54 protein-coding genes, 3 tRNA genes and 1 pseudogene (1 of these 58 running past the window's edge) are annotated in these 57671 nt (G+C 52.7%); 32 read left to right on the top strand and 26 right to left on the bottom strand.

The annotated features are described in order from the left end of the window. From AC14IB_RS05415 to AC14IB_RS05355, 13 genes and pseudogenes are all read left to right on the top strand, one after another. Nucleotides 1-1423, top strand: partial view of a translocation/assembly module TamB domain-containing protein gene (locus AC14IB_RS05415; RefSeq protein ID WP_484230918.1) — the 3' portion only. The gene continues 1553 nt to the left of window position 1, outside the view; 1423 of the gene's 2976 nt are visible here — the last part of the coding sequence; its start codon lies off the left edge, out of view; it ends in the stop codon at nt 1421-1423. A gap of 111 nt (nt 1424-1534) precedes the next feature. Beyond that, complete coding sequence (gene thrS / locus AC14IB_RS05410) at nt 1535-3478, top strand: threonine--tRNA ligase (protein WP_484230917.1); 1944 nt, start codon at nt 1535-1537, stop codon at nt 3476-3478. Then, the gene (infC, locus tag AC14IB_RS05405) at nt 3474-4013 is read left to right on the top strand and encodes a translation initiation factor IF-3 (protein ID WP_082968715.1); all 540 of its coding nucleotides are present in this window, start codon (nt 3474-3476) and stop codon (nt 4011-4013) included. The genes thrS and infC overlap by 5 nt, the downstream gene beginning before the upstream one ends. A gap of 98 nt (nt 4014-4111) precedes the next feature. Then, nucleotides 4112-4309 carry a 50S ribosomal protein L35 gene (gene rpmI, locus AC14IB_RS05400; protein WP_068859178.1) on the top strand — a complete coding sequence of 66 codons (198 nt, stop codon included), beginning with the start codon at nt 4112-4114 and terminating at the stop codon, nt 4307-4309. Between the two features lie 18 nt (nt 4310-4327). Next, the gene (rplT, locus tag AC14IB_RS05395) at nt 4328-4687 is read left to right on the top strand and encodes a 50S ribosomal protein L20 (protein WP_068859181.1); all 360 of its coding nucleotides are present in this window, start codon (nt 4328-4330) and stop codon (nt 4685-4687) included. 134 nt (nt 4688-4821) lie between these two features. After that, nucleotides 4822-5838, top strand: a complete 1017-nt coding sequence (pheS, locus tag AC14IB_RS05390) for a phenylalanine--tRNA ligase subunit alpha (RefSeq protein ID WP_484230916.1) — start codon at nt 4822-4824, stop codon at nt 5836-5838. 76 nt (nt 5839-5914) lie between these two features. Further along, on the top strand, nt 5915-8287 hold the full coding sequence (gene pheT / locus AC14IB_RS05385) for a phenylalanine--tRNA ligase subunit beta (RefSeq protein WP_484230915.1): 2373 nt from the start codon (nt 5915-5917) through the stop codon (nt 8285-8287). Nucleotides 8288-8317: 30 nt separating this feature from the next. After that, on the top strand, nt 8318-8623 hold the full coding sequence (ihfA, locus tag AC14IB_RS05380; RefSeq protein ID WP_068859189.1) for an integration host factor subunit alpha: 306 nt from the start codon (nt 8318-8320) through the stop codon (nt 8621-8623). After that, nucleotides 8601-8876 (top strand): annotated as a pseudogene (locus AC14IB_RS05375) (MerR family transcriptional regulator); the annotation flags it as partial. The gene ihfA and the pseudogene AC14IB_RS05375, both read left to right, overlap by 23 nt. A 264-nt stretch (nt 8877-9140) precedes the next feature. After that, nucleotides 9141-9217: transfer RNA gene (locus AC14IB_RS05370), tRNA-Pro, on the top strand. A 134-nt stretch (nt 9218-9351) separates the two neighbouring features. Further along, nucleotides 9352-9675, top strand: coding sequence for a ComEA family DNA-binding protein (locus AC14IB_RS05365; protein WP_484230914.1), 324 nt, complete (start codon nt 9352-9354; stop codon nt 9673-9675). 530 nt (nt 9676-10205) lie between these two features. Further along, nucleotides 10206-11444 (top strand): nucleoside recognition domain-containing protein, encoded by a 1239-nt coding sequence (locus AC14IB_RS05360; RefSeq protein WP_484230913.1) that lies wholly within the window; start codon nt 10206-10208, stop codon nt 11442-11444. Between the two features lie 67 nt (nt 11445-11511). Next, on the top strand, nt 11512-12306 hold the full coding sequence (locus AC14IB_RS05355) for a ParA family protein (RefSeq protein WP_484230912.1): 795 nt from the start codon (nt 11512-11514) through the stop codon (nt 12304-12306). An 11-nt stretch (nt 12307-12317) separates the two neighbouring features. On the opposite strand, the gene phrB is transcribed toward AC14IB_RS05355, so the two are convergent. The 8 genes from phrB to AC14IB_RS05315 are packed head-to-tail and all read right to left on the bottom strand — an operon-like array spanning nt 12318 to nt 19705. After that, complete coding sequence (phrB, locus tag AC14IB_RS05350) at nt 12318-13748, bottom strand: deoxyribodipyrimidine photo-lyase (RefSeq protein ID WP_484230911.1); 1431 nt, start codon at nt 13746-13748, stop codon at nt 12318-12320. Nucleotides 13749-13755: 7 nt separating this feature from the next. Beyond that, nucleotides 13756-14700, bottom strand: coding sequence for a MerR family transcriptional regulator (locus AC14IB_RS05345; RefSeq protein WP_484230910.1), 945 nt, complete (start codon nt 14698-14700; stop codon nt 13756-13758). Further along, on the bottom strand, nt 14697-15131 hold the full coding sequence (locus AC14IB_RS05340; RefSeq protein ID WP_484230909.1) for a nuclear transport factor 2 family protein: 435 nt from the start codon (nt 15129-15131) through the stop codon (nt 14697-14699). Before AC14IB_RS05340 ends, AC14IB_RS05345 begins: the two co-directional genes overlap by 4 nt. Before the next feature lie 8 nt (nt 15132-15139). Next, on the bottom strand, nt 15140-15919 hold the full coding sequence (locus tag AC14IB_RS05335; protein ID WP_484230908.1) for an SDR family NAD(P)-dependent oxidoreductase: 780 nt from the start codon (nt 15917-15919) through the stop codon (nt 15140-15142). Then, nucleotides 15916-16458: a DUF3833 domain-containing protein gene (locus AC14IB_RS05330; RefSeq protein WP_484230907.1), complete on the bottom strand. Its 543-nt coding sequence runs from the start codon at nt 16456-16458 to the stop codon at nt 15916-15918. Before AC14IB_RS05330 ends, AC14IB_RS05335 begins: the two co-directional genes overlap by 4 nt. A gap of 3 nt (nt 16459-16461) precedes the next feature. After that, nucleotides 16462-17679, bottom strand: coding sequence for a class I SAM-dependent methyltransferase (locus AC14IB_RS05325; RefSeq protein WP_484230906.1), 1218 nt, complete (start codon nt 17677-17679; stop codon nt 16462-16464). Further along, on the bottom strand, nt 17676-18431 hold the full coding sequence (locus AC14IB_RS05320; RefSeq protein ID WP_484230905.1) for a DUF1365 domain-containing protein: 756 nt from the start codon (nt 18429-18431) through the stop codon (nt 17676-17678). The genes AC14IB_RS05325 and AC14IB_RS05320 overlap by 4 nt, the downstream gene beginning before the upstream one ends. Next, complete coding sequence (locus AC14IB_RS05315; RefSeq protein WP_484230904.1) at nt 18428-19705, bottom strand: NAD(P)/FAD-dependent oxidoreductase; 1278 nt, start codon at nt 19703-19705, stop codon at nt 18428-18430. Before AC14IB_RS05315 ends, AC14IB_RS05320 begins: the two co-directional genes overlap by 4 nt. 213 nt (nt 19706-19918) lie before the next feature. Here AC14IB_RS05315 and AC14IB_RS05310 point away from each other — a divergent pair, with 213 nt between their 5' ends. The 5 genes from AC14IB_RS05310 (at nt 19919) to AC14IB_RS05290 (ending at nt 23885) form a co-directional block, all read left to right on the top strand. Further along, nucleotides 19919-20851: an ABC transporter ATP-binding protein gene (locus AC14IB_RS05310; RefSeq protein ID WP_484230903.1), complete on the top strand. Its 933-nt coding sequence runs from the start codon at nt 19919-19921 to the stop codon at nt 20849-20851. Next, the gene (locus AC14IB_RS05305; protein ID WP_484230902.1) at nt 20848-21627 is read left to right on the top strand and encodes an ABC transporter permease; all 780 of its coding nucleotides are present in this window, start codon (nt 20848-20850) and stop codon (nt 21625-21627) included. Before AC14IB_RS05310 ends, AC14IB_RS05305 begins: the two co-directional genes overlap by 4 nt. Before the next feature lie 4 nt (nt 21628-21631). Then, nucleotides 21632-22450 carry an NADPH-dependent 7-cyano-7-deazaguanine reductase QueF gene (queF, locus tag AC14IB_RS05300; protein ID WP_484230901.1) on the top strand — a complete coding sequence of 273 codons (819 nt, stop codon included), beginning with the start codon at nt 21632-21634 and terminating at the stop codon, nt 22448-22450. Nucleotides 22451-22531: 81 nt separating this feature from the next. Continuing rightward, the gene (locus AC14IB_RS05295; RefSeq protein ID WP_484230900.1) at nt 22532-23197 is read left to right on the top strand and encodes a hypothetical protein; all 666 of its coding nucleotides are present in this window, start codon (nt 22532-22534) and stop codon (nt 23195-23197) included. Between the two features lie 10 nt (nt 23198-23207). Next, complete coding sequence (locus AC14IB_RS05290) at nt 23208-23885, top strand: hypothetical protein (protein WP_068859230.1); 678 nt, start codon at nt 23208-23210, stop codon at nt 23883-23885. A gap of 3 nt (nt 23886-23888) precedes the next feature. On the opposite strand, the gene AC14IB_RS05285 is transcribed toward AC14IB_RS05290, so the two are convergent. From AC14IB_RS05285 to AC14IB_RS05255, 7 genes are all read right to left on the bottom strand, one after another. Continuing rightward, complete coding sequence (locus AC14IB_RS05285) at nt 23889-25337, bottom strand: protein adenylyltransferase SelO (protein WP_484230899.1); 1449 nt, start codon at nt 25335-25337, stop codon at nt 23889-23891. Further along, nucleotides 25334-26482, bottom strand: a complete 1149-nt coding sequence (locus AC14IB_RS05280; protein WP_484230898.1) for an acyl-CoA desaturase — start codon at nt 26480-26482, stop codon at nt 25334-25336. The genes AC14IB_RS05285 and AC14IB_RS05280 overlap by 4 nt, the downstream gene beginning before the upstream one ends. A gap of 134 nt (nt 26483-26616) precedes the next feature. After that, nucleotides 26617-27870, bottom strand: coding sequence for a serine hydrolase domain-containing protein (locus AC14IB_RS05275; RefSeq protein ID WP_484230897.1), 1254 nt, complete (start codon nt 27868-27870; stop codon nt 26617-26619). Nucleotides 27871-27891: 21 nt separating this feature from the next. After that, nucleotides 27892-28353: a DUF4282 domain-containing protein gene (locus AC14IB_RS05270; protein ID WP_484230896.1), complete on the bottom strand. Its 462-nt coding sequence runs from the start codon at nt 28351-28353 to the stop codon at nt 27892-27894. 166 nt (nt 28354-28519) lie between these two features. Continuing rightward, nucleotides 28520-29551: a DUF2804 domain-containing protein gene (locus AC14IB_RS05265; protein ID WP_484230895.1), complete on the bottom strand. Its 1032-nt coding sequence runs from the start codon at nt 29549-29551 to the stop codon at nt 28520-28522. Continuing rightward, nucleotides 29548-29832: a PA4642 family protein gene (locus AC14IB_RS05260; RefSeq protein ID WP_484230894.1), complete on the bottom strand. Its 285-nt coding sequence runs from the start codon at nt 29830-29832 to the stop codon at nt 29548-29550. The genes AC14IB_RS05265 and AC14IB_RS05260 overlap by 4 nt, the downstream gene beginning before the upstream one ends. A 9-nt stretch (nt 29833-29841) precedes the next feature. Continuing rightward, a complete protein-coding gene (locus AC14IB_RS05255) occupies nt 29842-30750 on the bottom strand; it encodes an acyltransferase (protein WP_484230893.1) in 909 nt (302 codons plus the stop codon). Nucleotides 30751-30963: 213 nt separating this feature from the next. Here AC14IB_RS05255 and AC14IB_RS05250 point away from each other — a divergent pair, with 213 nt between their 5' ends. After that, a complete protein-coding gene (locus AC14IB_RS05250; protein WP_484230892.1) occupies nt 30964-32148 on the top strand; it encodes a CaiB/BaiF CoA transferase family protein in 1185 nt (394 codons plus the stop codon). Between the two features lie 40 nt (nt 32149-32188). Here AC14IB_RS05250 and AC14IB_RS05245 read toward each other — a convergent pair. Next, nucleotides 32189-32275 (bottom strand) — tRNA-Leu (locus tag AC14IB_RS05245). A gap of 38 nt (nt 32276-32313) precedes the next feature. Next, a tRNA-Cys gene (locus AC14IB_RS05240) sits at nt 32314-32387 on the bottom strand. A gap of 216 nt (nt 32388-32603) precedes the next feature. Between AC14IB_RS05240 and gspE the strand changes: the two genes are divergently transcribed. From gspE to gspM, 9 genes are read left to right on the top strand one after another with little or no spacing between them, the layout of a single operon-like run. Beyond that, entirely contained in the window at nt 32604-34124 is a 1521-nt protein-coding gene (gene gspE / locus AC14IB_RS05235) for a type II secretion system ATPase GspE (RefSeq protein WP_094078679.1), read from the top strand. Then, complete coding sequence (gspF, locus tag AC14IB_RS05230) at nt 34124-35347, top strand: type II secretion system inner membrane protein GspF (RefSeq protein WP_484230891.1); 1224 nt, start codon at nt 34124-34126, stop codon at nt 35345-35347. The genes gspE and gspF overlap by 1 nt, the downstream gene beginning before the upstream one ends. Nucleotides 35348-35357: 10 nt before the next feature. Further along, nucleotides 35358-35783, top strand: a complete 426-nt coding sequence (gspG, locus tag AC14IB_RS05225; protein ID WP_068859266.1) for a type II secretion system major pseudopilin GspG — start codon at nt 35358-35360, stop codon at nt 35781-35783. Continuing rightward, on the top strand, nt 35780-36391 hold the full coding sequence (gspH, locus tag AC14IB_RS05220; RefSeq protein WP_484230890.1) for a type II secretion system minor pseudopilin GspH: 612 nt from the start codon (nt 35780-35782) through the stop codon (nt 36389-36391). The genes gspG and gspH overlap by 4 nt, the downstream gene beginning before the upstream one ends. Then, the gene (gene gspI / locus AC14IB_RS05215) at nt 36378-36770 is read left to right on the top strand and encodes a type II secretion system minor pseudopilin GspI (protein WP_484230889.1); all 393 of its coding nucleotides are present in this window, start codon (nt 36378-36380) and stop codon (nt 36768-36770) included. Before gspH ends, gspI begins: the two co-directional genes overlap by 14 nt. Then, nucleotides 36767-37414, top strand: a complete 648-nt coding sequence (gspJ, locus tag AC14IB_RS05210; RefSeq protein WP_484230888.1) for a type II secretion system minor pseudopilin GspJ — start codon at nt 36767-36769, stop codon at nt 37412-37414. The genes gspI and gspJ overlap by 4 nt, the downstream gene beginning before the upstream one ends. After that, entirely contained in the window at nt 37401-38435 is a 1035-nt protein-coding gene (gene gspK / locus AC14IB_RS05205; RefSeq protein ID WP_484230887.1) for a type II secretion system minor pseudopilin GspK, read from the top strand. Before gspJ ends, gspK begins: the two co-directional genes overlap by 14 nt. After that, nucleotides 38435-39643 (top strand): type II secretion system protein GspL, encoded by a 1209-nt coding sequence (gene gspL / locus AC14IB_RS05200; RefSeq protein ID WP_484230886.1) that lies wholly within the window; start codon nt 38435-38437, stop codon nt 39641-39643. Before gspK ends, gspL begins: the two co-directional genes overlap by 1 nt. Then, nucleotides 39643-40122, top strand: coding sequence for a type II secretion system protein GspM (gspM, locus tag AC14IB_RS05195; RefSeq protein ID WP_484230885.1), 480 nt, complete (start codon nt 39643-39645; stop codon nt 40120-40122). The genes gspL and gspM overlap by 1 nt, the downstream gene beginning before the upstream one ends. Before the next feature lie 42 nt (nt 40123-40164). On the opposite strand, the gene AC14IB_RS05190 is transcribed toward gspM, so the two are convergent. Then, complete coding sequence (locus AC14IB_RS05190; RefSeq protein ID WP_406609591.1) at nt 40165-41817, bottom strand: electron transfer flavoprotein-ubiquinone oxidoreductase; 1653 nt, start codon at nt 41815-41817, stop codon at nt 40165-40167. Between the two features lie 188 nt (nt 41818-42005). On the opposite strand from AC14IB_RS05190, the gene AC14IB_RS05185 reads away from it, so the two are divergent. Further along, nucleotides 42006-42593, top strand: coding sequence for a DUF1285 domain-containing protein (locus AC14IB_RS05185; protein ID WP_484230884.1), 588 nt, complete (start codon nt 42006-42008; stop codon nt 42591-42593). A 20-nt stretch (nt 42594-42613) separates the two neighbouring features. Here AC14IB_RS05185 and rapA read toward each other — a convergent pair whose 3' ends face one another. From rapA to AC14IB_RS05170, 3 genes are read right to left on the bottom strand one after another with little or no spacing between them, the layout of a single operon-like run. Beyond that, on the bottom strand, nt 42614-45427 hold the full coding sequence (gene rapA, locus AC14IB_RS05180) for an RNA polymerase-associated protein RapA (protein ID WP_484230883.1): 2814 nt from the start codon (nt 45425-45427) through the stop codon (nt 42614-42616). A gap of 15 nt (nt 45428-45442) precedes the next feature. Then, a complete protein-coding gene (locus tag AC14IB_RS05175) occupies nt 45443-46120 on the bottom strand; it encodes an RluA family pseudouridine synthase (protein WP_484230882.1) in 678 nt (225 codons plus the stop codon). 15 nt (nt 46121-46135) lie between these two features. After that, nucleotides 46136-47350: an MFS transporter gene (locus AC14IB_RS05170; RefSeq protein ID WP_484230881.1), complete on the bottom strand. Its 1215-nt coding sequence runs from the start codon at nt 47348-47350 to the stop codon at nt 46136-46138. Nucleotides 47351-47542: 192 nt separating this feature from the next. On the opposite strand from AC14IB_RS05170, the gene AC14IB_RS05165 reads away from it, so the two are divergent. Together AC14IB_RS05165 and AC14IB_RS05160 are read left to right on the top strand one after the other, a co-directional pair. Continuing rightward, nucleotides 47543-48856 carry an alpha/beta fold hydrolase family protein gene (locus AC14IB_RS05165; protein ID WP_484230880.1) on the top strand — a complete coding sequence of 438 codons (1314 nt, stop codon included), beginning with the start codon at nt 47543-47545 and terminating at the stop codon, nt 48854-48856. Further along, nucleotides 48849-49619: an MlaA family lipoprotein gene (locus tag AC14IB_RS05160; protein WP_484230879.1), complete on the top strand. Its 771-nt coding sequence runs from the start codon at nt 48849-48851 to the stop codon at nt 49617-49619. Before AC14IB_RS05165 ends, AC14IB_RS05160 begins: the two co-directional genes overlap by 8 nt. On the opposite strand, the gene cysG is transcribed toward AC14IB_RS05160, so the two are convergent. Together cysG and serS are read right to left on the bottom strand one after the other, a co-directional pair. Further along, entirely contained in the window at nt 49585-50988 is a 1404-nt protein-coding gene (gene cysG, locus AC14IB_RS05155; protein WP_484230878.1) for a siroheme synthase CysG, read from the bottom strand. The genes AC14IB_RS05160 and cysG overlap by 35 nt on opposite strands. Before the next feature lie 9 nt (nt 50989-50997). Continuing rightward, complete coding sequence (serS, locus tag AC14IB_RS05150) at nt 50998-52278, bottom strand: serine--tRNA ligase (protein ID WP_484230877.1); 1281 nt, start codon at nt 52276-52278, stop codon at nt 50998-51000. A gap of 181 nt (nt 52279-52459) precedes the next feature. On the opposite strand from serS, the gene AC14IB_RS05145 reads away from it, so the two are divergent. Next, entirely contained in the window at nt 52460-54664 is a 2205-nt protein-coding gene (locus AC14IB_RS05145) for an OsmC domain/YcaO domain-containing protein (protein WP_484230876.1), read from the top strand. Between the two features lie 23 nt (nt 54665-54687). Here AC14IB_RS05145 and AC14IB_RS05140 read toward each other — a convergent pair whose 3' ends face one another. From AC14IB_RS05140 to AC14IB_RS05130, 3 genes are all read right to left on the bottom strand, one after another. Next, nucleotides 54688-56001, bottom strand: a complete 1314-nt coding sequence (locus AC14IB_RS05140; protein ID WP_484230875.1) for a replication-associated recombination protein A — start codon at nt 55999-56001, stop codon at nt 54688-54690. 4 nt (nt 56002-56005) lie between these two features. Further along, nucleotides 56006-56638: an outer membrane lipoprotein periplasmic chaperone LolA gene (gene lolA / locus AC14IB_RS05135; RefSeq protein ID WP_484230874.1), complete on the bottom strand. Its 633-nt coding sequence runs from the start codon at nt 56636-56638 to the stop codon at nt 56006-56008. Between the two features lie 22 nt (nt 56639-56660). Continuing rightward, the coding region (locus tag AC14IB_RS05130; protein WP_484230873.1) for a DNA translocase FtsK at nt 56661-57671 on the bottom strand (1011 nt) is incomplete at its 5' end.

The following is a 57671-nucleotide window of genomic DNA, read 5'->3' as shown; positions in this document are numbered from 1 at the left end:
CTGGCAGCAACAGCCCTATACGATTTGCGCTGACGCAAACTTAAGTCCTGAGCGCTGGCTGGCCAAATTGACGCTGGATGGCGGTCGCCTTGGCAGTGCTGCCTTGAACTTGCGTCGTAACCCCAAAGTCGCAGAGCCACCGCTGGATATCGATGTTGTGATTAAGGCGCTGAACTTGAGCGCTTTGCCGGTGGCATTGCCACAGGGACTGTCTGTCGCGGGGCAGGTCTCGGGTGCGCTACGCGTGTCGGGCAACCTGAAACAACCGAAAGCGAATGGCCAATTAATGTGGCAGGACGGCGAAGTTAAGCTGCCGGAGTTTGCAATTGACTGGCGGCCTATCACACTGAAAGCCAACTTTACGGGCGACCGCGTAAATTGGGTCGGGGATTTGCGCGATCAAGAACAAGGGAGGGCCACCCTCACAGGCACGGCCTCGCTCAGCAAAAAGTGGCAAGCCACCCTGCAAATTCAAGGGGAGCAATTAAGTGCAGGCTTAAGACCCATGGCGCGCTTTCGTTTTAGTCCCGATTTAACTCTCGACGCCAGTGCCAAATCGGTCAAAATCCGAGGCCAAGTTCAAGTGCCCTTTGCGCGGGTAAAGCTGGAGGATTTAAAAGCGGCTGCGGCCAAGCCTAGCGCCGATGTTGTCATCGTGATGAGCCGTCAGGGGCAAGATCCGCGACTGAAAACCACGCCGTTGGAGGCGATGGCGATTGATGCCTACGTCAATATCCTGATGGGTGACGATGTGCGCGTTTCCGGTCGTGGTTTAGATACCTCTTTACAAGGTCGGTTAGCGGTTACGCAAAGCCCGGGGAGTTTTGTGGCGGCGAATGGCGAGTTGAGATTTGGCTCGGATGCCTACTTTGAAGCCTATGGCCAACGCCTGACTATTCGTACCGGACGCTTCCTGTTTGCCGGTCCGATTGGGCGCCCTGATATTAATCTCGAAGCGGTTCGTGTCGTTGATGATGTTACTGTGGGGCTACGAATTACGGGTCGTACCCCGAATACCAGCGCGTCGCTTTTTTCTGATCAGAGCATGTCCCAGGAGGAAATGCTTTCTTACCTCGTGCTGGGCCGATCATTAAGTAATACCGGTGCACCGACCCCCGCCGAACAACAGGCACTTGCGTTGGGCGCAGCCCTCAAGCTCACCGGTCGCACCGGAATTTTTGAGAAACTGGGCTCGCAACTCGGCGTGGAAGGCTTTGCGTTAAGCACGGAAGGCGACAGTAGCGACACCAAGGTCGCTATCTCCGGCAATTTAAGTAAGAAGCTTTTTATTAGCTTTGGCATTGGCTTATTCGACCAGTCCCAGTCCGTGAAATTGCGTTATCGCCTTTCGCCCAAGCTCTCGCTGGAGGCATTGACCTCGCTGGAGTCGGCCGTAACGCTGTTCTACACCTTCAGACGCTAGTATTTACGCTGATTTTCGCGTTGCTTTTTGCGCTGAGAGGGGGCTTTCGCTACACTCCAGCGCTTAATTTCGTGCCCTTACGCGGGCCTTCATCCAGACAGAGGACATACCATGCCGGTCATTACCTTGCCCGACGGCTCGCAGCGCAGTTTCGATCATCCGGTCAGCGTGACCGAGGTCGCAACGAGCATCGGCCCCGGTCTGGCTAAGGTCACTCTGGCGGGCAAGGTTTCTTACGCCGGTGCTGAGCCTCGTTTGATCGATGCCTGTGACCTCATTGATGCGGATGCGTCTTTGCAGATCATTACGCCCAAGGACGAAGCCGGCCTGGAAATCATTCGTCACTCGTGCGCGCATTTGGTTGGTCATGCTGTAAAGCAGCTGTACCCCACAGCCAAAATGGTGATTGGCCCGGTCATTGCCGAAGGTTTCTACTACGACATTGCTTTTGAGCGCCCCTTCACGCCAGACGATATGGCCGCCATTGAAGCGCGCATGAACGAACTCATCGCCAAGGACTACGACGTCATCAAGAAAATGACGCCACGTGCTGAGGTGGTGGATGTGTTTACGGCGCGGGGCGAAGACTACAAGCTGCGTCTGGTCGATGACATGCCGGACGAGCAGGCCATGGGCCTGTACTATCACGAAGAATATGTGGATATGTGTCGTGGCCCGCACGTGCCCAATACCCGCTTCCTTAAGGTCTTTAAGCTGACCAAGCTCTCCGGTGCCTACTGGCGCGGTGATGCCAAGAATGAGCAGTTGCAACGCGTCTACGGCACGGCTTGGGCCGACAAGAAGCAGCTCGCTGCCTATATTCAACGCATTGAAGAAGCTGAAAAGCGCGATCACCGTAAAATTGGCAAGGCCCTCGACCTGTTCCATCTCCAAGAAGAAGCGCCGGGCATGGTGTTCTGGCATCCGAATGGCTGGACGATTTATCAGCAAGTCGAGCAGTACATGCGTCGTGTGCAGCGCGAGCACGGTTATGTTGAAGTGAAAACCCCGCAAGTGGTGGACCGCGTGCTCTGGGAGCGCTCGGGCCACTGGGGCAACTACGCTGAAAACATGTTCACCACCAGCTCGGAAAACCGTGATTACGCGGTGAAGCCGATGAACTGCCCCTGTCATATCCAGGTGTTCAATCAGGGCCTGAAGTCGTATCGAGATCTGCCGTTGCGTATGGCCGAGTTCGGCGCCTGCCATCGCAATGAGCCATCGGGCGCATTGCACGGCATCATGCGTGTGCGCGGCTTCGTGCAGGATGACGCGCATATTTTCTGCACTGAAGAACAGGTGCGTCAGGAAGCCGCTGACTTTATTAAGCTCACACTGAAAGTCTATGCTGACTTCGGCTTCACCGATGTTTCGCTGAAGCTGTCCACGCGCCCGGCCAAACGTATTGGCAGCGAAGAGCAATGGGACCGCGCCGAAAGTGCTTTGGCTGCAGCATTAGATGAGTCGGGCTTGGACTGGCAGTACCAGCCGGGCGAGGGTGCTTTCTACGGTCCTAAAATCGAATTTACCTTGCACGACTGCATTGGCCGAGCATGGCAATGTGGCACCTTGCAGTACGATCCGAACTTGCCAGAGCGCCTAGATGCCAGCTTTATCGCCGAAGATAGTAGCCGTCAGCGCCCCATCATGTTGCATCGCGCCATCCTCGGTTCTTTTGAGCGTTTTATTGGCATGTTGCTGGAAAACTACGCGGGAATTTTGCCGACGTGGTTATCACCGGTCCAAGTTTGCGTGATGAATATCACCGACAAACAGGCCGATGCGGTGCAAAACATTGAAAAAGCCTTGAAATCTCAAGACATTCGCGCCATTAGCGACTTGAGAAACGAGAAGGTTGGCTATAAAATCCGCGAGCGCACGCTCCAACGCGTCCCCTATTTATTGGTGGTCGGTGAGCGTGAAGCAGAACAAGGTACTGTGGCGGTACGCACACGCAAAGGCGACGATCTCGGGGTCATGACCGTAGACGCATTTGTCGAGCTATTAGCCGCAGACATCGCCCGTAAGGGTCGGACTGTGGAGAACGAACATTAAGCCGGAAAAGCAGCAGGGTCGCGATAAGCGCGCACTCATTAACGCGGACATCAAGCACCGTGAAGTTCGACTGATTGACCAGAATGGCGAGCAGGTAGGTATCGTTGCCATTCGTGAAGCACTGGCTGCCGCTGAGGCCGTCCAGTTGGATCTGGTTGAAATCGTCGCCGATGCCGAGCCGCCTGTTTGCCGGATCATGGACTACAACAAGTTCGTGTTCGAGAAAAAGCAGCAAGCTAAGGAAGCCCGCAAGAAGCAGCACCAGGTGCAGATTAAGGAGATCAAACTCCGTCCTGGTACTGAAGAAGCCGACTACCAAGTGAAGCTACGCAATATCGTACGTTTTCTTGAAGACGGCGATAAGTGCAAGATTACACTGCGTTTTCGCGGACGCGAGATGGCGCATCAGGAGCTGGGTCTTAAGCAGCTTCAACGTATCGAGGTCGATCTGGCCGAGATCGGGGTTGTGGAACAACACCCGAAACTGGAAGGGCGCATGATGGGCATGCTCATCGGCCCCAAGAAAAAGCGGTAAGTCGGCAGGACGCTGATTTGCAACTTACCCCCAAGTCTCCCGAACGCTATCTGCGGATCGTTCGGCAAAGGCTGCAAGGGTCACTAACGAGGTAAGATATGTCTGCAAAGATTAAAACCCGTCGGGGCGCTGCAAAGCGTTTCTCGAAGACGGCGAATGGCTTCAAGCGCAAGCAAGCTAACAAGCGCCACATCCTCACCAAGAAGTCGGCGAAGCGCATTCGTCAGCTGCGCCCCATGTCCATGGTTTCGGCCTCGGATACTGGTCGTGTGCTGGCCATGTTGCCGAACCTGTAAGCTGACGGAGGATAGAAAATGGCTCGTGTAAAGCGTGGCGTAGTTGCCCACCGTCGTCATAAAAAAGTTCTGGATCGCGCTAAGGGTTACTACGGTGCCCGTTCACGCGTTTATCGCGTAGCGTTCCAGGCGGTCATCAAGGCTGGTCAATATGCCTACCGTGACCGTCGCCAGAAAAAGCGTCAGTTCCGTGCCCTCTGGATTGCCCGTATCAACGCCGCTGCGCGTCTGAACGGTCTGTCCTATAGCCGTCTCATCAACGGCCTGAAAAAGGCATCGATTGAAATCGACCGTCGTGTTCTGGCAGATATTGCCGTACATGATGCCGCCGGTTTCAGTGCTATTGCCGAGAAGGCGAAAGCCAGCCTCGCAGCCTGATGCAGTCAGTGTTGGTTAATGCGCTGTGATGGCGTGTTGACAGCACGCACGAAGGGGAAGGGCATTGCGTTCTTCCCCTTTTTGTTTTTCTAGAGCATGCCTTGTTGAGGCTGCAGTTGAGGAAACAGTCGGTCATGACGGATTTGCACACTCTGGTAGCTCAATTACAGACTGAAGTCGCACGGGCACAAGATGCCGCCGCCGTTGAGGCGCTGCGCGTTCAGTATTTGGGCAAAAAAAGTCAACTCAGCGACTTATCTAAGCGCATGGGTCAGCTTGGCGAAGAAGAGCGTCGAGCCTTTGGGGCTGAGTTAAATGCCGCACGTGAAGCCATCACCGGCAGTCTGAATGATCGCAAGAATGTTTTAGCGGAGGCGGCCCTGTCAGCGCGTTTGCTAGCAGAAAAGGTGGATGTAACGCTGCCCGGACGCGGCCAGTTGCCCGGCGGTCTTCACCCAGTGACACGCGTCATGGAGCGCATCGAAGACTTTTTCACCCGCGTTGGCTTTACCGTAGCCGATGGTCCAGAAGTGGAAGACGATTTCCATAACTTCGAAGCCTTGAACATTCCCTCGCACCACCCGGCGCGCGCGATGCACGACACGTTTTATTTTGACGCCACCCGACTGCTGCGTACGCATACTTCGCCGGTCCAGGTACGTGTCATGGAAAGCCAGCAACCACCTATTCGTATCGTCTGCCCTGGTCGCGTTTACCGCTGCGATTCCGATCTCACGCATTCCCCCATGTTTCACCAAATCGAAGGCTTGTTGATTGACGAAAATGTGAGCTTTGCCGACCTAAAAGGGGTGATTGAAGACTTCCTGCGCGTGTTCTTTGAAAAAGAGCTTCAGGTGCGTTTCCGTCCATCCTACTTTCCCTTCACCGAACCTTCTGCCGAAGTCGATATTCAGTGCGTGATGTGCAACGGCGCCGGATGTCGTGTCTGTAAGCAGACCGGCTGGCTGGAAGTCTTGGGTTGCGGCATGGTGCATCCGCAGGTGCTTAAGAACTGCGGCATTGATCCGGACAAATTCCAAGGCTTCGCCTTCGGCATGGGCGTTGAGCGTTTCGCGATGCTGCGCTATGGCGTCAATGACTTGCGCCTGTTCTTCGACAATGACGTGCGATTCCTGCGCCAGTTTGCTTGATTGAATGCTTTTCAAAAGCATTTCAAACTATTGATATTAATGATTTTTTCTGTCTGATCAGACTAGCGAGCCTGCCATGCAATTCAGCGAACAGCGCCTGCGCGCACTCGTCAATCCAGCCGTAGATACCGCCACGCTGGCGCACCAGCTCACCATGGCTGGCCTGGAAGTGGATGCCATCGTGCCGGTCGCTCCAGCCTTCAACGGCGTGGTGATCGGCGAGATTCTCAGTGCCGAACAGCACCCGAACGCGGACAAGCTGCGCGTCACACGGGTCAATATCGGTGGCGAACAGCCGCTGCAGATTGTCTGTGGTGCCAGCAATGCCCGTCCCGGCATTCGTATTCCGGTCGCCACCGTCGGTGCTGTGTTGCCGGGCGATTTCCGGATCAAGGATGCCAAGCTGCGTGGAGTCGACTCCTTCGGCATGCTTTGCGCCGAACAGGAGCTGGGCCTGGCCGAGTCTTCCGATGGTCTCTGGGAGCTACCTGAGGATGCTCCCATTGGTCAGGACATCCGTCAGTATCTTCAGCTGAATGACAACCTGATTGAGCTTGGCCTGACTCCTAATCGCGGTGACTGCCTGAGCATCCGTGGTCTGGCGCGCGAGACGGCGGCCGTTTTCGGCGTGGATCAGCGCGTTGAGGCGATTGCTGAGGTGCCTGCTGCGCATGAGCGTGGCATTCCGGTCAGTGTTGAAGCGGCTGGGGCATGCCCGCGCTATGTAGCGCGCGTGATCGACGGTATCGACAACAACAAGGCCAGCCCGCTGTGGCTGATTGAAGCCCTGCGCCGTTCGGGTGTGCGTAGTCTCGGCCCGGTCGTGGATGTCACCAATTTCGTCATGCTGGAGCTGGGCCAGCCCATGCACGCTTTTGACGGGGAGCAGATCGCCGGGGGTCTTCGGGTTCGTCAGGCACGTGCTGGCGAAGCCTTGACGCTGCTGGATGGCCAGACACTCAGCCTGCGCGAGCAAACAGTGGTGATTGCTGATGAGCAACAAGCCTTAGCGTTGGCTGGCATCATGGGTGGCCAATCCAGTGCCGTGAGCACCGCTACGACGTCTATTGTGCTCGAAGCGGCCTTCTTCCAGCCCTTAGCGTTGGCTGGCGAGGCGAGACGCTACGGCCTGCACACAGATTCTTCGCATCGCTTTGAGCGGGGCGTGGATTTTGAGTTGCCACGACTGGCCATTGAACGCGCAACTGCCTTATTACTCGAGCTCGTAGGTGGCGCCGCAGGGCCAGTCATTGACGTGAGTGATGTGGCGCAGCTGCCCAAGCGTGAGGCGATTGTCTTGCGCGCCCAGCGAATTGCTCAGGTGCTGGGCTTTGCCCTCAAGGATGCGGATGTAGTTGCCTATCTCGGTCGTCTTGGATGCCGCGTGACTGCTGCAGAGCAGGGCTGGTTGGTGGTGCCGCCTAGCCACCGCTTCGATTTGACGATCGAGGTCGATCTTATTGAAGAGCTCGCTCGTCTTTATGGCTACAACCGCTTGCCGGTGACAGCACCGATGGCGCCTGCTCGCTTGCTGCCCCAGCCCGAGAATCAAACTTCTCTGCGTCGTCTGAAGCGCGCTTTGGTAGACATGGGCTATCAAGAGGCCATCACCTTCAGTTTTATCGAGGCAGGCTTACAACAGCAATTTGATCCCGGCATCGATCCGTGGGCATTGGCCAATCCGTTATCGGCAGAGCTTGCCGTCATGCGCACTAGCCTGTGGCCTGGCCTCGCCATGGCCGTATTGCACAACCAAAGCCGTCAGCAAAGCCGCGTTCGTTTATTCGAGGCCGGTTTGCGCTTTACACCAACGGCTGATGGTCTTGAGCAGGTGCCCATGCTGGCAGGTATCGTGAGTGGAGATGCCTTTTCAGCATCGTGGAATAACCCGAAGAATCCGCTTGATTTCTTTGATGTAAAAGGAAATATTGAGGCCTTACTGCAATTGTGTGGCATTCAGGGTGAGTTCTCCGCCTGTGCGCACCCCGTGTTGCATCCGGGCCAATCGGCAGCAATTAGTGTAGATGGCAACCGCATCGGCTTTATGGGTGCCTTGCATCCAAGCGTTATTGAAGCGCTGGGTTTAACGGGGCCGGTCTATGTGTTTGAGCTGCAGCAGTCAGCGCTCGTGCAGGGCAGTCTTCCGAAATTTAAGCCCTTGTCGCGCTTTCCAGCCGTGAGCCGAGACCTCGCCTTAGTTGTTCCTGATACGGTGTCTGCCGCTGACGTTTTAGCGGTGGTGCGTCAGCAAGCGGGCGAGGTGTTGCGTGATTTGAACGTGTTCGATGTGTACCGCGGTCAGGGTGTTGCTGAAAATCATTACAGTTTGGCCTTGTCATTGACTTGGCAAGACACGGAACGCACACTACAGGACGCTGAAATCCAAGCTTTAGTGGATACTATTTTGCATTCTGCATCAGCGACTTGCGGCGCAATATTGCGTAGCTAATGAGCTTATGTAGTAGATAGAGAATTGAACATGAGCGCATTGACCAAGGCCGAAATGGCTGAACGCTTGCACGATGCTTTGGGCTTAAACAAACGCGAAGCCAAAGAATTGGTCGAGCAGTTTTTTGAAGAAATTCGGCAAGCGCTGGTCGATGGCCATCCCGTTAAGCTGTCTGGCTTTGGCAATTTTGAGTTGCGCGATAAACGCCAGCGCCCGGGTCGTAACCCTAAAACGGGTGAGGAAATCCCTATCACTGCGCGTCGCGTAGTGACATTCCGTCCAGGCCAGAAACTCAAGCAACGGGTAGAGGGTCATGTCGGACATCCATCTGCCTGATAGCTCACTGCCAGAAATTCCAGGCAAACGTTACTTCACCATTGGTGAGGTCAGCGACCTGTGCGCGGTCAAATCGCATGTTTTGCGCTATTGGGAGCAGGAATTTACCCAGCTTAAGCCCGTAAAGCGTCGTGGCAACCGTCGTTACTATCAGCGCCAAGATGTCCTGCTTATTCGGCAAATTCGCGATTTGCTCTATCTGCAGGGCTACACGATACAGGGTGCACGCCAGCAGTTGTTAGACCCTAAGGCGGTGGTTTCTGCTGTGCTTAAGCGCGAGTCAGTGACAGCGCAAACGGGTGAAGACGTTGGCGATGAGCCTGAAGCGCGCTCGACGGATAGTGCTACATCGGCAGCGCCGAGCTTAGGCAGTCAGACACCCGAAACGGTTTGGCACTTGGCTGTTGAAGAAATGATTGATGACTTGCAAGATATTGCTCAGATGTTGAGCCATCCGCACTGATTCAGTCTAGACAAGCCCAAGCATTTCAGTATCATGCACGCTTCGTGAATATGTCGGGGCATAGCGCAGCTTGGTAGCGCACTTGCCTGGGGGGCAAGGGGTCGCAGGTTCAAATCCTGCTGTCCCGACCACGATTCCACTTAAAAGCCTGTACTGCGTACGGGCTTTTTTGTTTTCAGCCCTAGCGAAACATCAATTCCTATCCTAGAACTCCTGAGCAAGCTCAAGTAGTGGGTTTAGCATCCCTTCGTTTAGGAGTTTCATCATGAAGAAATGGATTTTGATTAGTGCACTTGCGTTGGCTAACCCTTTGTTCACGTTGCCCGCCTTGGCGTCTCCGACGGCCGTAAGTAAGGCTAGTGCAACCACGCCATCTTCTCGTCCCGCAAGCAACCAAGTGAATATCAATACGGCAGACGGCAAGACGCTATCTGATGTATTAGTCGGCGTTGGGCCTGCGAAAGCTCAGGCGATTGTTGAGTGGCGTAAAAAGAATGGCCCGTTCAAGTCTTCAGCTGCTTTGGCAGATGTTTCTGGAATAGGTCCAGCGCTCATTGAGCGAAATAAGGACCGAATTAGGCTGAAGTAGCCGCGATATGCTGAGAAGACGCAAGCAGACTGCACTTGAGATGGGCTATCTGCTTGCATCGCTTTTTCGTTTTTTTATGAATTTAGTCACAGCATGTGTTTAGCGAGTGGGCGAATGTGCATCGAACTTCAAAGACTTAGCTGAAATCCAACATTTGCATATTTGTTTCAGGGTTGACAAATATAAGTATTTGTTTTTATTAAGTTATATTAATTTGGCTAAAATTTAATCAAAATGTGTTGGAGCCCGCATCTGTGCTTGTACAAAGCAGTTACAATTGAGCTATCAACAGACTTATCCACAGCTTTTGTGGACAACTTCTGAGGCCTTACAAAGCCTGTATTTACGCTGGATTCGCTATCCGCTCAAGCAATGATCCGTGTTTAAGTATGCGGTTTTGATCCCGTTGATCCTCAAAAGTTAAACGGTAGTTTTTTGGCGATGAATGGTAAATTGATGGTCATCAGGCATGCAACAGTCAGTATTCTTCGTGACTGGTCCATACTTTCTTCTGTTTGGAGAACTTGTTTGTGTTAAACGCGTTATGGCTTTTATTTTTTGCGCTCAGTGTTGCCATGACGGCCTATCAAGCTATTTTTCTAGGCGAAATCGATAGCTTTGGACGCTTGGTACAAGCGTGGTTTGCCGCCGCCAAAACCAGCGTTGAAATCAGTATTGGCTTGGTCGGCATCATGACCTTGTGGTTGGGACTTTTTAAAGTCGCTGAGCATGCGGGTTTAGTTCGTGTGCTGGGGCGATGGCTTCAACCCTTGCTCAGCCGATTGATGCCCGAAGTGCCGGCTGGTCATCCAGCATTTGGCGCCGTCACGATGAATTTGTCTGCTAACTTTCTCGGACTAGACAACGCCGCAACGCCCTTAGGCTTGCAAGCTATGCGAGAGTTACAAAAACTTAACCCGGAGCCTGAACGTGCGACCAAGGCTCAGTCCTTGTTTTTGGTCTTGAATGCATCTTCCGTCACGCTAATTCCCGTATCTATTTTCCTGTACCGTGCCCAGCAAGGCGCCCCGGATCCAGCTAGTGTTTTTCTGCCGATCTTAATGGCAACTTCGGCCTCAACAATCGCTGGCCTATTAGCTATTTGCTATATGCATAAAATTTCCCTTTGGGATCGCGTTGTACTCGCTTATGCCGGCGGATTTGCTGTGATCATGGCCGCCATCATTTCCTTGTTGACGAGTCTGCCGCCAACGCAAATGGGACCCATGTCAGGCGTGCTAGGGAATACCTTGCTGGTTGCGGTCATAGCGATTTTTCTCTTCGCTGGTTATGCCCGCAAACAACCGGTTTATGAGCAGTTTATTGACGGTGCACGGGAGGGCTTTCAAACAGCAATTGGTCTCATTCCCTATTTGTTGGCTATGTTGGTCGCGATTGGCGGTCTTCGAGAGAGTGGTGTCCTTACCCTCCTGTTAGATGGCATGGTATTTCTGCTGGAACTTTTTTCGCTACCAACGGAGTTTGTCCCCGCGTTAACCACGGCGTTTATGAAGCCACTGTCGGGCAGTGGCGCCCGCGCCATGATGTTAGAGACCATGCAAACCTATGGCGTTGACAGTTTTCCTGCACTGGTGGCTGCCATTGTGCAGGGCTCATCTGAAACCACGTTTTATGTCATTGCTGTTTACTACGGCGTGGTTGGCATTAAGCGCGATAGAGGGGCATTGGCGGGTGGTTTAATTGCCGATCTGGCAGGCTGCTTAACGGCGATCTTTGCAGCCTATTGGTTTTTCCCGCCGACGCTCTAAACCCATCATCGATGTTGGGTCTTGATGCGCTAGAATGTTCAAAGTGCTTATTTATTGAGGTTGTTTTATGCGGCGCGTGGTGTTCAATCAAAAAGGTGGCGTAGGGAAGTCCAGTATTACCGTTAATCTCGCCGCCATCAGTGCTGCACAAGGTCGACGCACACTGGTCTTAGATCTAGACCCTCAGTGCAATGCGAGTCAGTATTTATTGGGTGATGCCGCGATTTTTGAACGAGACAAGCCGGAGCTAACGCCCAATATTGGGCAATTTTTTGCGCAGTCACTGACATTTAAATCGAAGGAAAAGCCACTTTCAGAGTTTGTGCATCCAACACCGTTTACTCACTTGTTTGTGATTCCTTCCAATCCTGAGCTTCGTGAAATTGAACACTTGCTGGAGTCTAAGCATAAGATCTACAAGCTATCGGCTGCGTTGCAGCAGCTGACTCATAGCTATGATGAAATCTTTATTGATACGCCACCGGCATTTAATTTTTATACCTTGTCGGCATTGATTGCGGCGGAGCGTTGCCTGATTCCTTTCGACTGTGATGCCTTTTCAAGACGCGCACTCTATACGTTAATGGAAAACGTCCAAGAGACTTGCAGTGATCACAATAAAGACCTGAGCATCGAAGGTATCATCATCAATCAATTCCAACCCAGAGCTTCACTGCCTGTAAAGCTCGTGAATGAGCTTCGTGCTGAAGGGCTGCCGGTGCTGGATCCTGCGCTGTCATCTTCCGTGATTATGAAAGAGTCACATCAATTGTGTATGCCTTTGATCCACCATGCGCCTAAGCACAAATTGACCCTGGAGTTTGTCGCCCTGTTTGACACCTTGTCGGGTGCTGCGGCGTAACCATAGTGATCCTAGCCCAGGGCTTTAAACTGGGCTAGGGTGAACTCGCGTGCTTCCGCGTGTTTTACGATCGGACGCGGGTAGCGTGCAAATAGGGGGCTCATGCCTTTGCTGTGTGGCTCGTGCAGTAGCTTCCCAGTTAGCCCCTTAAGTTCTGGCACAAATCGCAAAATGAACTCACCATCGGGGTCAAACTTTGGCCCTTGCAAGGTCGGGTTGAAGATACGGAAGTAGGGCGCTGCATCATTGCCCGTAGAGGCTGCCCATTGCCATCCGCCATTATTTGCCGCTAAGTCGCCATCAATCAGATGTTGCATAAAGTGACGCTCACCCCAGCGCCAGTCAATAAACAAATCTTTGCTTAGAAACATCGCCACAATCATGCGCAGACGATTGTGCATCCAACCGGTGGCTTTTAATTGGCGCATGGCAGCATCCACAATGGGATACCCCGTTCTGCCTTCGCACCACGCTTGAAACAGTGCGTCATCGTGACGCCAAGCCAGTGCATCCGTTTCTCGTTTGAAGGCCTGGTGTCTACACACATGTGGAAAGCCAATCAAAATGTGCTTATAAAAATCGCGCCAGCATAACTCGCTGATCCAGACATCACAGCCCGCCCGTGCTGCAGCGCCTTGCTGCGCCGCTTGCTGAGCGAGCACGAGGCACTGACGTGCAGACAAAATCCCCGCAGCTAAATACGGCGATAAGGTACTGGTGCCATTGATAGCCGGGTAATTACGTTTTTGATCGTAGAGGGCTACGTCATCGGCAATGAAGGCTTGCAGGCGCTGCCAGGCATGAGCTTCACCTACTGGCCATAGGGTTTCTGCGGTCTCTGCACTGATAACGTTGGGCAAGCCACCCCATTGATCCGGAATGACGTCTGACACGCTAAGACGCTGAAGGCGAGCTTTCGGTACGGGGAGTAATCGTATGGGTTGCTCGTGAAGCTGAACCAACCAGTTGCGTTTAAACGGCGTAAAAACGGTGTAATAGCGCCTATCTTGGGTCTGCACGCTGCCCGGCGGCAAAATGCATAAGTCTTCATGCCAGTGGCAGTCTATACCTAGGTCGCTAAGGGCATCCTTCACTGCGCTATCGCGGCGTTGCTCATGAATCTCATACTGGCGATTGGCGTGTAAAACGCTAATGCCGCCGGATTGAACAAGAGCAGCAATACGCTCGGGTAAATCGGCGTAGCGGGGTGCTTGAATAATGACGAGCGGAATATTTAAGGCGTCTAAGTCGCGCTGTAACTCCGCGAGATGACGGCGCTCAAAATCCACGCGAACACCGGCAACATCGTGCTCAATCCATTGTTCTGGGGTAATGCAATAGAGCGCGGTGACAGCAGTGTCTTTGGATTCACAGGCAGCGAAAAGCGCACGGTTATCGGCACAGCGCAGATCTTGTCGGAACCACATTAAGGCATGCGTCATGATGATCTCAGTGCTCTCGACGCCATGCATTAATGGCCTGTCGTATGGAAGGTACATCATGGAAAAAGCGAACCGCTTCGACCGTTTTCCGTGTTGATCGCAAGGATGCGCCACCGCCCCATATTTGCACAGATAAAGGTAATCGAAAGCGCAGTTCTTCTAAGTACTCAATCGCCTTGCTGGTGGGGTAGGAGGCACTAAACGATATGGCCACGATGTGCATCTTGTGACGTGTAACAGCTTGCGCGACATCGCGCACAGGCATCTGGGCACCGTAACAAACGGCATCGACGTTATCTAACCGTAGAATGGCTTCGACCATCAGAATGCCGAGGGTGTGGGTTTCCTCGGGGGGCGTCGCCAGCAACACGCGGGGAGGTTGCGTCGCCTCTCTAAGGTTACTGATGGCTTGTCGCATCAGTGATTGCACTTGTTCGGTAAACAAATGCTCCTCATGAACTTCCAGCAAGCCCCGCATCCAGGCGTCGCCCACAATAAAATTGGCGTACTGCAGGAAGTCGAGGACAAAGCTCTGCAGACCCATTTTAATGAGTTGATGCGACAAATAATCTCTAAGTTGCCCTAAATCACGAGACTTCAGGGTGCTTAGTAGTTCTTGTTCAAGCTCAGGTGAGCTATCAAAACTGGCTTTGCCTTGCGATTTAAGCAGCCGCTCCAACTCTTCTGTATTGAGCAAAATTATTTTGCCCGGACGAAAGCCAAAATCGATGAGACGGCGGAGCAGACGCAGCTTGGCCACCTGAGGCATGGGGTAAATGCGATCGCCTTGCGCATCGCGTTCTGGCACGGGAAAGCCATAACGCCGCTCCCACATACGCAGCAACTCTTTAGAGACCCCTGTCTCACGTTCTACGGCGTTAATAGGGAGTCGTACCGCTGTCTCTTCTGCCAGGCTGAGTGCCTCGGGGATGCTATCGGCTACCACGGTCATTTTTGCGCTCGCTTTTTTAATGCCTTAAGTACAAATCCAATCACGGGGAGCTTTTCATAGAGCTCCTCTGAGGCATCCCAATAATCTCGGTGGTAATTCACTAATCCCGTGCTGCCGAAGCGCAAGTGTGAGCTGCCAACAATGCACCATGCTTTGCTGCGCCAGTTAAAGAGGAAGTGCCAAGTCAAAAACGATTGGCGTTTATCGTCGTCACAAATTTGCTCTTGAATGACAAAGCGGGGCTGCTCAAACTCAGTAAACATATCCTGAAAAATCAATTGAATACGAGCAACATCGCGGACTTCGTTAAACGGGTCTTTGAAGTACGCATCGGCTTCATAAAAGTGCTCAATCTGGCCCAGCGACTGGGGGCTAAGCGATTCAAACCATGTCGCAAGGTTTTGCGTTAAGGCATGTGTGGATGTGCTCATGGGGCGTCTCAGGAGTTTTTTGCAATGCGAGCGAGTACGGCGAGACGTAGCCGATCTGGCAAACGACGAATCAAGCGCAGCACACGGGTAAAACGCTTGGGAAAATGAATTTCGTAGTCACCCCGTTCAAGCCCTTGAATGATTTCAGCCGCAGCAGCCTCTGGGGTCATTAAGGCGGGCATTTCAAAATCGTTTTGTGCGGTGAGGGGGGTGGCCACAAAGCCTGGGTTGATAATGCAGACATCCAAACCTTTAGGCTTAACGTCTAGGTATAGGGACTCGGCAAAATTGATTAGTGCAGCCTTGGTCGGGCCATAAACCAACGATTTAGGTAAGCCCATATACCCAGCCACACTGGCAACCAAGGCAATACCACCCTGGCCCCTTGCAAGAAAGTCAGGTAATACCGTGGCTACACCTCGCAAGGTGCCGGTCAGATTCACGTCAATAAGTTGAGCGGCTCGATCGCGATCTAGCTCCCACGCTCGGACAGGGGTGTAGTCAGCGGCGCAAAACACGACCCAGTCAACACCTTGCCACGTGGCATTAAGCGTTGCCCATGCGCGATCCCAGTCTGCGTTTTCCGTCATATTGAGTGGAAGCGCGAGCACGTGTTGTGGGCTTGCAGAAGCTAGCGCCTGTAAGGGCTCTGCACGGCGGGCGCTAACGGCAACACGAGCGCCCAACGTGACGAGTGATTGTGCTAAAGCCAAGCCAATGCCTGAACTCGCCCCGACCACCCAAACACGCTGTGATGCCCAATCGCTGACCGGTGTGTTTAAGCTCATGGCGTTACCTTTCGGAAGAATAGGGTGATATCGGCTAAGTGAATGCCGAATTTGCTCATTTCGGCACGATTGACCAAGGTTTCAGCATCATGCAAATACATCCAATCGTTGAAGGCCACCTCGTAGGTTGTGCCATCAACTGGTAGCCTCAAGGTATAGCGCCACTGCAGGGCATTACCCTGTGTGACACCCTGCGCCACACCGACAACATCATTCGCGCGGCCTTCATAGCGCCCACCGCCTAAGTCCTTTAAACGCCAGATGCGCTGCTCTTTCGTACCGTCTGAGTAAACAAAGTCTTCGGTTAAGACACCATCTTGCCCTTGCCAAACACCCACCAAAGACACTTTGAAACGCTTAATGACCTTACCTGAGCGATCTTGCGCCTGTCCCCAAGCCTCAACCTGGCCATTAAAGTAGTCCCGCAGTGACAGCGCCGGTGTTTCGTTTGCGTAGTCTGCGATTTTGGCTGTGCTGCAAGCACTGGCCACAATCGCCATGAAGACAACAATCAGACTGAGACGAAAGAACTTGATCATGATTTAGCCCTTGCGCTGTAAAACCACTTGGCGAACACCGGTGCGATCGGAGTCAAATCCTGCTTCGCAATAGGTGTAATAAAAGCGCCAAATTTTCAGGAAGGCCTCATCAAAGCCTTGTGCTCGAATAGCCGGCAATTGAGTTTCAAAATCAGCGCGCCAGCGTCTCAGGGTTTCGGCGTAATCGCGACCAAACTCGAACTCGTCCACAATAGCTAAATTGGCTGAAAGAGCTTGCTGCGCCAAAATTTCAGGTGAGAGCAGCATGCCACCGGGGAAAATGAATTGTTGAATAAAGTCTGTATTCACTCGGTAGGCTTGGAAGCGCTCGTTAGCAATGGTGATGGCCTGGATGCCGGCACGACCATTGGGCTTTAATACTTCATAAATCTTGCCAAAGTAGGAGGGCCAGTAGCTTTCGCCTACCGCCTCAATCATCTCAATGGATACCACGGCATCAAAACTACCGGTGACATCACGATAGTCCTGGAACCTAAACTCACACAGCGCCTCTGCGGCTGTGCCCTTAACGCGATTTTTAGCCCATACCAGCTGTTCTTTAGACAGCGAGATGCCCGTCACTTTAACGCCGCGTGTTAGGGCGGCATGTTCGGCAAATCCGCCCCAGCCACAGCCAATTTCTAAGATATGATCACCCGCCGAGACATTGAGTTGATTTAGCAGGCGCTCATATTTCGCCGTCTGAGCCTCGGCAAGGGTCATGTTGGGGGTAGAAAAAATGGCGGATGAGTACGTCATCGTTTGATCGAGCCATAACTTATAAAAGTCGTTGCCCAAGTCGTAATGCGCATGGATATTCTTTTTGCTGCCTTTGCGGGTATTACGATTGGCAACGAAGTGCTTGAATTTATAGAAAATCTTTCCCCAGAAGCTGCCATAAAACGCCTGACTTAGCGCGTCTTCATTAGCCATTGCCATGAGCAACAACGCGGGAATGTCTGGAATTTCAATTAGGTTATCGCGATAGGCTTCCGCAAGCCCAATATCGCCAGAACGCAAGATCAGGCTACAGGCTGCCCAATCATTAATGTCTAGAAAGGCGTTATGGCCGGGTTGCTTTCCACCATAGACCTGATGTCCGCCACCGGGAAACGTCACCGTTAATGTGCCGATCGTTAGGCGTTCAAACAGCTTAAGCATGAGCTTGGCCATGGCCGGTGCGCGAGCGAGATCAATAGCGGTATTTTCAGACATGCTCATGAGGAAATCTCCAAAGTGGGGGGAATGGGCTTGCGGTGAAAACTCACCCCTTGCCGCCAAAGTTTTAAGGCTTGCCAATGAATGCGGGCGACCACCACAACGGTGGCCCAGCCCAACTGGGCAAATAATTTCAATAAATTACGATCCGTCATGGCCATGGCATGACCAGAAACATGCGTCTTTAAGGACAACTGGCCGTCTTGCCAATAATCAATTTGCACGCGCCTAAAGTTCGCTTGCCGTGCAAATTTGAATTCGTAATGACCGTTCACGGGGTAGAACGGTGAAACATGGAAAACCTTTTCCCGAATCAGCACGGTTTCTGCATCAATGACGCCTTTATCTTCTGCCGTCAGTAAGTAACAGTGGCGTTCGCCAAAGGTATTGTTGACCTCACACAACACAGCACGCAGTTGCTGCTGCTGATCGTGGCAGTACCAGAAGCTGACCGGGTTAAAGACAAAACCCAATATTCTCGGCAGCGCATGCAGGTATATATCGCCGTCAGCAAAGTCGATGTGATGGTCTTTTAAAATGCGGCGTATCCACGGCTCAGGATCTCCACCATCACCATGGTCAGCGTCGTAATAGCCAAATAAGCGCCATTGGTTATAGCCAAACAAACGGCTGGCCAATTCTTGGCGCCGATGAATCGGGAAATAAATAAACAGGCTTTCATAGGCAAATGCGTTGCTAATGCCACCTAAGCGGGCATGGCCAACCTTGCCTTTATAAAGCCAAGGCTTATTCATGCCGCAGCCTCGTTTGCTTGCTGCCAAGGTGCAAAGGCGCCCAATAAGTTGGCGACAGCCATGCCAGCCTTTAGGCCATCCTCGTGAAAGCCGTAACCTGTCCAGGCTCCGCAGAAATAGACACGATCTAAACCTTGCACTGCGGGTAAAGCTTTTTGGGCTTCATAGGCCGCGGTATCCAACAACGGATGAGCATATTCAATTACTTGAATCGTTTTATCGGGCTTCGGTGGCGTGGGCGGATTCAGCGTGACCATCACATCTTGAGAGAAGGGCAGCGGTTGAAGGAGATTCAGCCAATAAGAGACTGCCACAGGATATTGACCCTGTTGTTCGGCGCCGCTGTAGTAGTTCCATGCCGACCAAGCTGCGCGCCGTTTCGGCATTAAATCCGTGTCGGTATGCAAATAGGCTGTATTCGCTTGATATCGAACCGCTGACAAGACGGCTCTCTCGGCAGGGTGAGCATCTTCCAAGATCGCCAGGGATTGATCGCTGTGCGTGGCTAAAATAACCCGATCAAATAGCTCTGTACCTTGGGCAGTGGTCACGGCGACTCCAGCAGCTTCACGCTTAACCGCACTCACTGGTGTGTTCAATCGAACATCACCAATCGCCGCAACCAAGCGCTTTACGTATTCCCGCGAGCCACCACGAATGGTTTTCCATTGCGGACGATCATTGACTTGCAGCAGGCCATGGTTGAGGCAAAACTGGATAAAAGTTTCGGCAGGGAAGTCCGCCATTTCATCCATGGGGCTAGACCAAATCGCTGCACCCATGGGCAAGAGATACCAATCACGAAACTCTTGGCTGTAGCCTTCACGCTCGAGAAGCTGACCCAAGGTCAATCCCGATCCCTGCATTTCTTCGAGTAATGCGTGGGAACGCTTATTAAAGTTCAAGATATCCCGAATCATTCGCCAGAAGCCGGGGCGAACCAAGTTACGCTTTTGCACGAATAGGGTGCTTAAGTTGGCGCCCGCCCATTCCAGATTCAAGTGAGGCAGCTTCACGCTAAACGACATATCACTGGCAGGGGTGTCCAGCTTGAGTAATTTGAAGAGCGCGATAAGGTTAGGATAGGTACGATCGTTATGAACCAAGAAACCGGTATCGACGGTTGCCGTCAGACCGTCCAAAGAGACATCGACGGTATTGCTGTGGCCACCGGCGTAGTTTCCCGCTTCATAAACGGTGACTTGATTTGACTTGGATAACATCCAAGCTGCGCTGAGCCCTGCAATGCCCGAACCCACGACCGCAATTTTCATTCGTTGTATCCTTCTAAGATTAAGCAATACCGCTTAATTTCTTTAACTGCTTGTGATCATCTCTACAAGCTGTATGCATTTGTGTTAGACAAAAGGCAAACAGGCAACGCTTTGTCCGCTCACTGTTCAGGTGAACACGCGTGATAGACTGGAAATGTCAGGTTTTGTTACAGGGCTAATCCAACTTTTTTCAATTTTTAAGGAATTTTTCGCATGTCCGTTGCTCTTCAGCTTTCTGGCGTGACCAAAACCTATAAATCCGGCGTTTCTGCACTCAAAGGCATTGATCTGACGGTGGCCGAAGGGGATTTCTTTGCCTTGCTTGGTCCGAATGGTGCGGGCAAATCAACCTCCATTGGCATTGTTAGCTCCTTGGTAAAAAAAACAGCAGGCCAAGTACTCATTTTCGGGCACGATCTGGATGTAGACACTGAGGAAGCAAAGCGTCAGCTGGGTGTCGTCCCGCAGGAGTTCAATTTCGGTCAATTTGAAAAAGTCATTGATATTTTGGCTACGCAAGCCGGCTATTACGGTGTCCCGGTGAAAAAAGCCTATGACCAGGCAGAGAAGTATCTGCATTTGCTGGGCTTATGGGACAAGCATGCTCAACAAGCCCGCATGCTATCTGGCGGCATGAAGCGTCGATTAATGATTGCCCGAGCCTTAGTGCATGAGCCACGGCTGTTGATTCTGGATGAGCCTACTGCTGGTGTTGATATTGAGCTTCGGCGATCCATGTGGGACTTCTTAAGCAAGCTCAATCAAGAGGGCACAACCATTATTCTGACTACCCACTATTTAGAAGAGGCAGAGTCTCTGTGTCGCAATATTGCGATCCTTGATAAAGGCCAAGTGGTCGAAAACACGGACATGCGATCCCTGCTGGCTAAGCTGCAACAAGAAACCTTTGTGCTCGATTGTGTCGGTGAGCTCAGCACGCTTCCCCAACTGCTCGGCTATAACGCACGCCTCAGTGCTCCAGGCTCGGTTGAATTGGATATTCAGCGAGGGCAGTCGCTCAATGCCGTTTTCGCTGAGCTGAGCTTGGCCGGCATCAATGTCACGAGCATGCGTAACAAAAGCAATCGTTTGGAAGAGTTGTTTGTCCGTCTGGTTGAGAAGAATTTAGTGGGAGATGCAGTGTGACTCTATTATCGACGGCGAATCAAATTGCACTGCAAACCATTGTTCGTAAAGAGATTAGGCGCTTTACCCGGATTTGGGTGCAGACCTTGTTGCCGCCTGCCATTACCATGACGCTGTACTTTGTGATTTTTGGCAATCTGGTTGGACGTAATATCGGCAGCATGGGCGGCCATAGCTATATGCAGTTCATCGTGCCCGGCCTGATCATGATGAGCGTCATCACTAACTCCTATGCCAATGTCGTCTCCAGTTTTTTTGGGGCGAAGTTTCAGCGCAGCATTGAAGAGCTGCTGGTCTCGCCAGTACCGCCGTCCATTATCCTGATCGGTTTTGTGCTGGGCGGCGTGGCGCGTGGCCTAGCCGTGGGCCTCATCGTTACCTTACTGTCGCTGTTTTTCAGCGACCTATCGCTGCATCACACCTTCGTCATGATCTACAGTGTGTTTATGACGGCCGTGCTGTTCTCTTTGGGCGGTTTTATTAACGCGGTGTATGCCAAAACCTTTGATGACGTGTCGATTGTGCCCACGTTTGTTCTGACGCCATTGACCTATCTTGGTGGCGTTTTCTACTCGATGACTCTGCTGTCCCCGTTCTGGCAGGGCGTGTCTTACCTGAATCCTATCGTCTATATGGTCAATGCCTTCCGTTACGGCGTGCTTGGCCACAGCGATGTGTCCATTGTGGCTTCATTGAGCTTTATTACCGTCTTAGTCGTGATTTTGTACGTCGTTGCCCTACGCTTATTGCAGCAAGGCACGGGTATGCGGGAGTAACGACATGAACCTGCATGAAATGACCCAACTCGGGCAGGTGACGGACTATCCCGATAGCTATGATGCCAATTTGCTACAGCCCATCCCACGAGAGCTGACCCGCGCCAGTTTGGGTTTAGATAATGACGCTTTGCCCTTTCATGGCGTGGATGTGTGGACACACTATGAGGTGTCTTGGTTGGACTTGAGTGGTAAGCCAGTAGTTGCCATCGGTGAAATTCGTGTGCCCGCAAGCTCAGCCAATCTCATTGAGTCAAAATCGCTAAAGCTTTACTTCAATGGATTGAATTTCGCCCCATTCGAGTCCGCCGACGCGTTTATTCGCCAAGTCGAGCACGACCTGTCTGTAACGGCCGAAGCACCCGTGGTACTTACGCTGCAGCCGGCACATGAAGCCCAATCCCTGGCGGACTTTCCAGGCCAATGCTTAGATGGCTTGGCGCTGCAAACCACGAGTTATTTGCCCGACCCCAGTTTGCTGAAAATCGAAGAAAACACCTGGGTGGATGAGGTTTGGCATTCGCATTTGCTGCGAACCAATTGCCCGGTCACGGACCAACCGGACTGGGGCAGTGTGCTCATTCATTACCAGGGGCCTCGTATTCAGCCGGAGTCTCTGTTGGCGTACTTAGTGTCTTTTCGCCGACATTCAGATTTTCATGAGCAGTGTGTAGAGCGCATATTTGTGGACTTGCAGCAGTATGCGGGTGCTCAGGCGCTATCGGTGTATGCACGCTATACCCGACGCGGTGGGCTGGATATCAACCCATTTCGTTCCAACTTTGAACAGTTAACAACGCGCTGGCGTACGTCCCGGCAGTAGTTCTTGCCAAATCCTTAGGGCGTCGCCAAGATGCGTTACCTAAAACTAATAACGAATTCACTTTTACTTTAAGGAAAAATCATGAGCGCTTATTTCTTCTCATTTCCTCTCGATGCCAAGCTGCAACAGACCTTGGACGACCTGCTGACGAATCATGCCAAAGGCCAATACGCCGAAGCCTCTGTTCCAGTGGCTTTAGCGGTTGGAACTACTGACGGTGTGATCAAGGCTTTAGCCCTCGATGTCATTGATATTCTGAAAACGAATGGCGAGGGCGCTGGCATTTTGGGCATGCTTGCCAATCTATTGAAGAGCACCATGCATACGCTGATTAAGCAGATCATGGGCAAGGTCAGTAACGCTGAGCAGGACAAGTTAGCGGCCTATTTGTCGCGCCGTCGGGTCATGGTAAACGGCGCCGCGCGCTTTGGCTTTAGCATGCCGGATGCCGTGGGCAGCCGTTTTGAGTCGGTTCTTAAGCGCATTGCAGCAGGTGACATGGCTAACAGTCGTGAAGATTTAACAACGGCCATGAATGAGTTCGTTAACCTCTCAACGGCGTGTTTCTATGACGAATTTACCGGCGCCTTAGAGTTAGGCTTTGTCAAACAAAAAATGGTTAACCTCGGTCGTAGCGCCATTCTCAAAGGCAGTCAAAGCGCCGTCGCCAAACTCTTTGTTAGCATGAGCGATGACGATTTAAAGCGTGTTTGCGCACATTACGACTCGATGTTCGTGAAGGCTTAAGGAGCGCATTTTGACCAAACTGTTTGCCTTCGCTGCCTCCACAGAATTGCAGCAAGATTTTCATGCGGTAATTACGGCCTATGCGGGCGGGCGTATTCCGACGGAACCGCAGGCACCTCGTGTTGTTCAGTTAGCTCAGCGTTATGCGGATGAAATTGTAGACGCGCTGATCCTGAATCTGCTCAACGGTGCGTCTGCGGACAGTGCCGCGCCCAAAGCGCTAGAGACCGTAGCCAGCCTGATTAAAAGCACGGTGCACTCCTTAATTAAGCAAGTGCTGAGTAAGCTCGATAATAAAGAGTTGCAGCCTGTTGCCGCCTATATCAATGAGCGTCGCACGCTATTGAATGATGGTGAAGGTGTGCGCGAGTTCATCAGTTTTGAGTTATCTGAAGCGGATTACGCTAACTTGCATTCCGTTTGGTCTGCGACTGCTCAAGGGCAAGTCAATAAGAAAGCACTGAATGACAGTATGCTCAGGTTTTCCGCCTTAGCAATTGCAGCTTTTTATGAAGACTCTGCAAAAGCCCTCAAACTGGGCTTTATTGCACGTAATGTCTTTAGCGTAGGGCAAAGCGCGATTAATAAAGGTTCACAAATGGCCATTAATCGTTTGATCCCTGCGTTGCGGGAGCATGAGGCCAAGGACTTTGCGACGTACTTCTTGAGTATGTTGCGAGCTACCTAAAGCTTAACTCGAGCAACTAATCGTTAAGCAGCGTCCCCATGCCGGAGCAAGGCCGGCATAGGCGGACCAATCTTCGCGAACCTGAAATGGCGACTGTACTACCGCTAAAAGAGTATTCAGGGGTTGGGCATCACCGGCTTCAGCCGCCTTAATGGCTATCTCAGCTAAATAGTTTCTCAAGACATACGCTGGCACAGACTGCTGAATACGCTGTTGCCGATCCATTTCTACAGACTGCTCACGATGAAGTCGCGCTTGATAGCGAAGCAGCCAATCAGTCGCTGCAGCCTCTTGATTCGGCCAGTCCTGCTGTACGGCTTTTAATTGCTCTTCAATACTGCTCAGTCCGAGCTGACGAGTTGTGCTGTGATAATCCTTATCACCTGCTCGCAACAGGTCTAACCACGCCTGCACCAGCGTTTTATCTTCCGCTTCGGGCGAGGTAAGTCCTAGGCGTTCGCGCATGCGCTCGTCGTAGTGCTGTGTCAGCACGGGTTCATAGTGTTCGAGTGCGGTTCGCAAGTCTATGACCGACACGAGGGGGGTAAAGGCTTGCGCTAAGGCGTTAAGGTTCCAAAAGCCCACGGAAGGCTGCAAATACCATGCATAGCGCCCATTATGATCTGAGTGATTACAAATCAGCGCAGGGTCATAGTTTTCCATGAAGGCGTAAGGACCGAAATCTAAGGTCTGACCGCTGATGGAGAAGTTGTCGGTGTTCATCACGCCATGTGCAAAGCCAACGGCCTGCCAGTCTGCCATCAACGTGGCAGTGCGTTTAACCACGGCGGCAAACAGCGCTGCATAGGGCTTTTCAGCGCCTAAGCACTCAGGGTAGTGCCTTGCAATGACATGATCTGCTAATACTGCTAATTCAGTGTGCTGTTGGCTATGGCAGAGCCATTCAAAATGCCCAAAGCGAATATGCGAGTTAGCGACTCGCAACAGAGTGGCTCCCGTTTCGCGCCGCTCTCGTTGCACGGGCTCGTCAGAGCCAACCAAGGCCAACGCCCGAGTGGTTGGCACACCCAGTGCGTTTAAAGCCTCACCGGCCAGGTACTCTCGAATACTCGAGCGTAAAACAGCGCGTCCATCGCCCATACGGGAGAAGGGTGTGGGTCCGCTACCTTTTAGGTGTAAGTCTTGGCGGCATCCCAAGCTATCGATTATTTCGCCGAGTAGGAGCCCACGTCCATCGCCTAAGTCGGGATTCCAGCCGCCAAATTGATGGCCAGCGTATTTCATGGCAATAGGCTCAGCGCCAGGCCAAACGGAATGCCCAGAAAGACCCGATAGTGCTTCGGGTGATAGCAGCCAATCGGCGTCTATCGACAGCGCATCTGCAAGCGGGTGATTAATGGAAAGTAGGCGGGGATTGCGAAGCGGGGTAGGCAGCTGCCGTCGCCATAAGACGTCCGGCAGCTGAATATAGCGATTACTAAACTGAATCACGCGACGCTAGGTACCTGTGCGGTGAGTAAACGCAAACGTTTGCGCTGCATCTTTAATCGATACTCAATTTCTTGGAAGCGGGTACGGAAGCTGGCTTCTTCCCACTTGTGTAAAAGCTCGAGTTTCTTCTCAGCAAACCACGTTTCGCGGAGTTTGCTCCAGTCATTTAGTACCAGGTTAAAGTGCTCGTACTCCTGCGCCAGCTTGGCTTTCCACGCCTCGAGCTGGGCGTGACCAGCGGCCTGAAGCGACAGTTTCTCTTCAGCATATTTAAACTGCATTGTCAGTTTGGCTTTCTCAATCGCAAACTGCGGGCAACGCTTGAGGTTGCGCGTTAAGCCGACCCAGGAAAGGGCGAAGATGAGCCACTTGGTAGGGTCAAACTGATACCAGTGAATGCCATTACGGTAGTCATACTGAAAAATGTGATGGTAATTGTGGTAGCCCTCACCGTAAGTCAGTAACGCCAGCACGGGGTTGTCGCGAGCGGTATTCTCATCGGTGTAAGGCCGTGTTCCCCACATATGCGCCAGCGAATTAATAAAGAAGGTCGTGTGATGGCTCCATACCAGACGCAGCAGACCGCCCAGTAATAGCACGCCCCAAACATCACCAACGGCATAGCCAATGAGCGCGGGGATACCGATGTTAGTCAGCAGCACTAGCTTCAAGTAGTGGTTGTGCTGAAACATAACAATCTTGTCGTTTAACAGATCCGGGGCATTGCGGAAGTCATCGCGACCGGATTCGTATTGACGCAACATCCAGCCAATGTGGGAAAACCAGAAGCCACGCTTAGCAGAGTAGGGATCGTGATCAACATCATCAATATGGCGATGGTGAGTACGATGACCAGAGGCCCATACCAAGATGCTGTTTTGAATCGCCATGGTGCCGAAGATCATGTAAATAATTCGGATCGTCCAGTGCGCTTCATAGGTACGGTGTGCCCAAAGGCGGTGATAGCCAGCGGTGATCGCCATGCCGTTAGCGCCGGCTAAAAGCAAAAAGCTCCACCATGCGGCGCTGGAAAACTCGTTGTTTAAGGCATGCCACGGCAGCAGAATCATTGCGATGAGGGGGGTGCTGAGTAAAACAATCGCGCCTGGCCAATTAATGGGAGGCTTTGCGGTTGAATCAGTCATAAAAAGTCTCGTTTGAGTGAATGAGTGTTCACGGAGTTGATTATAGCGGAACACGTTGTCCCGCGTAAATTGACCGATGAGTGGTAATTCACTAAATGAGGGTATTCCACTCATGTGAAGCACACATTTCAGACTCAGAAACGACGCTTAATTTGGAAAGAAAGCGTGCTGAGCAACATGGCTAATGCGGGCAAATGCAGGCCAATCACGGGTTTACCCGAGGTCAGCAAAGACACCGAGATGTCACGCTCAGGGTCGGCCCAGCAAAAAATGTTTGAAAACCCCAAATGCCCAAAAGCCCGGCCAGTCATAGGCCCATAGAGGCCCACGGGATTGCCACCCAACATCATGCCGTGGCTGTAACGCAGAGGAGCGAGTAGGGTGCCATCAAACTGTGGCTTGCCAGCCTCTAAGGTTGCGCGCTTCACGGTTACAGGATCAAAGATGCGCTGACCGTCGAGCTCGCCACCGCGTAACAACAGCTCAAAGAAGCGACAGGCTTCATCAGCGGTGGCAAAAATATTGCCGGCAGGGCAAATCACATCCATAAATCGCGGATCGTTCGTGAGATTCACGACGGTATCTAAGTCGCCTCCCAGTGCGTTCTGTAAAAACCAATCGACAGCCAGTACAGGCTTTAAGCCCGTAGCATAGCCAATGGCTTCAGTTCCGCGATGCTCAGGTGCTAGGCCGTAATTAAAGTGCTTCATTCCCAACGGCGTAGAAATTAACTGCTGCAGGTACTGACGAGCGTCCATCCCGCTAATGCGTTGGATAAGTTCGCCCAAAATATAACCACCGGTGACGGCATGGTAGGCCGCTTTATGGCCAGATCGGGATTGAGGTTTAGCGTCGAACAAAACCTTAACGACTGCCGGGGTATCAAAGAGCAAGTCGGTTTCAAAATCGCCCTGGATGGTGGGTAAACCCGCACGGTGGGACAGAATATGCGCTGCAGTAATGTGCTGCTTACCATTCACGCCAAACTCGGGCAGGTAGTGAGCAACGGGTGCCAGTAAGTCGATTTGGTGATCTTCAGCGAGCTTGTGTACCAGCATTGCGGTCACGACTTTTGAGGCTGAGAACAAGCACATGGGTGTGTCTGGATGCGCGAGCTCTTTGGGCGTATCTGGCGAGTCCTCCGGGCCATTTCCACGACGATGCCCCAAGGATCGGTTCAGCACGACCTTGCCGCCTTTACGCAGGCAAAACGTGACAGCAGGAGAAATACCGGTGCGATATAGGTTCTCAACGGCGGTCCAAATGAGATCCCGTTGGTGGGCCGTTAAACCCACATCCTGCGGGTCAACTTCTTGGCCCGGAATGACTTGAGTTAAAGCGGTTAAATCGTTGGGAACAGCAATGGTGTTGGTGGAGAAAAGTTTCACGCTATTACTCTCAAGGCAGAATCAGTGGGTGTCTGGGGTGTTTTTGGGTGAACTAGCATTTGGGTTGTCTTGAAAGGCTTTAATAAATGGCATCAGTCGGCTGACCCAATTAGAGCCTGCGAACATGGCATCTATCTTTTTCACGGTAGGGGTGATTTGCGACAGCGTACGCACATCTTCGGACATACGAAAAACGACCAACAAAAACTCAGTCGTGGCCCGGCAAGCGGAGGCCCAGACTAAGGCAGCAACTGGAAAGGCTAAAACATAGATCAGCCCACGCTGGGTGCTGTGGGAAAAAGCATCTACAACAAGCTGAACAATGACGCCCAAACCACCAATGACCAACACCACATAGAGAAGGGGTAGCAATTGAACCGTCAGGTATTGATTGAATTTTAAGTCGAACAGAATGCGCAAATAATCCATAAAAAGTTGCGCGATATTTCGACGTGGCGGCACGCTACCGGGTTTTGGTTTCATAGAAATTTGTGGAACTCTGAGGTTAGTGCGAGGTGACGATGAATCGCTGGTCTTTGGGGCTTGGCTAGATCTCGATGGACGCGTTTCGCGATCGGGATGGCCTGCGGGTAGTCGCCGCGTTGAGTGATTTGGGTGACGTTGAGACATAGCCTTTTTTACTCACTATTTACCAACGGACAAATTGATCTTCGACAAAGCCTGTTAAGTTACTGACCGTATAGCACGCCCCATCTATTTCTACACGCCCATCAAAGCGACCAAAGATCTGTCGGAAATGACTTTTGAGCAGAGGAAGTTGAAGTTTTTCTTTGTGAAGACCAAGTGGTGTAAATGTCAGATTAATGCGGTCATCTAATGTGCTGACTTGCCAAGGCTGAAGTACATCTTGAGGGTCAAACTCAAAGCTTGCTGACGCTAATGAAATGCATTGCCCAGAGATCCATACACAATTTTCACTGAACGTGGTCTCGTTCACGCCCGTAGATATATTTAAGCCGATTGTGTGCTCAATATTCGACTCATCGCGAACTAGCCCTGACAGACAGGCCCAGTTCCACCAGGTTTCTCTTCGCATAAAGCCGCAAGAGAAGTCGTGATGACCCATCGCACCGAGCTCAGCAAGGTCATACCGATGGCCGCGCCAGATCAGCTCACCCGTTAGGGCGAGCCCTGCGGTTTTATTGGCGTAAACCCAGCCGTGATAGCCCGCACGGGTGGTCAGCGACATGGGTTTAAAACCGGTTTCGGGCATGCGTGCGTCTATGAGTAGCTCATCGCCAATCTGGAGCCTGAGCGTTTTAACGCGGGGCTCTGCTTCGTAGCCTTGAAGTACCGTGAGGTCGGCGGCGCTAAACGCACTCTGACCCGCCACAGGGCTAGTGGATAGTGACATTCCAACGTGGCCAGGGCGCTTGATGCTGCGACTGAATAACTCACCAGTGTTGGTGTCGAAGAGATAAGCAAAGACTGAGTTGCAATAGCCTAAGTCGATCAATGCACAGCCAAATACAAAGCGCTGACTCATCCCGCCGAAGTATTGAAATTGCTTATATTTCAGGGCTTTATCTAAAGCGCTTCGGCGCTTTCCAAACGCATCGGGGGTGATGTCATGCCGCCCGTTAGCGTCTAAGACGCTGTCCTCAAAATAGCCAAATTGGATCTGGCCATTGCGAAGAATATGGTTAGCGCTAAGGCTCAAGAGAAGTCGCTCAATAACTTAACAAAGGCATCCGACTGGGGGTGTTCACGGACAATCTCCAGCAGGGAGCGTCCCTGCTGATTACGTGCCTGAACGTCGCGACCAGCGGCCTTAAACATGACTAATAGCCGTTGAAAATCCGCTGCGCGCATATGCTTGTACGCCGTCATTAAGACATGAAAATCTGCATTTTCGCCGGCGACCGGGTTGCGACTGAGATAAGAAGCAACGCGTTCGTCACTCCAAGTTTCATCAAATGTAGCGGGTTGCGAGAGCGCCATATCGTGTTCCTAAACGTTTTGCGGAGGATTGAGAATCTGTTCGAGCTTATTGTCCTTCTCTTCCCAGATGCTGCCAATCCATAACTGAAAATTGTCTCTAAAAATGGGGTCTTCTTCATACTTCCCCTGACAATACGGTGCGGGAATAGGGCGTGTCTCGATGTCGATAACAATCCGCCGAACGCGTCCACAGCATAAATCCCAGAAACTGGGGGTTCCCTGCGGGTAGGCAATGGTTAAGTCGAGCAGGCAGTCCATGCGCTCGCCCAATGCACTCAACACAAAAGAGGCACCCGCTGACTTAGGTTTCAGGAGGTGTCGGTAGGGTGATTGTGTCTGTTCATGTTTCTCCGGCGTTCGCCGGGTGCCTTCAAGAAAGTTCAGAACACTCACGGGGTAGTGCTGATACTTCTCACACGCTTTACGGGTGGTTTCTAAGTCCTTGCCACGGAGTTGTGGATGCTTAGCCAAAAACTCGCGGCTGTAGCGCTTCATAAACGGATAGTCCAAGGCATAGACCGCCAAGCCGATGATGGGCACATAAAACAGTTCTTGCTTAAGAAAATACTTCAACGGCGGAACGCGGCGATTAAGCACATGGAAAGACGCCAAAATATCGACCCATGTTTGATGATTGGCAATAACAAAGTACCAACGGTCACGCTTTGGTGAGCTGCTTCCCCGAACATCCCAATGTATCGGGGGCAGTAACTTGAAAATTTGCGCATTCATGGCAGTCCAGTTTTCCTGGATACCAGACAGGATGCCGCGTGTCAGGGTGGCGGAGGCCGGCCAAAAATGACCCATTAATTTAAGCGGACTCGCCAGCAGAATGAGGATGGCTGAGAACGTAATCGCGCCCACAATTAACAGACCCACAATGATGCCCAGCAGAGGGGCTGGAAGAAAAGCCAGCATCCGACAACAATCCTTTAAGGGTTAACAGGTCATGAGTATGGATAAGCGCACTTTGCTGCGCAAGAAAATGGCCACCGAGAGCCGATGAATACCCGAGCTAAGTGATGCATGGCGTCAATTGTGATGAGCCAATCAGTCATTGGCGAATGTCTGCTGAACTCTCTACTATCGCGACCGATTAGTCACAGATCAGTTATGTCGTGAGGAGATGAAATGGCAGGTCCATTAAGTGGGTTAAAAGTATTAGATTTTTCGGGATTACTACCGGGGCCCTTTGCCAGTTTAATGCTGGCGGACTTGGGGGCGGATGTCTTGCGCGTAGAAGCGCCATCCCGTCCCGACATGGTTCGCCTGATGCCGCCCTATGCCAGTGATGGCACCTCGGCAGCACATGGCTATCTGAACCGCTCGAAGCGCTCCATTGCTATCGACTTGAAACAACCCGAGGGCTTGGCGATCGTTAAGCAACTCGTTGCTGAATATGACATTGTCATTGAACAGTTCCGTCCGGGTGTAATGGACAGATTGGGTGCTGGCTACGAAGCCCTGAAAGCCGTCAACCCGCGAGTGATCTATTGCTCTATTACGGGCTACGGCCAAACGGGCCCGTATAAAGATCGCGCGGGCCACGACCTTAACTATTTAGCGATTGCGGGGGTGATTGGCTACAACGGTCGCAAAGCCTCCGGCCCGGCGCCAATGGCAGTCCAAGTGGCCGATATTGCCGGTGGCTCATGCCACGCGGTCATAGGTTTGTTGGCAGCTGTTATTCACCGGCAAGCGACGGGTGAGGGGCAACACATTGATATTTCGATGACAGATGCCGCCTTTAGTTTGCATGCCCTGACAGCGCCAGGCGCACTGATGGGTGCTGATCAGCCCGCGTTAGAGACAACCCAGCTCAATGGCGGCACGTTTTATGATTGCTATGAAACCGCTGATGGCCGCTATTTGTCTGTGGGCGGATTAGAACCCCAGTTCTTTATGCAATTCTGTGTTGCGATTGGCCGCCCAGAGTTAGCGCCCGAAGGTTTAGTGATGTTGCCAGAACGTGTAGCTGCGTTAAAGCAAGCGCTTCGCCAAGAACTGAAGACAAAGACGTATGCGGAGTGGTCGGCCATTTTTGCAGCCATGGACTCCTGCACAGAGCCGGTACTGAGCTTCAGTGAAGCCTGCGAGCATCCGCAGATGCAGGCGCGTGGCATGCTGGTCGATGTGCCGCAACTCGATGGTGGCCGTCAGCGTCAACTGGCATCGCCGTTCAAGTTCTCGGCGACACCGCCCAGCTATCAATATGCTGGCGTGATCCTGGGTCAGCACACCGACGAGGTTTTGGCAAAAGCAGGGCTAACGTCAGAAAATATTGCTCAGCTCAAAAGCAAAGGGGTGGTGGCGTAAGCCATCATCTCTGTTGAGTGAGAAAATAGTAGTAGAGATATGGTGCCCGAGACCGGAATCGAACCGGTACGACCGTTAAGTCGAGAGATTTTAAGTCTCTTGTGTCTACCAGTTTCACCACTCGGGCAGAGTGATTGCATCAGCGACAATGATGCTTTTTTCATATGGAGGCTGAGGTCGGAATCGAACCGGCGTACACGGAGTTGCAGTCCGCTGCATGACCACTCTGCCACCCAGCCAAAGGTGTGAGCTCTCTTGCGAGAGGCGGCATAATAGCCATGTGATTTGAGGGCGTCAACCAAGCAAATGCTAGCTGCTCAGGAATTAGGCTAAGTTTGTCATGGTCTGTGTAAAGGATCATTTTTTAAGATATGAAATGCCTACACAACGCCACTTTTGACTCACACTGCCTTACAGTAGACTGCGATGAATCCTAGCAACCTTGGCCTCCTTTCATGATGTCTGCCGCTCTGCCTGAACTTGACGATGCCTGGCCTGTTCCGCCCCAGTCAACACGCCTGCCTTACAGTTTTGCGAAACGCCACGGTTTAGTTCTCCGCATCATTGATGAAGAGAATTGGTGCCTACTGGCGCGCCCTGACTGGCGCTTGTCTTCGCTCGCGGAAGCGAGGCGCCTCTTGGGTCGCCCTGTGTATTGCCGACCAGTTAATGAGACCGAGTTCAATGAAGCGCTGGCACAAAGCTATCAGGGTGATGCCGGCGACTCCATGCAAGCGGCCGAAGGCATTGGCGATCACATCGATTTAGAGAAGCTGGCGGATCTGGTGCCAGAAACTGAAGACCTGATGGATCAAGAAGATGACGCGCCGATTATTCGCCTCATCAATGCGATTCTTCAGGAGGCCGTTCGCGAAAATGCCTCGGATATTCACATTGAAACCTTTGAGCGCCGCCTGTCTGTTCGCCTGCGGGTCGATGGCGTGTTGCGCGAAGTGCTTCAACCTCGTCGCGAGTTAGCCCCATTATTGGTGTCGCGTATCAAGGTCATGGCGCGCTTAGACATTGCAGAAAAGCGTGTGCCTCAAGATGGCCGCATTTCCGTTAAGTTAGCTGGCCGCGAAGTCGATGTTCGTGTGTCCACCATGCCATCCAGTGCCGGCGAACGTGTTGTGCTGCGTTTGCTCGATAAGCAAGCGGGGCGACTAAATTTGTCGAGCCTGGGCTTAAGTAACCGCGATCATGTGGTATTGCAGGAACTTATTTCTAAGCCCCACGGCATCATGTTGGTCACCGGCCCCACGGGTTCCGGAAAAACAACGTCCTTGTATGCCTCATTAACTGAGCTCAATGACTATTCGCGCAACATCCTGACCGTGGAAGACCCCATTGAGTACCAACTCGACGGCATTGGTCAGACTCAGGTCAATACCAAAGTGGATATGACCTTTGCGCGCGGGCTGCGTGCCATTTTGCGCCAAGATCCTGATGTGGTGATGGTGGGTGAAATTCGTGACCGTGAAACCGCTGATGTTGCCGTTCAAGCGTCATTAACGGGCCATTTAGTGCTGTCCACATTGCATACCAACTCAGCCGTTGGTGCGGTTACTCGCTTAGTGGATATGGGTGTAGAACCGTTTTTGCTGTCATCTTCGCTGATTGGCGTGGTCGCCCAACGCTTGGTACGCGTGCTCTGTAACCAGTGCCGCGAAGCCCATACCGCAGATCATGCCGAGTGTGAATTGATGGGTGTTAATCCACAATTGCCGCCGACTATCTACCGCGCCAAGGGTTGCGTCAGCTGCAACCAGCGTGGCTTTAAAGGTCGTACGGGCATCTATGAAGTGATTTCGGTGAATGATGAAATGCGCCGACAAATTCATGAGCGTTGTGGTGAGCAGGAACTGGAAGCCATTGCGCGACTTCATGGCCCTAGCATTCGTGCTGATGGAATGAGTAAAGTACTGGCCGGTGTAACGACTTTAGATGAAGTGCTGCGAGTCACTCGGGAAGATTAATGGCTGTTTTTGATTATGTCGGTGTGGATGCACAGGGTAAGCGGCAGAAGGGCGTTCTAGAAGGCGAGAGTGCCCGTCATGTGCGACAGCTCTTACGTGAAAAAGGCTGGGTGCCACTGCAAATATCCGCCGCATCCGACAACTCAGAAAGCAATAACCCCGGTTCGGGGTTTAATTTTTTAAAGCCCCGTCTTAGCGCTCAAGACCTAGCCATGATTACCCGACAACTAGCGACCTTGATACAAGCGGGTCTGACGCTAGACGACGCGCTCAGAGCGGTCGGCCAACAAAGTGAAAAAGTCACCACCAAACGTATTCTCACTGCCGTTCGAGCCAGGGTTGTGGAAGGCTATAGTCTTGCGCAAAGTCTGGCAGAGTTCCCCCAAGCCTTTCCATCGCTGTACCGCGCGACGGTGGCTGCGGGCGAACGCTCCGGACATTTGGATTTAGTCTTAAATCGTCTCGCGGATTACACCGAGTCACGTTACGAAACTCGGAAAAAAGTGCAGGGGGCACTGATTTATCCAGCCATTCTTACGGTGCTTTCGTTGCTCATTGTGGTGGGTTTGCTGACCTATGTGGTGCCGGACATTGTTAAGGTGTTCGATAATCAAGGCCAAGAGCTGCCGCTGATTACTCAGTTATTGATCGCCGCCAGCGATGTCTTACGCGCACATATCGGCAAGCTCAGCCTGCTGCTGCTGGCAGGCGCGTTTCTGTTTAATCGCCTACTTCAAGGTGAGGCATTTAAAGCCCGCTGGCATGCTTTTCAATTGCGTATTCCAATAGCAGGTCGCCTTATACGGGATGCCCAGTCCGCTCGTTTTGTTAGTACCCTCGGCATTTTGACGCGCAGTGGCGTGCCCCTGGTCGATGCACTTCGTATTGCGGCCGACGTAGTGGATAACATTCCCATGCGCCAGGCAGTGTCTCAGGCTGCTGATCGTGTTACCGAGGGTGGACGGTTAGCACCAGCGCTAGACCAGTCAAAGCTATTTCCCGCCATGATGGTGAATATGATTGCCAGTGGTGAGACCTCCGGCGAACTTGATGACATGTTGCATCGTACCGGGGTCATGCAGGAAAAATCACTGACGGGCAGCATTGCCACCATGGTGGGCCTCTTTGAACCCATGATGTTATTGATGATGGCAGGTGTCGTTTTGGTCATTGTTCTCGCTATCATGCTGCCCATTGTGCAGATGAATAATCTGGTTAATTAAGGAGCAGCTCATGTCGTCATTAAAGCGTCGCGCGCAACGCGGTTTTACCCTCATCGAAATCATGGTGGTGGTTGCCATTATTGGCATTCTCGCCCTCATCATTGTGCCCAATGTGGTGGGCAAAGATGACCAAGCGCGCGTGACCTCCACCAAAGCCAGTTTGAGCGCGGTGGCCAACGCTTTAGAGCTGTATAAGTTGGATAACTACACCTATCCGTCAACCGAATCCGGCTTAGATGCTCTGGTAACGCGTTCACCCGATGCCCGCGTATTTCCCGATGGGGGTTACCTGAAAAAACTGCCGGTTGATTCATGGGATAACCCCATCCAATACGTTTCGCCCGGCAGCAACGGCAAGCCCTTTGACCTCTATTCCTTAGGTGCAGACAATGCCGAGGGTGGCGAAGGCTACGCTGCAGATATTTACTTCGAATGAAGCCATGGCGACACCGCTCACTAGCATCTCGCGGCTTTACGCTGATCGAGGTGCTGTTGGTGGTCGTTATTATCGGTGTGCTGATGGGTGTGGCGGTGGTGAGTTTAAACCCCGAAGATCCTGCCCGCCGTCTGTTACGCGCTCGTGAGCAGATGCAAGGCCAGTTAGGACTGGCGCGGATTATTGCCGAGCGCGATCAAATTGAAGTGGGTGTCAGACTACTGCCTGAATCGTGGCAGTTTTTACGTTTTCGTACCTCAGATCGTAGCTGGGAGATCATGAGTGATGAACCCGCGTTTAAAACCAAACCCTATCCTGGGTTGACGTTTGTTTGGCAGGATGCAGACGCCAAGACCGTTCCTGCCGCTGCCTCATCGAACAAACGTAAAGGCGTGTTCCCCGACTTTTTGCTGATGTCTAGCGGTGAGGCGACGCCCGGAGTTATTCATTTCTATGCGAGCAATGATGCTCGTGGGCTTCAGGAGTCACTCACGCTTACCGATATAGGCGATGCGGTCGAGACGGAACGCCTAAACGATAGCAACACAAACCTTAAATCAGATGGCCCTGACAGCAACGCGAGTGAGGCATCCCTTGCGCCGCGCTAATAGAGGTTTTACATTGATTGAGGTGCTGGTCGCTCTCGCCATTTTTGGTGTGGTTGCGCTAACGCTTTTAAACAGCAGCCGTGATCAAACGCGTCAGGCTTCTGCTTTGGAAGATCGTCTGCTGGCACATTGGATTGCCTTAAACACGCTCACAGACCTACAGGCCAGTAGCGACTACCCCGAAGTAGGCGTCATGGACTCCACGGCCGTGATGGCAGGTAGGGATTGGTTTGTCACCATATCTGTGTCATCTACACCTAGCCCGGCCGTCCGCCATCTTGATATCTCCGTAGCACCCTACGATCCTATTGCAGCGAAGGCGGGCAATGATCTGGTCACCGAAGTCGGCTTTCTCCGGCAACGTGGAGCCGGGCTATGACCGTTTTTTCACGTCGAGCGTCGGCACGCGGTTTTACCCTCATCGAGCTTTTAGTGTCGATGGCCATTCTCGCGATCATTAGCTTGGGTGCTTATAGCTTCCTTTCCAGCACCAGTGCTACCGCCCTTCGTGTCCAAGAGCGCCAATCCAAACTGCTAGCCTTAGCGCGCTTACAAGGTGTGATTGCGCAAGATTTATCGCAATGGGTGAATCGACCGATTCGCGATGAGTTGGGCGATGCTTTGCCACCATTTGTTTTAGAGCCAGACGGTGCGCTGGAGTTCACCCGTCGTGGCTTAAGCAATCCGTTGGATAAGGCGCGCAGTGATTTACTGCGTGTCCGTTATGAAATGCGTGGCCAGCGTCTGTGGCGCCTCACATGGAATACGCTGGATCGTCTTCCGGGGCAAAAGCCATTGGCGGCACCTATTGGGCCTAAAGACTTAACGCTGCGCTGGCGCGTTCAAGCTGGACCTAGTGCACCCGTCTTGTCGCTATGGCCAGCGACCACGGCGGGTGCTAACGCGTCGAACCGAAATGTGGTCACTGAGGGGGCTCCAGAGGTGGTGGACTTGCAACTGCAAGTGGCGCCTTGGGGCGAAATCCGCCGTGTCTTTTTGTTGCCTAGCTATGACGCCCTTTAAGTTCACGCCTAAACACGTGCAAGCACGACGCAGCCAGCGTGGCGTGGCCTTAATCACGATGATGCTGATCGCCGCTTTAGCCACGACGTTAGTGCTTGCCATGATTGGTCGGCAGAGCCGCCTGCAAGCCGAGATTGGGGCTCAGTTTCAACAAGATCAAATCGCTGAATACGACCGTGGCGCAGAGTATTTCGCCATGGCGGCTCTGAAAGCGGATAGCGATGATGGGAATAAAACCGATCATCCCAATGAATATTGGGCTCAACCATTTCCGGCGTTCCCCGTGCCAGGAGGGGTCATTGCGCCCACGGTGCGTGATGCTCAGGCACGCTTCAACCTCAACAGCCTGATCAAAAATAATCAAGTTGACCCTGTGAGTTTGCGATTCTTCAAGCAGCTCCTAGAACAGCTCGCCCTTCCCGTAGAGCTCGCCGATAGCCTAGTGGACTGGTTGGACGAAGATAGCCTACCCACGGGCAGCTCTGGCGCCGAGGACGATTATTATCTACGACAAGACCCCGCCTATCGCTGTGCCAATCGCAGCCTCAGTACTTTCTCCGAGTTGCGCCTTGTGAAAGGCTTTAGCAGTGATTTGCTGCGCCAGTTGGCACCTTACGTGACGGTACTGCCATCCTCCGCACGCGCCTTAAATGTGAATTTTTTGTCGCCGGGATTATTGGAAGCCATGGTGCCCGGTTTGTCGCCAAACAATGCGCTAGAATTACTGCAACGCAGACCCGCAGATGGCTGGGAGTCTGTGGAGCAGTTTTTGGATAATCCTGTTTTTGCTTCGGCTACCCCAGAGGTACGCTCCGGCCTACAGCAGTTATTGAGTGTTGATTCGCAATATTTCGAGCTGTATACGCGAATTCGTTTTGGCAAGCGGGAACGCTTGCAGTGGTCTTTGTTATCGCGCAAAGATGGGCAATTAAAAATGATCGCCAGTGAACGCAACCCATTATGGGTGCCGGACAATGAAGCGGCAGCCATGGGTAACACTGGGTCGGATAAGGAAGAATAATGGACACCTTGTTTTTGCGCTTGCCAGCAACGGCATCCGAATCGATACAAACGGTTTGCTTTCGCCAAGGTCATTGGCAGCGACTGGGGGCATGGGCGGTAAATGCTGACTTAATGCAGCAGTGGGAGTCGCTGCGGGATCTACCCGTGGTGTTAATTACACCCGTGGGCATGGATACCACGGTCATTGTGCAAGCCTCTCCACGCCAACGGCGCGAAGCGGGGGCTGCCTTGGTGGCACTCGCTGAAGATTTCGTGGCCGAGGACTATGAGCGTCTGCACTGGACACTTGAAAGTATCGATGACCAGCATGTGTTAGCCCGTGGCATTAATAAGCAATGGTTAGTGTCTTGGCGTGACCAACTGCAAAGCCATGGCCTCAATGTTTGTGCCGCTATTCCGGAGTCCGTTCTGTTTGGCCAAGATCATGACACTTGGTTATGGCTGCCTGCCGGTGGGAATTCGGTTTACTGGCGAATGGAGTTAGGGCAGGGGGCTGTTGTTGAAGCAAGCGACATCGCCCTGTTGATGGAAGCTCAGCTGCAACGAACGCCATTGTCTGGCTTTGTGCGTCTGCGTTATCCGCAAGGCGTGGAACTGCCGGAGTTACCGGAGCGTGTGCAACCCGCTGCCGCTCCTTGGCAGGATTGGACTGATGTGTTGAAGACGCAAAACAGTCGTTACTGGTTACAACATCCGCAGAATTGGCTAATGGGTGAGTTGGCGCAGAAAACAGCTTCCCCTAATCAGACTCGCTGGCGATGGGTGGCTGCTTTAGGGGTTTTCGCCGTCATTCTGCAGATTGGGCTTACTCGCCTTGAGACACATCGCATTCAGCAGCAAACCGTCGCTGCCCGAGCCGAGTCAGAGGCGCTATACCGATCAGCCTTCCCTGAAGATCGCCGAATCGTCAATCTGGCGCGTCAATTTAAGGCCAAAAAAGCGCAAGCGAGTGCCGTAGATCCAACACAGTTTTTGCAACTGTTGGCGCAGACCGCCCCGAATGCGGGCAGTCAGATTGTTAAGTTGGAATACCAAGATGCAGCGTTCACGCGGGTAGATGTCATTGCCCCGGCCTTGTCTGATATCAGTCAATGGTCCGCACAGCTCACCGCCGCTGGTATCAGCACACAAGTGGATAACTCCCGCTTCGAAGCCGGTATTGCGAAAGCAAAGTTGCAGTTAAGCGTTAGCGCGGGAGGCCAATAATGTTTATTGCACAACGCCAAGCACTTCAAAATGCGTGGTTGTCACGCTCAGCGTCGGACCGACGTGTATTGACTCTACTGACACTCGTGATGGTCCCCGCGATATTAGTGGGCGGTCTCTTGATCCCGGCACAGCGTGCCCAAGAAGCTGCTGAAAAGGAGTTTCAGCAGGCGTCCCAACTCTTGAGTGACCTCCGTCAACATATCCCAAGTATGTCGGGCACTGGAAGCGTCTCTACCGTTGCTGCGTCGGCGTTACCGCAACGAGTGCAGCTCTTGGCCAGCAATGCTGGTTTAGCTTTAGAGCGTATGGAGTCAGATCCTGCAGGGGTGCGACTGGCTATGAAAAACGTGAAGCTAGCCAGTGTGATGACTTTTTTCCAACAATGTCGCAGCCAAGGTATTCGCGTTTTGGAAGCACAAATTACGCGTGATACGGCCACTAACACGAATCAAGTCCGGCTAAGACTCAGCGTTTAAGCGTCTTTCAGAGTAAAAAAAACGGCCCGAAGGCCGTTTTTTTTACATGTTGGGGTAGTTTGGACCACCACCACCTTCAGGAACCACCCAATTAATATTCTGGGCTGGGTCTTTGATATCACATGTTTTGCAGTGAACGCAGTTCTGCGCATTGATCTGGAAACGCTTCTCGCCAGCGGCTTCCACAATTTCGTAGACGCCTGCCGGGCAGTAGCGCTGAGCCGGTTCCGCATAGAGCTTGAGGTTCTTGGTCAGCGGAATGCTGGCATCTTTCAAGGTCAGGTGGATCGGCTGATCTTCTTCGTGGTTGGTGTTGGAGATAAACACCGACGACAGTTTGTCGAAGCTGATCTTGCCATCCGGCTTCGGATAGTCGATTGGCGTGTGGAACGAAGCCAGATCGAGCGTCTTGTAGTCAGGAGTGGTGTCGTGGATGTTGAACGGCAGCTTGCCGTCAAACAGATTCTGCTCCACGAAGTTGTAAGCCGCACCCATGAAGGTCCCCATGCGATGCATGGCGGCGCCAAAGTTGCGCGCCTTGTACAGCTCTTCGTACAGCCAGGACGCTTCAAACTTGTCAGCGTATTCAACGACTTCATCGCCACCGCTACGGCCGGCCTTGAGTGCGTCGAAAACACCTTCGGCGGCGAGCATGCCCGACTTCATGGCGGTGTGGCTGCCCTTGATCTTGGAGAAGTTCAGGAAGCCGGCGTCGTCACCGATCAGCAGGCCACCCGGGAAGGTCAGCTTGGGCAGCGAGTTGAGACCGCCCTTGACGACAGCGCGAGCGCCATAGGAAATGCGCTTCCCACCTTCCAGATACTGCTTCAGCACTGGGTTGTGCTTGAGGCGCTGCATCTCGTCGAACGGCGACAGGTAGGGGTTGTGATAGGAGAGGTCGGTAATTAAACCTACGGTGACCTGATTGTTTTCAGCGTGGTACATCCACCAGCCACCCGTCGAGCCGGTTTCGGTGAGTGGCCAACCTGCGCCATGCATAACCAGACCTTCTTGATGCTTAGCCGGGTCAATTTCCCAGAGCTCTTTGATGCCAATACCGTAGTGCTGCGGATCGGAATCTTTATCGAGCTCGAAGTGACTGATCAGCATTTTGCCGAGATGACCGCGGCAGCCTTCAGCAAATAACGTGTATTTGGCATGCAGTTCGTAACCTGGCGTGTACGAGTGCTTGTGCTCACCAGTACGGGAAACACCCATATCGCCAGTTGCTACGCCACGCACGCTGCCGTCTTCGTTGTACAGCACTTCTGAAGCGGCGAAGCCAGGGAAGAGCATGACTTCGAGCTCTTCTGCCTTGGTGGCCAACCAACGCACCACATTGCCGAGGCTAATGATGTAGTTGCCTTGGTTATGCATAGGCTTAGGAATAATCCAATCGGGCGTTTTAATGGCGCCGGTTTGGCTGGTCAGAAAATACACTTCATCGCCTTTCACAGGCACATTGAGTGGAGCACCTTCTTCTTTCCAATTGGGAAAGAGTTCTTCCATAGCGCGAGCTTCAAACACCGCACCAGAGAGAATGTGTGCGCCAAACTCAGAGCCTTTTTCAACCACACAAACAGACACTTCGTGACCGCTTTCAATGCTCAGCTGACGCAAACGGATGGCGGCTGACAGACCTGCAGGACCACCACCGACGATGACAACATCAAACTCCATCGCTTCTCTTTCCACGATGTACTCCTTCAAGGCACCCGAATTCACGGGAAAATGAACTGCAAACCGTTTGCAGGCTCGCTTAAGTTAACCGGCATAGTATAAAAGGGGTGTTTGCTACAGGCCAATGATTTACCGCACAAAATGTCCGGTTTTTCTTGGACAGACCTCCGTCAAGGCCGCCCCGAACCCGTGAGAACATGAATATGACAGGCGAAGACAAGAAACCCTCCCTACGCAGTGATCCCATGCAAATCGCCCGACTCATCCAAACTGAGGGCGGAGAGAAGAAATTACCGCCTATTCATCTCTGGAACCCAGAGTTTTGTGGCGACATTGATATGGAGATTAAGCGCAACGGCCAGTGGTTTTATATGGGCACGCCGATTGGCCGTCCTGCGCTGGTGAAGCTATTCAGCTCGGTCATGCGCCGTGAAGACGATGATGCGTATTACTTAGTCACGCCGGTAGAGAAAGTCCGAATTCGCGTTGAAGATGCGCCTTTTCTCATTACCTTGGTCGAGCGCATTGAGCGAGACGGTTCACTTTTTTTGCAGCTGACCACACAAACAGGTGATGTGGTTGTCGCCGGAGAGGAGCATCCTATTTGGCTGGAATATCATGAGGATGAGCCACATCCCTGCGTGCAAATTCGAGATCGCTTACATGCCCTGATTGGCCGTAATGCCTACTACCAACTCGTCGAGTGGGGGACGGCAAGAGACAACGCAGACGGTCGGCAAGAATTGGTTGTAACGAGTGCCGGCGCAACCTTTGTTATCGGTCATTTCTAAGCGCCGGCACTTCGTTTTAGTTATGCCGCAATGATTAATCGGACAGCATAGAGCGACATTTGCAGTCGCTCTAATGCCGCCAAACCCTCGGCAACGCGCTGTTGCTGAGCCTGCACTTCGCTAGCACGAACCGATGGGTTTACCTTTTGTAGGGCTTGGAGACGTTGTAATTCGCCACCTTCCAATGCCTGCCAAGCCGCCTGCGCGGTAATCAAACATTGTGCTGCTTGAGATTGAGCCTCTGTTTCAGCCCCCTTAAGTAGTAACTCGGCATCATCGCGATGCGCTTTAATCACCGTACGCGCCAGTTTGTTTTCCGGTACGTCAAGCTGTCGGGCCAGTGATGCGGCATTAACCTGTGGGGCTAGGTTGCGCCCCTTATTGTCGATCAGTAGGCGCAAGGGTTCGGATGGCAGAACGCGGTCCAAGGCTAAGCCCTTTGGCGCCTGTGCGGTGGCCTGATACCAGGCTTCCAGCAACAGCGTACCGGGCTTAATGGACTTATTACGCAAAACGGCGACTTGCACACTGCCTTGGGGGGCTGTCTGCATCCACTCCAAGACACCATGCACCATGGGATGTTCCCACGTCAGGTATTGCCAATCTTCATGCGCTAATGCGGTGGCACGATCGGCACAGACGGTCATGCCATCTGGATCGAGCCCAGGGAAGGCATCAATGAGCTGGTGCTCGCCAGGTTGTAAAATCCAGGTGCGTGGAGACCCGTGATCTTCGACATGCACGCCAAACGCTTCCCAAGCAGACAACATAAACTCATCGAGGCGCGTATCGCTATCCTGAGCAGCAAGGGCAGCGGCGAGGGGATCTGCCAAGTCACGACGACAGGATTGCAGTTCAAGCAAACGATCGCGGCCTTCTGCCAACTCGTCTTCCAATGTTTCTCTGAGGGCAACGGCCTTTTCAATTAGCTCATCGAGGTCGGCTTCTGGAGCAGATGGCTTCAGCAGCGGCTTTAACTCATCTAAATAGTGTTCATGGACGGTGGGCGCTGTGGGCGAGCAGCGTGAAAATACCGCTAGAGCTTCCTGATACCAGCGCAACAAGCGGGCTTGAGCAGAGCCCGCTAAGTAGGGCACATGAAGCTGGATAGTCTGTGTTTGCCCAATACGATCAAGGCGACCGATGCGTTGTTCGAGCTGATCCGGGTTGTCGGGTAAGTCAAAAAGCACCAGATGGTGGGCAAACTGGAAGTTGCGCCCCTCAGAACCAATTTCCGAGCACAGAAGAATTTGTGCGCCCATTTCGGGCTCAGCAAAGTAAGCAGCAGCTCGGTCGCGCTCCAGCAGATTCATGCCCTCATGGAACACAGCAGTGCGAATGCCTTCACGCAGACGCAGCCAATTCTCTAAGGCCTCAGCAATAGGTGCAGTACGGGTGATGAGCAAGCATTTATCGCGCTTATGTGACTTCAGCCATGCCGCAAGCCACGGCAGGCGGGGATCATCCGCAAGCCAAGTGTCTTCATCCACACGGGTTTCCGGCCAAATTGCGCCTTTATTCACCCAAGGTGCGAAGCTTTCTGGCACGGGCAGACTAACTAAGTGGCTGACACGCTCGGGGAAGCCACCCACGGCGGCACGTGTATTTCTAAACAACACACGACCTAAGCCATGGCGGTCCAAAAGTGCATTTAAAGCCAGCTCACGACCTTCGTTGGTGCTGAGATCGAAACTCAGGTCAGACAACAGGTGGTGTAAATGTTTTTGGGTTTCTGCGGAGACTTTGCCCGATAACAGCGCATCGGCCAGATCGCGAGTGTCGCGCCAGCTATCGTGTTCATCCAAGAATGCATCCAGCGATGGATAGCGCGCCGGATCCAGTAAGTGCAGGCGAGCATAATGACTTTCCACGCCCAATTGCTCGGGAGTGGCCGTTAGTAGCAATAAACCCGGTACACGGGCTGAAAGCAGTGAAACCACTTCATATTCAATGCTGGGGTCTTCTGGCGACCAAGCCAGATGATGCGCCTCATCCACCACTAACACATCCCAAGGGGCATCTAAGGCGGAGGTCAGCAAATGCGGGTGATCGGTCAGCAAAGACAGCGGTGCAATCACCATTTGCTCACTTAGGAACGGGTTATCGCCGTCTTCAATGAGGCTAGCGCAGCGTTCTAAGTCAAACAGGCTAAAGGCCAGGTTAAAGCGACGACGCATCTCCACTAACCACTGATGAACCAAGCTGTCGGGCAGCAAGATCAATACCCGCGAGGCTCGCCCTTGCTGAATCTGAGCATGCAAAATCAAGCCTGCTTCAATGGTTTTCCCCAAGCCCACTTCATCGGCCAATAACACACGCGGACTCAGGCGCTGAGCAACCGTTTGGGCAACCGAGAGTTGGTGAGGAATGAGGCCAATTCGGGCGCCCAGCAAACCTCGTGCGGGATGTTGCGAGAGCTTTTGCTGCTCACGAATAGCATTCAAACGCAGCTGGAACCATTGCTTTCCATCCACCTGCGCTGCCAATAGTCGTTCACGTGGTCGTGACAAACGTAAATCGGCAGACAAACGGGTTTCCATTAAGTCCTTGGTGCTCCCGGCCTCATTAACGACGCCATAACAAAAAAGCCCATGGCGCGCTTGCACACTTTGCACAACCCAATGCCCACCTTCGGCATCTTCAACTTTATCGCCCGCACTGAATTGAATGCGGGTGAGTGGCGCATTGGCTCGGGCATAAACACGAGTCTCTTCGCTGCGCGGGAACAACACAGTCATGGCGCGGGCATCCGCCTCCATAACAACGCCGAGTCCAAGTTCAGGTTCTGCGTCAGATATCCAGCGCTGCCCTAGGGCAGGAGTGTTATTTTTCATGGGATTAGCGTGTATTCAAGATAAAATGGATGAGAAATTTTCGGCCGACGAATAGCACATGCGCTGGCCAGTACTGGGGTGATCGAACGCCAATTCATTTGCATGTAAGCACAGTCGTGGGCTGGCTTGTTGCCAGTTTGCCGGGGCGTACAGGCTATCTCCCAGAATCGGATGGCCAATGGCCTGTAAATGCACACGCAACTGATGCGTTCGCCCTGTATAGGGTTCTAAGGCGACCAATGTCGTCGTCGAAAAACGCTGAATGACCTGCCACAGCGTTCGAGCCGGCTTACCTAACTGTGGGTCCACGACTTGGCGGGGTTTGATTTCCGGGGCATAGCGCATCGCTAATTCAATTTCACCCGCGTCGTCTTGCAGTATGCCTGCCACTAAAGCGGTATAGCGCTTATCTACGGTACGTGCTTGAAATTGCTTGCCTAAGTGACTAATGGCCTCTTTGTGCCGACCAAATACCATCACGCCAGAGGTGTCACGATCAAGGCGGTGGACAGCATGGATGCTGGGATCAAAGGCTTGCAGGCGGGTCAAGATACTGTCTTGCTTGTCTTCACCAACGCCTGGAACACTGTGTATGCCGGAGGGCTTGATTAAAACTACGCAGTCGCGATCAGCATAAAGCACATCGAGACCCGGGCAAGGGCAGGGCAGTGCTGGCGTGAAGATCTCTTTCATGCGGCGGATTGTACACTAAGCAAAAGAGGGGGCCGCACGAAAATGACGGCGTGCCAGTAAAATCGCCATAAACTGCAAGCCTGCGCTTACAAAGAACGTAGAACCTAAGCGCCAGTCATCTGCAGGCAACGTAGACACCATGCCAAGCAATGGCGTGCCGATTAAAGGTGCAATCACGGTCATTAAGCTAGCAATAGAATTTAACGCACCTTGAGTTAGGCCTTGCTCAGACTCATGTGCCGCTTTCGAGATAATGCCTTGTAGTGCTGGAGACGCCGTAAACGACAAAATATTGGCTGTAATTAACAGGTAAAGCATCCAGCTTTGATCGATCAGGCCATAGCCTATCGAGGCCAACATCGCAGAAGTCATCGCCATCATGGCCAATTTTTGTTCGCCAAAGCGCTGCAGTAATGAGCCCATAAACACGCCTTGAGCCAAAACCGCCATTAAGCCGACCAGGCACAGGGCCAAGCCGTTATCTGCTGGCTGCCATTGAAAACGAAAGCTCGTGTACAGCACCCACGTTGTTTGCAGGATCCATTGGGCCAGAAGTATTAAAGAGTAAACTACGATAAGTAAGCCAACCCCTTGTAATCCTTTAAGATGCTTCAGTGCGCCAAAGGGATTGGCTTGGCTTAGCTTAAGCGGACGACGGCGCTCAACCGACAACGACTCCGGCAGCACAAACCAACCATAGAGGCCATTTAGCAACGCCATGGCTGAGGCAATCCAAAAGGGCAGCCTGAGATCGTCACTGGCTAAAATACCGCCGAGCGCTGGACCCACAATAAAACCTAAGCCAAAAGCCGCACCAATGGCGCCAAAGCCTATGCTGCGCTCGGCTGGCGTCGTGATGTCGGCGACATAGGCATTAGCAACGGTAAAGCTGGCACTCGTAGCGCCGCTAAGAACGCGGGATAGCAGCAGTATGAGCAGCGAGTCTGTGGTGGCTGAAATGAGATACGCTGAGCCAAGACCGAAAATGGATAGCAACAACACGGGACGTCGACCAAAACGGTCACTCAGCGCACCGAGTAACGGCATGGCTAAGAACTGAGTGATGCCAAAAGTCACCATCAAGGCGCCGTACCAATACGACTGAAGGTCCGGAGAGCCAGCCAATTCGCCAACCAAGGACGGCAATACCGGTAGCATCAACCCAATACCCAGCATATCGACAAAAACGGTGATGAGAATAAACCGCAGGCTTGCACGTGAATGTCGCATTCTGATTCCTGGCCGTCATGTGGGCTTCATCTGATAGCGCATAGTAGCGAAAGTTAGACATTTTCGGCGCCATACTTATCTTCGTATAATTTATATTATGTTAAATTGAATTTATAAGTCAGCGCCCGCAGGGTTATCTGCGTTAGAGTGACTCTACTCATTCAATGACTTGAATCGACTCTCGGAAGCCCAATGCACGTTAAGCACTATCGACACCTCCTTTCCATACTGACACTTACTGTTTGTAGTTTCAGCCTCGTGGGCCACGCTAAAAGCATCGATGCCAATAGCTATAACTACCCACTAACAAATCCCTTCGAAGCCACCATTGCAACAACCCCAGCCGTATTGCAACCGGCAGACTTGCCGTCCAATCGCAACATTGATCAAGACGACTATGAGTTGAATCTCAGGCCGGAGCGTGAATTCACGTTGCCCGACAACTTTTGGGCCGTTAAAAAGCTGAAATATCGGATTGCGCGTCAACCTGGCCCAGCCCCACTGATTTTTCTCATCGCGGGCACTGGCTCAAACTACGCCAGCAGCACCATGGATTTCCTTAAGAAAGTCTTTTATCGCGATGGCTTTCACGTCGTGCAGCTGTCTTCGCCGACCAGTTACGACTTTATGGCTGGTGCCTCCCGCTACGCCACACCCGGCTACAGCCCGGAAGATGCTAGCGATCTGTATAACGTGATGAATGCCGTTAAAGCGCAGCAAAACCAGCTTAAAGTCACCGAATATCACTTACTGGGATATAGCTTAGGTGGTTTGAATGCGGCCTTTGTCAGTCGCCTGGATGAAGAAAAGAAAAGCTTTAACTTCAAGCGCGTGCTGATGATTAACCCGCCAGTCAATCTGGCAACCTCTGTGAGCAATCTGGATAAGCTGGTGCAGACAAATGTTAAGGGCGTAAATGACGATCAAACCTTCTTCGAGCTCATCTTCACTAAGTTAGCGACGTATTTCCGCGCTAAAGGCCATATTCAGCTCGATGCCGCCATGCTCTATGACTTCCAGCAGTCATCGCAAAGCCTTAGTAATGAAGAGCTGGCCATGTTAATTGGCACGACGTTCCGGTTTTCCGCGGCGGATATCGTGTTCACCACGGACCTGGTGAATCGGCGTGGCAGTATCGTTCCGCTCGATAGTGTTATTACTGAAACCAGCTCTTTAACACCCTACTTTCAGGCTTCCCTGCGTTGCAATTTCACCTGCTATATCAATCAACAGTTACTTCCCTTCTGGCGCCAACGTTTTGAAGGCCGTGATTTGGATCAACTGATTAATGATTCTAGTCTGTATGCACTGACTGACTACCTCCAGAGCAGCTCGAAAATTGGCGTGATGACCAACGCGGACGACCTCATTTTGGAGCGTGGCGACTTAACTTTTCTGCGTAAAACCTTTGCTCAACGGCTCACCGTGTATCCCCACGGGGGGCACTTAGGGAATCTGAATTTCCGAATCAACGTCGCTGATATGCTGGAGTTCTTCCATGAATAAGACGTTAATTCTGACACTCCTGCTGACATCTCTAACGGCAACTGTGCATGCTGAAGGTAATGACGATGAAGGCTTTAAGCAGCCGTTAGCCTCACTCAAATTCCTGCGCCAAGCAGAGGGCGCGGTCGTTTTTAATCAAGCGACTCTCGAGCTATTGGATGTTCAAGACCCTTGGGAGTCGGCTAATCGACGGCTGTATCACTTCAATCAACGGGTAGATGAGCGCGTTTTATTGCCCGTGGTGAATGGCTATCGCTTCTTTGTGCCAAGCTTAGTACGTCAGGGCGTGACGAACATCTTCAGCAATCTGAGTGATGTTAGCCACCTCACCAACAGTGTGCTGCAACTCAAAGGCAAGCGCTCTCTGAAGACGGGTGGACGACTGCTCATCAACACCACCGTAGGGCTTGCAGGCCTGTGGGACCCAGCAGCCAAACTCGGCATGCAACAAGAGATTGAAGACTTTGGTCAAACACTGGGATTTTATGGAGTAAATCAAGGCCCGTATCTGATTTTGCCCGTCCTTGGCCCGTCAAATGCGCGCGATGCCGGTGGCAGAGCGGTTGATTTCACCGTTAGTGAGAGTATTAACTTTCTGAATGTTCCTGAAACCAGTAACGAGCACCGTGAAATCAGCGCGTTAAAAATTGTCAACGAACGAGAAGTCACTGAGTTTCGCTATGGGCAAATGAACTCACCGTTTGAATACGAGAAGTTGCGTTATGTGTTTAGTCGCGCTCGTGAGTTACAGGTGCTGGACTGAACCAGTTGAGCTGATCGCGCAGCTGCACCACCTCACCCACAATTATAAGGGTGGGCGCTGGTAGCGGTTGGCCTGCTAGCTTTTCAACGATGTTTACTAACGTGCCGGTAATGACTTGCTGCTGGGGGGTGGTGCCTTTCGAGATCATCGCCACTGGCGTATTAGGCGCTAGGCCATGAGCCAGCAATTGCTCGCGAATAGGGCCAAGGCTGACCAAACCCATGTAGAGCACCAAGGTCTGATTCGGATGCACCAGCTCCGCCCACGGCAGATCCGGCGTGCCATCCTTGAGATGCCCGGTGACAAAACGTACCGACTGCGCATAGTTACGATGGGTGAGCGGGATGCCCGCGTATGCCGCACAACCACTAGCGGCGGTAATGCCAGGAACAACCTGAAAACTGATACCAGCCGCAGCCAGCTCTTCAATTTCTTCACCACCGCGTCCAAAAATAAACGGGTCGCCACCTTTAAGGCGGCAAACACGCTTTCCTTCCTGAGCCAGACGCACCAGCAAGGCATTAATGCCCTCCTGAGGTACGGCGTGCTCTGCCCTCGCCTTACCGACATAAATGCGGTCGGCATCACGACGGCACAGATCGAGAATAGGGGCCGATACGAGCCGGTCATACACAATGACATCGGCTTGTTGCATTAAGCGCAGGGCTTTAAACGTCAGCAGGTCCGGATCGCCTGGTCCGGCACCCACCAAATAGACCTCTCCGGCTTGTTGCTTCTGCGGTGCGGCAAACGCCTGCTGCAAATGGCTGCGTGCTTCGTCATCACGGCCACTGAACACCAGATCAGGCATGGGGCCTTCAAGCTGTGCCTCCCAGAAGGCACGACGCGAAGAGGTATCGGGAAATGTTTGTTTAGCGAGGGTGCGAAACTCACCGAGCAGCTGCGCTAAGCGGCCATAAGCGGCGGGAATCATCGACTCAATTTTGCCGCGAAGTATGCGTGCCAGCACCGGCGAAACACCATTACTGGAGATGCCAATAAGCAACGGTGAGCGATCCACAATAGCGGGGAAAATCACAGTGCAAAGCGCGGGCGAGTCCACCACATTGACCGGAATACGCCGCGCCTGACAGGCCTGAGACACCGCTGCATTCAAGGCTTCATCATCTGTAGCGGAGATCACCAAAGTCTGATCAGCAATATCATCGCTGGCATACGGGCGCAGATGTACCGCCCCACCCGCCGCTTCAACTTGTGCACGCAGTGCAGGTAACACCTCGGGTGCGACTAAGGTGACTATGCCTCCGGCGCGAAGTAGGAGCGACACCTTGCGCAGGGCAATGTCTCCGCCACCAACTACCAGACAGGGCTGACCCTTGAGACGAAAGCCCAGCGGCAACGTATCCATGATGCGTCCTTACGCCGTTGGCGTGAGTAGGGTTTGACCACCGAGATAGCCTTGCAGCACCGTTGGAATGCGAACAGAACCATCAGCTTGCTGATAGTTTTCGAGAATGGCCACCAATGTGCGGCCTACTGCCAGACCTGAGCCATTCAGCGTATGTAACAGTTCTGGCTTTCCCGTTTCCGGGTTGCGATAGCGTGCTTGCAAACGGCGCGCTTGGAAGCTGCCCATGTTCGAGCAAGAGGAGATTTCGCGATACTTGCCCTGCCCTGGCAACCAGACTTCCAGATCGTAGGTTTTGCAGGCGGAAAAACCCATGTCTCCGCCACACAGCAACATGGCGCGATATGGCAGCTCTAGTTTTTGCAAGATGACTTCGGCATGGCCGGTTAAGGCTTCCAGTGCCGCATCCGAATCCTCCGGGCGTACAAACTGTACAAGCTCAACTTTTTCGAATTGGTGCTGACGAATCATGCCGCGCGTGTCACGACCATACGAGCCAGCTTCGCTACGGAAACACGGTGTGTGTGCCGTGTAGCGCTTGGGCAGCTCGTCAGCGGCCAGAATTTCGTCACGATGTAAGTTAGTGACCGGCACTTCAGCGGTTGGAATTAAATACAGCTCACGCTCGCCCGGCACTTTAAACAAATCTTCAGCAAACTTCGGTAACTGCCCTGTGCCTTGCAGGCTCTCGGTGTTTACCAGATAAGGAACATAGAGCTCTTCGTAGCCATGCTGCTGAGTATGGATATCCAGCATGAACTGGGTCAACGCACGATGCAGTCGAGCCAGCGGCCCTTTTAATACGGTGAAGCGTGAGCCACTGAGTTTGGTTGCGCGCTCAAAGTCCATGCCCAGCTTTTCGCCCAGCGCCACGTGGTCTTGAGCTGCAAACGCCAGTTCCGGCACTTTGCCCCAGCGACGCACTTCCACGTTATCGTCTTCGCCCTTACCTTCTGGCACGGTGTCATGGGGTAAATTCGGTACGCTTAGTGCTAATGCTTGCCATTCCGACTGAACGGCTGCTAACGCTTGTTCAGCGGCTACCAGATCGGCATTTACTTGCGCCATTTCGGCCGCCAGTGCATCCGTATTTTCCCCGGCACGCTTGGCCTGCCCAAAACGCTTAGAACCAGCGTTGCGCTCAGCTTGCAGGCGCTCGGCCTCCATTTGCAGGCTACGTCGCTTTTGCTCTAACGATCGCCACACATCGAAGTCCAAAGTGACATGACGCTTGGCGAGTGCAGCGGCTACGGTATCGAGGTCTTGGCGCAGCAGTTTCGGGTCCAGCATGGATCGAAGTCCTTAAGTCAGTCTTGCAGTCATAGGCTTCAATGATACCTGCAAGCGTGGATAGAGTCAGGCAGGCTTCGCGTGCTAATCACGCATCTCGTGCTGAAAATCCCAATACTTAGCCCGAAAAAGGTCAGATAATAGCGGCCTTCTTTATGGCCTAGTGACTGGGTAACTCCGCATGGAAATCAACGTAAATTTTCTCGACAACCTGCGGCTAGAGGCCAAGTTTGATGACTTTACGGTAATCGCTGACCAGCCTATTCGCTACAAGGGCGATGGCTCCGCCCCAGGGCCTTTTGACTACTTCCTGGCTTCATCGGCTTTATGCGCCGCCTACTTTGTAAAGCTGTACTGCCAGACGCGCGACATTCCTACTCAGAATATTCGACTGTCTCAGAACAACATTGTTGATCCGGAAAACCGCTACAACCAAATCTTTAAAATCCAAGTGGAGCTGCCGGCAGATTTATCTGAAAAAGATCGCCAAGGCATTCTGCGCTCCATTGAGCGCTGTACGGTTAAAAAAGTGGTTCAAGCTGGCCCCGAATTCGTCATTGAGGTTGTGGATAGCCTGGACTCCGATGCGCAAGCCTTGCTTATGCCCAATGCAGAGTTACAAACAGCCACCTATATCGTCGGCAAAGATCTGCCCCTGGAACAAACCATTGCCAATATGTCCGGCCTACTGGCGGACTTGGGCATGAAAATTGAGATCGCCTCTTGGCGCAATATTGTGCCCCATGTGTGGTCATTGCATATTCGCGATGCCCACTCTCCTCTGTGTTTCACCAATGGCAAAGGGGCAACAAAAGAGAGTGCGTTAGCTTCGGCCTTAGGCGAATTTATTGAGCGGCTAAACTGCAATTTCTTCTACAACGATCAATTCTGGGGAGAAGATATCGCTCAGGCCGACTTTGTTCACTACCCTGAAGAGCGCTGGTTTAAGCCCGGAGCAGATGGCGCGCTACCGGCTGAGATTCTGGATGAATATTGCCTCGCCATTTACAACCCAGACGACGAACTCTTGGGCACACATCTTTACGACACTAACTCTGGCAACACCGCTCGGGGCATTTGCTCGCTACCGTTTGTGCGCCAGTCTGATGGTGAAGTGATTTATTTTCCCTCTAATCTCATTGAAAACCTCTATTTAAGCAATGGTATGAGTGCCGGTAACACGCTGGCAGAGGCTCAAGTGCAGTGTTTGTCAGAGATTTTCGAGCGCGCCGTTAAACGCGAAATTCTGGAAGGCGAATTCACCCTTCCCGATGTTCCTCAAGAGGTCTTGGCCAAGTTCCCGGGAATTCTTGCGGGCATTCAAGGTCTGGAAGCTCAGGGCTATCCCGTGTTAGTGAAAGACGCCTCGCTGGGCGGTGAGTTCCCGGTCATGTGTGTCTGCCTCATGAACCCTCGAACAGGCGGCGTATTTGCCTCTTTTGGTGCTCACCCACGATTTGAGGTGGCACTCGAGCGCAGCCTTACCGAGCTGCTGCAGGGCCGTAGCTTTGAAGGCTTGAACGACTTACCACAACCTACCTTTAGCAGTGAGGCTGTCACCGAGCCGAACAACTTTGTTGAGCACTTTATTGACTCCAGTGGCCTCGTGTCTTGGCGTTTCTTCAGTTCGCGTGCCGATTTCAAGTTTGTTGAGTGGGATTTTTCAGCTCAAGGCCAGAATGCTTCGGCAACGGAAGCGGCTACCCTCTTTGGCATTCTGAAAAAGATGGGCAAAGAAGCTTATATGGCCGTCTATGAGCACATTGGCGCAAAAGCCTGCCGAATTCTGGTCCCTGGCTATTCAGAGATTTATCCGGTGGAGGATTTGGTGTGGGACAACACCAACAAAGCCCTGCGCTTCCGTGAAGACATTCTGAATGTGCATCGCTTAGAGGATGACGCGCTGACCCTACTCCTTGAGCGCTTAGAAGAAAGCGAGCAGGACGACTACACTGAAATTAGTACGCTCATCGGTATTGAGTTTGACGACAACACGGTGTGGGGCCAGCTCTCCATTCTGGAACTAAAGCTGCTGATTCATCTCGCCTTACAGCAGCACGAAGAGGCCAAGGAGCTGGTGGAAAACTACCTGCAATTCAATAACAACACGGTCGATCGAGGCTTATTTTATCAGGCCGTTAACGCCGTGCTTGAAGTACATCTCGCGAAAGACATGAAGTTAACGGATTTCGAGCCGAACTTCCGCCGAATGTTTGGCGAGGAACGTATGGATGCGGCAATTGGTTCCGTCGATGGCGTTGTGCGTTTCTTCGGCCTAACCCCCACCAGCATGAAGCTCGAGGGCCTGGATCGGCACCTACGACTCATAGAGAGCTATAAGAAACTGCATCAGGCTAGAGCGCAGGCAGCGAAGCGGACTGCGTAAGTGCTCTTTGCAGGACGGGGGCGCTAGCTCCCCTTCCCTTTAGTGCTTTTAGCCGCTTCATCGAGCTGGCGCAGAAAGCCCAGCTTATCCGCGATTTTAATCTCCAAGCCTCGGGGCACGGGCTGATACCAATGAGGTGGTGTCATACCTTCCGGCAGATAGGTCTCGCCCGCGGCATAAGCATGTGGCTCATCATGCGCGTAACGATACGCATGGCCATGCCCGAGTTCCTTCATGAGTTGGGTTGGGGCATTGCGCAGATGAACAGGCACTTCCCGACTGCTATCTTGTTGCACATACGCGCGAGCGCGGTTGTAAGCGTTGTAGCCAGCATTGCTCTTGGCTGCCACAGCGAGATAAATCACGGCTTGCCCCAGCGCTAACTCCCCTTCAGGCTTGCCTAAGCGCTCATAGGTTTGGGCGGCATCATTGGCAATTTGCATGGCGCGGGGGTCGGCCAGACCAATATCTTCCCACGCCATACGAATGATGCGTCGTGCCAAGTAGTAGGGGTCAGCACCACCGTCGAGCATACGGCTCAGCCAATACAGCGCGGCATCCGGATCGGAGCCACGTACCGATTTATGTAAGGCCGATATCTGGTCGTAGAAGTCATCACCACCTTTGTCGAAGCGACGCAGCGAGCCTTGTAGTACCTCGCTTAAGCTGGCTTCGTCTAATTGGCCTCCAGAGGCTTCGGCCAGATCGGCTGCAATTTCCAACAGATTTAGCGCGCGACGGGCATCACCGTCAGCAGCATGTGCCAAGGCCTGAAGCTCAATATCGGTAAAACGCAGCGAACGCTCCCCCAAACCGCGAGCATCCTGACAGGCTTGCTTCAGAAGTTTCAGCAACTCCTCCAGTGACAGCGAGCGAAGTACATAGACGCGGGCTCGCGACAGCAACGCTTTATTCAACTCAAACGAAGGATTTTCGGTGGTCGCACCGATAAAGATCAGCGTGCCATCTTCCACAAAGGGCAAAAAGGCATCTTGCTGGGATTTATTGAAGCGATGCACTTCATCGACAAATAGCACCGTACGTTGGCCGCTTTGACGATAGAACTGAGCCTCTTCAATGGCTGCACGAATCTCTTTTACGCCAGATAACACGGCAGAAACGGCAATAAAACGGGCATCGCAAGCACTACTCATCAAGCGCGCCAGGGTGGTTTTCCCCACCCCAGGTGGCCCCCAGAGAATCATGGAGTGCAGATGGCCGCTTTCTAAGGCCTCGCGCAATGGACAGCCCGGCGCTAAGACATGCGTCTGCCCAACATACTCAGCCAGACTTTGTGGCCGCAAACGTGCGGCCAGCGGTTGATAGGCTGAGCTCATGGCCTTATTCACGAATAATGTCTGTGCCAGCCGGCGGGGTGAACTTAAACGCGGAGGCAGGAATCGCAGTGTTGCGCTTGACCCGGAAAAACTCGATCTGGGTTTGTTGGCCTAGGCTATCGCGCAGAGTCATCATTAAAGGATCATTGCCTTTAAATTGCAGGCTGAGGTTAGCAAAGAGGGTATCTTTGGCCTTGGGCGTAAGCGTGTAAATCACACTCCCACCATTTTTCTTTGCGCGAATGATGAACTGTTTTTGCAGTGCCGCCGCATTGCCCGTAAACAGCAGTGCAGGCGTTTGACTCAGCTCTTGGCTTACCGGCCGAATGGTCATTTGCTGCAAATCGGGGTCAAAAATTTTCAGCTCACGGCCATCGGAAACCAAAATTTGCGAGTAAGGCCGGCGCACTTCCCAACGGAAAAAGCCCGGCTTCTGGGCTTGGATATGGCCCAGAACGACGCTCTCCGGCTTGCCTTGTGTGGCCTGTGTTGTCTGCGTGAAATCAGCATCTAAACTGCGGATAGCCTTTAACTTAGCTGCGAGGTCAGTGCCTGCATCTGCGAGTGCTGGCACAGGTGTCAGCCACAATCCCAAGCCGAATGTCAGTGCCGATAAAATCTTGCGTTGCATATACATGTCGTGATCTCTAGTTAACGCGTTATTCGCGTCGGGGTACCACGACTTCACGCTGGCCGTTGGTCTGCATGGCAGACACCACGCCGGCATTCTCCATCGCTTCCACCAGGCGCGCCGCCCGGTTGTAGCCGATCTTGAACTTGCGCTGCACAAAGGAAATCGACGGTCGTCGCGTTTCCAGCACAAAAGCCACCGCTTCGTCGTAGAGCGCATCCTGCTCGGGATCGCCGCCAACATCATCGAAACCACCAAAACCACCCTTACCGCCGCCGCCATCCGTGACTTCCAGGCTGCCTTCGAGAATCTCGTCGATGTAGTCAGGCTCGCCACGAGCGCGCCAATCACCACAAACGCGGTGGACCTCATCGTCGCTGACAAAGGCACCATGAACTCGCTCCGTCAGGCTGGTGCCCGGCGGCAGGAAGAGCATGTCACCATGGCCCAGCAGCATTTCCGCACCGCCCTGATCGAGGATGGTGCGCGAGTCAATGCGCGACGACACCTGGAAAGCGATACGCGTGGGCACATTGGCCTTGATCAGGCCAGTGATGACATCCACCGACGGGCGCTGCGTGGCCAAAATCAAATGGATACCGGCCGCACGCGCCTTCTGCGCAATACGGGCAATCAGCTCTTCAACCTTCTTGCCCACAATCATGATCATATCGGCAAATTCGTCGATGATAACCACCACAAACGGCAGCTTGCCCAGTTCTGATGCTTCTTCCTCGAAGACATTCTCGCCCGGCTTCCACAGCGGATCCTTGATCGGCTCGCCGGCCGCGATAGCATCGGCCACCTTCTTGTTGTAGCCGTCGAGGTTGCGCACGCCGAGCTTGGACATCAGCTTGTAGCGGCGCTCCATCTCGGCCACACACCAGCGCAGCGCATTGGCGGCATCCTTCATGTCGGTCACGACCGGCGTCAGCAGATGAGGAATCTTGTCGTAAACCGACAGCTCCAGCATCTTCGGGTCGATCATGATCAGGCGCAGCTCGGCCGGCGTGGCCTTGAACAGCATGGACAGGATCAT

The sequence above is a fragment of the Perlucidibaca sp. genome, assembly GCF_057084925.1.
The sequence above is the reverse complement of the archived record's forward strand: the minus strand, read 5'-3'. Positions and strand labels throughout refer to the sequence as shown.

Excerpts from the sequence above, each read along its gene's own strand:
- AC14IB_RS05320 (WP_484230905.1), bottom strand. The coding sequence starts at position 18,431 with ATGAATAAGCCTTGGCTTTATAAAGGCAAGGTTGGCCATGCCCGCTTA.
- rapA (WP_484230883.1), bottom strand. The coding sequence starts at position 45,427 with ATGAAAAATAACACTCCTGCCCTAGGGCAGCGCTGGATATCTGACGCA.
- AC14IB_RS05160 (WP_484230879.1), top strand. The coding sequence starts at position 48,849 with ATGAATAAGACGTTAATTCTGACACTCCTGCTGACATCTCTAACGGCA.
- AC14IB_RS05310 (WP_484230903.1), top strand. The coding sequence starts at position 19,919 with ATGTCCGTTGCTCTTCAGCTTTCTGGCGTGACCAAAACCTATAAATCC.
- AC14IB_RS05170 (WP_484230881.1), bottom strand. The coding sequence starts at position 47,350 with ATGCGACATTCACGTGCAAGCCTGCGGTTTATTCTCATCACCGTTTTT.
- AC14IB_RS05280 (WP_484230898.1), bottom strand. The coding sequence starts at position 26,482 with ATGACTGATTCAACCGCAAAGCCTCCCATTAATTGGCCAGGCGCGATT.
- AC14IB_RS05325 (WP_484230906.1), bottom strand. The coding sequence starts at position 17,679 with ATGAGCATGTCTGAAAATACCGCTATTGATCTCGCTCGCGCACCGGCC.
- lolA (WP_484230874.1), bottom strand. The coding sequence starts at position 56,638 with ATGTATATGCAACGCAAGATTTTATCGGCACTGACATTCGGCTTGGGA.
- AC14IB_RS05140 (WP_484230875.1), bottom strand. The coding sequence starts at position 56,001 with ATGAGCTCAGCCTATCAACCGCTGGCCGCACGTTTGCGGCCACAAAGT.
- AC14IB_RS05315 (WP_484230904.1), bottom strand. The coding sequence starts at position 19,705 with ATGAAAATTGCGGTCGTGGGTTCGGGCATTGCAGGGCTCAGCGCAGCT.
- cysG (WP_484230878.1), bottom strand. The coding sequence starts at position 50,988 with ATGGATACGTTGCCGCTGGGCTTTCGTCTCAAGGGTCAGCCCTGTCTG.
- gspH (WP_484230890.1), top strand. The coding sequence starts at position 35,780 with ATGAAGCCATGGCGACACCGCTCACTAGCATCTCGCGGCTTTACGCTG.
- AC14IB_RS05355 (WP_484230912.1), top strand. The coding sequence starts at position 11,512 with ATGCGGCGCGTGGTGTTCAATCAAAAAGGTGGCGTAGGGAAGTCCAGT.
- serS (WP_484230877.1), bottom strand. The coding sequence starts at position 52,278 with ATGCTGGACCCGAAACTGCTGCGCCAAGACCTCGATACCGTAGCCGCT.
- phrB (WP_484230911.1), bottom strand. The coding sequence starts at position 13,748 with ATGACGCATGCCTTAATGTGGTTCCGACAAGATCTGCGCTGTGCCGAT.
- AC14IB_RS05330 (WP_484230907.1), bottom strand. The coding sequence starts at position 16,458 with ATGATCAAGTTCTTTCGTCTCAGTCTGATTGTTGTCTTCATGGCGATT.
- AC14IB_RS05260 (WP_484230894.1), bottom strand. The coding sequence starts at position 29,832 with ATGGCGCTCTCGCAACCCGCTACATTTGATGAAACTTGGAGTGACGAA.
- AC14IB_RS05250 (WP_484230892.1), top strand. The coding sequence starts at position 30,964 with ATGGCAGGTCCATTAAGTGGGTTAAAAGTATTAGATTTTTCGGGATTA.
- AC14IB_RS05365 (WP_484230914.1), top strand. The coding sequence starts at position 9,352 with ATGAAGAAATGGATTTTGATTAGTGCACTTGCGTTGGCTAACCCTTTG.
- gspK (WP_484230887.1), top strand. The coding sequence starts at position 37,401 with ATGACGCCCTTTAAGTTCACGCCTAAACACGTGCAAGCACGACGCAGC.
- AC14IB_RS05145 (WP_484230876.1), top strand. The coding sequence starts at position 52,460 with ATGGAAATCAACGTAAATTTTCTCGACAACCTGCGGCTAGAGGCCAAG.
- AC14IB_RS05295 (WP_484230900.1), top strand. The coding sequence starts at position 22,532 with ATGAGCGCTTATTTCTTCTCATTTCCTCTCGATGCCAAGCTGCAACAG.
- gspL (WP_484230886.1), top strand. The coding sequence starts at position 38,435 with ATGGACACCTTGTTTTTGCGCTTGCCAGCAACGGCATCCGAATCGATA.
- rpmI (WP_068859178.1), top strand. The coding sequence starts at position 4,112 with ATGTCTGCAAAGATTAAAACCCGTCGGGGCGCTGCAAAGCGTTTCTCG.
- pheS (WP_484230916.1), top strand. The coding sequence starts at position 4,822 with ATGACGGATTTGCACACTCTGGTAGCTCAATTACAGACTGAAGTCGCA.
- rplT (WP_068859181.1), top strand. The coding sequence starts at position 4,328 with ATGGCTCGTGTAAAGCGTGGCGTAGTTGCCCACCGTCGTCATAAAAAA.
- AC14IB_RS05165 (WP_484230880.1), top strand. The coding sequence starts at position 47,543 with ATGCACGTTAAGCACTATCGACACCTCCTTTCCATACTGACACTTACT.
- AC14IB_RS05345 (WP_484230910.1), bottom strand. The coding sequence starts at position 14,700 with ATGACCGTGGTAGCCGATAGCATCCCCGAGGCACTCAGCCTGGCAGAA.
- AC14IB_RS05175 (WP_484230882.1), bottom strand. The coding sequence starts at position 46,120 with ATGAAAGAGATCTTCACGCCAGCACTGCCCTGCCCTTGCCCGGGTCTC.
- gspE (WP_094078679.1), top strand. The coding sequence starts at position 32,604 with ATGATGTCTGCCGCTCTGCCTGAACTTGACGATGCCTGGCCTGTTCCG.
- thrS (WP_484230917.1), top strand. The coding sequence starts at position 1,535 with ATGCCGGTCATTACCTTGCCCGACGGCTCGCAGCGCAGTTTCGATCAT.
- AC14IB_RS05270 (WP_484230896.1), bottom strand. The coding sequence starts at position 28,353 with ATGAAACCAAAACCCGGTAGCGTGCCGCCACGTCGAAATATCGCGCAA.
- gspJ (WP_484230888.1), top strand. The coding sequence starts at position 36,767 with ATGACCGTTTTTTCACGTCGAGCGTCGGCACGCGGTTTTACCCTCATC.
- pheT (WP_484230915.1), top strand. The coding sequence starts at position 5,915 with ATGCAATTCAGCGAACAGCGCCTGCGCGCACTCGTCAATCCAGCCGTA.
- AC14IB_RS05255 (WP_484230893.1), bottom strand. The coding sequence starts at position 30,750 with ATGCTGGCTTTTCTTCCAGCCCCTCTGCTGGGCATCATTGTGGGTCTG.
- AC14IB_RS05340 (WP_484230909.1), bottom strand. The coding sequence starts at position 15,131 with ATGAGCACATCCACACATGCCTTAACGCAAAACCTTGCGACATGGTTT.
- ihfA (WP_068859189.1), top strand. The coding sequence starts at position 8,318 with ATGAGCGCATTGACCAAGGCCGAAATGGCTGAACGCTTGCACGATGCT.
- AC14IB_RS05335 (WP_484230908.1), bottom strand. The coding sequence starts at position 15,919 with ATGAGCTTAAACACACCGGTCAGCGATTGGGCATCACAGCGTGTTTGG.
- gspG (WP_068859266.1), top strand. The coding sequence starts at position 35,358 with ATGTCGTCATTAAAGCGTCGCGCGCAACGCGGTTTTACCCTCATCGAA.
- queF (WP_484230901.1), top strand. The coding sequence starts at position 21,632 with ATGAACCTGCATGAAATGACCCAACTCGGGCAGGTGACGGACTATCCC.
- gspF (WP_484230891.1), top strand. The coding sequence starts at position 34,124 with ATGGCTGTTTTTGATTATGTCGGTGTGGATGCACAGGGTAAGCGGCAG.
- gspM (WP_484230885.1), top strand. The coding sequence starts at position 39,643 with ATGTTTATTGCACAACGCCAAGCACTTCAAAATGCGTGGTTGTCACGC.
- AC14IB_RS05185 (WP_484230884.1), top strand. The coding sequence starts at position 42,006 with ATGACAGGCGAAGACAAGAAACCCTCCCTACGCAGTGATCCCATGCAA.